This window comes from Sporosarcina sp. FSL K6-5500, assembly GCF_038005665.1.
GTDB lineage: Bacteria > Bacillota > Bacilli > Bacillales_A > Planococcaceae > Sporosarcina > Sporosarcina psychrophila.
The window spans coordinates 1-57,671 of the sequence record NZ_JBBOTP010000001.1 but is presented as its reverse complement, the minus strand read 5'-3'; the positions used below and the strand labels follow the sequence as shown (position 1 = coordinate 57,671).

Here is a 57,671-nt window from a genome sequence, read left to right as displayed (position 1 = left end):
TGAACAAAAAATGGCTCCAAAACCATCACAAGGTTCGACAGGCGGCAATCGCCCAGCGCAAGGCTCAACAGGCGGCAATCGCCCATCACAAGGATCAACAGGCGGCAATCGCCCATCACAAAGCTCAACAGGCGGCAACCGTCCATCACAAAGCTCAACAGGTGGCAACCGTCCATCACAAAGCTCAACAGGTGGCAACCGTCCAGCACAAAGTTCAACAGGTGGCAACCGTCCATCACAAAGCTCAACAGGTGGCAATCGCCCATCACAAAGCTCAACAGGTGGCAACCGTCCAGCACAAAGTTCAACAGGCGGCAATCGCCCATCACAAAGCTCAACAGGTGGCAACCGTCCAGCACAAAGTTCAACAGGCGGCAACCGTCCAGCGCAAAGCTCAACGGGTAGCAATCGCCCAGCGCAAGGTTCAACAGGTGGCAACCGTCCAGCGCAAAGCTCAACGGGTAGCAATCGCCCAGCGCAAGGTTCAACAGGTGGCAACCGTCCAGCACAAGGCGCACCAAGTGGACAAGGCGGACGCCCAGGTGGCGGAGGTCCAAGTCGTCCAGGTGGCGGTCGCGGTGGACGTCCACCAGCACGTGGTATAAACCAAGGGCGTAGAAGATATCGTCCAGCGAACCCGATTCCAAAAGTGGAAAAACCGTTACCGGAAAAAATCACTTTCTACGAATCACTGTCAGTTGCTGAACTAGCGAACAAACTAGGCCGGGAACCGTCTGGAATCATCAAAAAACTCTTCATGCTTGGTATCATGGCTACAATCAACCAAGAATTGGACAAAGATGCGATTGAACTCATCTGCGCAGATTATGAAGTTGAAGTAGAAGAAGAAATTCGTATCGATGTAACTGATCTTGAAACGTACTTTGAGGAGCATGAAGAAACAGCTATTGCTTCAATTGAACGTCCTCCAGTCGTTACAATCATGGGGCATGTTGACCACGGTAAAACGACACTTCTAGACTCGATTCGTAATACGAAAGTTACACAAGGCGAAGCGGGCGGTATCACACAGCATATTGGTGCCTACCAAATCGAAGAAAAGGGCAAGAAAATAACATTCCTTGATACACCAGGTCACGCGGCGTTCACAACGATGCGTGCACGCGGTGCGAAAGTGACTGATATTACGATTCTTGTTGTAGCAGCGGATGATGGTGTTATGCCACAAACAATCGAAGCAATCAACCATGCGAAAGCGGCTGAAGTTCCGATTATCGTTGCAGTGAATAAGATGGATAAGCCTTCTGCAAATCCAGACCGTGTTATGCAAGAATTAACAGACCAAGGACTTGTTGCTGAAGCATGGGGCGGAGATGCAATTTTCGTACCAATCTCAGCATTAAAAGGCGAAGGAATTGACCAGTTGATTGAAATGGTTCTTCTTGTTGCCGAAGTCGCTGAACTAAAAGCTGATCCAAACATCCGCGCACGCGGAAGTGTTATTGAAGCTTCTCTTGATAAAGGTCGCGGTGCTGTTGCAACGCTTCTTGTACAAGACGGAACGCTTCGTGTAGGTGATCCAATCGTAGTTGGTAACACATACGGTCGTGTACGTGCGATGGTAAGTGACATTGGACGCCGCGTGAAAGAAGCTGGCCCATCTACACCGATTGAAATTACAGGGTTAAGCGATGTACCTCAAGCTGGAGATCGTTTTGTTGTCTTTGAAGACGAGAAAACAGCACGCCAAATCGGGGAAACTAGAGCTGGTGAAGCGCTGCAAGATCAACGCGTTGAGAAAACACGTGTAACACTTGATAACTTGTTTGATCATATGAAACAAGGCGAAATCAAAGAATTGAACTTAATCGTAAAAGCAGACGTACAAGGTACGGTTGAAGCGATGGCATCTTCACTTATGAAAATTGAAGTTGAAGGCGTCAACGTTAAAATCATCCACACAGGTGCTGGCGCGATTAATGAATCTGATATTTCACTTGCTGCTGCATCAAATGCTATCGTTATTGGATTCAACGTTCGTCCAGATGTCAACGCGAAACGCGCGGCTGAAGAAGAAGGCGTTGAAATCAGACAACACCGTGTCATCTATAAAGTGATTGAAGAAATCGAATTGGCAATGAAGGGTATGCTTGACCCTGAATACGAAGAAAAAGTTATCGGCCAAGTTGAAGTACGCGAAACAATTAAAGTGTCTAAAATCGGAACGATTGCGGGAAGCTATGTGACGAGCGGTAAGATTACTCGTGATTCAAGCGTTCGTATCGTTCGCGACAACATCGTCATCTTCGAAGGCGAAATAGATACATTGAAACGCTTTAAAGACGATGCAAAAGAAGTAGCAAAAGGCTATGAATGTGGAATTACAATCAAAAACTTTGACGATATACATGTAGACGACGTTATCGAAGCCTTCATCATGGAAGAAATTAAACGAGTATGATTGTCTATGCGGAATGTTCATTCTTCATTCCGGAGGCGGCTTCATTGAAAGAGAAGCGGTCTGTTTTAAAACGGATGACGGACAGAGTCAAAAATGACTATAATGTCTCCATCTCAGAACTAGATCATCAGGATCTGTGGCAACGAACAACAATCGCTCTTGTTGCTGTTGCCTCATCAAAAGATGCAGCTGAGCGTGAGGTGAGGCGGGCAATCCGACTATTGGAGTCAAATCCAGAATGGGAATTGTCCAACTTAACGCTCGACTATTATTAAAACGGGATTGGGGTGACCATCCATGACAATGCGTGCTAATCGTGTTGCAGAGCAGATGAAAAAAGAGCTTGGTGAAATCATCGGTCAAAAAATTAAAGATCCACGAATCGGTTTTGTAACAGTAACTGATGTCGAGGTGACTGGTGATCTTCAACATGCAACGATTTACATTTCTGTTCTTGGAAAAGATTCGGAAAAAAAGGATACACTAAGAGGGCTGAATCAGGCGAAAGGATATATTCGTACTGAAATCGGCCAGCGAATCAGGCTTCGGATAACACCCGAACTTAAGTTCGAATACGATACTTCCGTTGCATACGGAACTCGAATCGAATCACTTCTTAAACAGGTGAAAAACGAAGACAATGAAGTAGAAAAAGAGTAGGGTGCCGCTAAGATGCGACGGGCATAAAGCGGGCCAGCGTCGCGGGGTACTATCCGCAGAGCTGGACTGATTTATGACCCTAGCATCTGGTACCCGGAGTCTAGCCAGTGGAAAAAGAGTAGGGTGTCGCTAAGATGCTTTATGACCCTAGCATCTGGTACCCGGAGTCTAGCCAGAACAAAAAGGAGGAAGTCGGTGTCCACAAGGACTTTCCGGCTTCCTCCTTTTTACATATAGTAAGAATTGTGAAGGTGGTGGCGAGTATGAATGGAATACTTCCCCTGTGGAAGGAAAAAGGAATGACTTCGCATGATTGTGTATTCAAGTTGCGGAAGATTCTCGGTACGAAAAAAGTGGGACATACCGGTACACTTGATCCAAGCGTAGAGGGCGTATTGCCGATTTGTCTAGGACAGGCAACAAAGGTCGCTGAATATATAACAGATTCTGGCAAAGAATATATTGCGGTTGTATCCATTGGGACTGCAACTGAAACGGAAGATGCGGATGGAGCAGTCGTAGCTTCGGATTTATCACCAAAACATATTACACGAACGGAGATTGAAGCAGCGCTCGCCAAATTGACAGGCGAAATCGTCCAAATTCCACCGATGTATTCTGCTGTAAAAGTGAATGGTAAAAAGTTATATGAATATGCTCGAAAAGGCATTGAAGTTGAAAGGCCTGAACGGAAAGTGTTCATTCGTGAAATCGAATTGTTGGATCCTGTACAATGGTATGAAGGTGAAACAGTTTCATTCCGCATCCGAGTTGCTTGCGGCAAAGGAACGTACATCCGCACGCTTGCAGTCCAAATAGGGGAGCTACTGGGTTTCCCGGCGCATATGGCCGCATTAGTCCGTACATCGTCAGGAACGTACGTGCAGGACGATTGCCGTACATTGGATGAAGTGAGGGCTCTTCAAGAAGAAGGGCAAATAGCCTCGATACTTCGTCCGCTTGAAGATGCACTAAGTGATTTTACTGCGATTGAAATCCCTGAGGAGCTTCTGGAGAAAGTAGAAAATGGACAAGTGTTGCCGGAGCATCCACTGCTGGACACGGAAGAGGCACTCGTGTTTATGAATGAAGGCAAGGCACTTGCAGTATACAGGAAGCATCCTACCAAGCTTGGTCTTATGAAGCCTGAAAAGATGTTTCCATTGAACAGGTAAGGGGCGATACTAATGGACATCTACAAATTGCATTATCCAGAAACAATTACGATTGACTATGATGTGAATTACTCCCTTGCGATTGGTTTCTTTGACGGCTTGCATAGAGGTCATCAGACAGTGATCAACGAAGCGAAAAGAAAGGCCGAAGAACTAGGTATCCGCTCGGCTGTTATGACATTCGATCCGCATCCCTCTCATCTATTTGGTGATGGTGAAAATAAGGTAGGTTATATTACGCAGTATAAGGAAAAAGCTAGACTACTTAGTGCAATGGGGATCGATGCTTTGTTCATCGTAACGTTTGACTGGGCACTTGCTTCGCTTTCGCCTAAGCAATTCGTCGATATTTTCTTGAAGGAACTACATGTTTTGCATGTTACTGCAGGGTTTGATTTTACATTCGGTTCGAAGGGCGCGGGCACCATGGAGCAGATGGCTGCTTTGTCAGACGGGGCATTCGGTACAACTGTTATTGAAAAAGTAACAGATAATGAGCAAAAGATTTCCTCAACACGGATTCGTGAGCTTTTGTCTAAAGGTAATGTTGAAGAGACAGAATTGCTTCTTGGCAGACCTTTCCGGACAGTGGGTATAGTCGTTGACGGCGAGAAAAGAGGAAGGCTGCTCGGATTCCCCACTGCCAACGTTATGCCAGAGAAAAGTACAGTGTTGCCTGCAAATGGCGTCTATGCAGTGCGTTTTACTGTGGATGAACAAACATATGAAGGTGTGTGTAATGTTGGCGTTAAACCGACGTTCCATGATCCAAGTGATAGACAGGCCGTCGTAGAAGTGCATGTACTCGATTTTACCGGAGATCTCTATGGTAAAGAAGCATTTGTAGACTGGGTGGGACATATCCGTCCTGAGCAAAAATTCGGTTCCATTGATCTGCTTGTCGAACAGATCGCCAAAGACAAAAAAAGCGCACAAGAGATTCTAGCAGCACGCGGATGATTGTTGCATTTCCAAAATAGGCGTGGTACTATAAATACGTGCCAATGTGCACAAACCATTCCTTGGCATCGCGAATCACCAACGCTTGCTCGGGAACCGGGGATATCTTACTATATGGAGGTGAAGAAGATGGCTATCACACAAGAACGTAAAAATGAATTGATCAGTGAATACAAAATTCATGATACTGATACTGGATCAGCAGATGTACAAATCGCTGTCCTTACAGAAGAGATCAATAACCTGACAGAACATTTCCGTCTTCATAAGAAAGACAACCACTCACGTCGTGGTCTTTACAAAATGATCGGAACTCGTAAAAGACTTTTGAGATACTTACGAGACAATGAAGTTCAGCGTTACCGTGATCTTATTGCTAAACTCGGCCTTCGCCGTTAATAAGATGACTATCGAAAGTGGGCCTCGTGCCCGCTTTTTTTTGTGCGTATTTTTAATTGCGTTTAACTTGTTATGACCGGCATGGGCCCTATTATGCTCGCCATGGGCGCGGTTATGACCGGCATGAGGCCTGTTATGCTCGCCATGGCTTCGATTATGACCGGCATTAGCCTTATTATGCCTGCCATGAACTTACTCGTAAAAAACCATGTCAATGCCTTTACTTTGAACATAAAGCACTACGACATGCTTATGCATTCGCAGTGGCGTTGTATTAGTAGGTGGCAGTCTCCCGCCCTAAGACTGGCGGCGAGGCAGATTGCAGGAATTCTTTATGTCCTTTACTTCCGTGTTTCATTTCCTACAAAAAAGTCCATAACACCACTAATTTCGCCCATTCTATACTAGAAACCACAATAAAGTGGTATACTGTACAAATGTGCCATGATGACGGTTAATGATGATAAAAACTTGTGTTCACTGAGCGCTATCACTTACACTACTACTAAGTACATACACGTATACAGTCGAGGCTGGGATATGGAGAGGGGTTCAATTATGACCGAGAAAAAAGTTTATACACTAGATTGGGCAGGACGACCGTTGACAATTGAAACGGGACAACTTGCTAAACAGGCTAACGGAGCAGTACTTGTACGCTACGGGGAAACAACAGTACTTTCAACTGCAACATCTTCTAAAAATTCACGAGGATTAGATTTCTTCCCTCTTACAGTGAATTATGAAGAACGCATGTATGCTGTTGGGAAAATTCCAGGTGGCTTCATTAAACGTGAAGGACGTCCATCAGAAAAAGCGGTCTTAACGAGCCGACTAATCGACCGTCCAATCCGTCCTTTATTCGCAGACGGGTTCCGCAATGATGTACAAGTTATTTCACTTGTTATGTCAGTTGATCAAGATTGTTCATCTGAAATGGCAGCAATGCTCGGTTCTTCACTTGCATTGTCGATTTCTGACATTCCTTTCGAAGGACCAATCGCTGGTATTCAAATTGGATTAATCGACGGGAAATTCATCGTTAACCCAACACCGGCACAATTGGAGAAGAGTGAACTTGACCTTGTTGTCGCTGGTACGAAAGATGCGATCAACATGGTTGAAGCAGGCGCACAAGAAGTTGCGGAAGATATCATTCTTGAAGCAATTATGTTCGGACACGGTGAAATCATTAAACTGATTGAATTCCAAGAAAAAATCATTGCTGAAGTCGGCAAAGCGAAAACGGAAGTTGCACTATTTACATTGGATGAAACAATTATGTCCGATATTAAAAATAGCTGTGAAACCGATCTTGTTAATGCAATCCAAACTGTTGAGAAGCATGCGCGTGAAGATGCTATCAATGCAGTGAAAAACGAAGTAATCGAACGCTACAAAGAAAACGAAGCGGACGATGCGACGATGAAACAAGTAAAAGGCGTTTTGGATTATATGGTTAAAGAAGAAGTACGTCGCCTTATTACGGATGAAAAAATCCGTCCTGATGGCCGTGGCCTTGACGAAATTCGTCCACTTGCATCTGAAGTAGGCATCTTGCCACGTACGCACGGTTCAGGTCTCTTTACTCGCGGACAAACGCAAGCGCTTAGTGTTTGTACACTTGGAGCCCTTGGTGAAGTACAAATCATCGATGGTCTTGGTCTTGAAGAAACAAAACGTTTCATGCACCATTATAACTTCCCGAACTTCAGTGTTGGTGAAACGGGTCCAATCCGTGGACCAGGACGTCGTGAAATTGGGCACGGTGCACTTGGGGAACGCGCACTTTCAGCGGTTATCCCGAATGATACTGATTTCCCGTACACAATTCGTCTAGTAGCTGAAGTACTCGAGTCAAACGGTTCATCTTCACAAGCATCGATCTGTGCTTCAACAATGGCTATGTTAGATGCGGGTGTTCCACTTAAAGCTCCAGTTGCGGGTATCGCAATGGGTCTTGTGAAAAAAGGGGACAACTACTCTGTTCTTTCCGATATTCAAGGGATGGAAGATCATCTTGGCGATATGGACTTCAAAGTAGCAGGAACTGACAAAGGAATCACTGCGCTTCAAATGGATATTAAAATCGATGGTCTTTCACGTGAAATCTTGGAAGAAGCATTGACACAAGCAAAAGTAGGTCGCTTGAAAATTTTAAACCATATGATCACAGCAATTTCAGGACCGCGTGAAGAGCTTTCAGAATATGCTCCGAAAATTATCGTTATCAAAATCAATCCAGACAAGATTCGTGACGTAATTGGGCCAGGCGGAAAAGTCATCAACAAGATCATCGAAGAGACGAATGTTAAAATCGATACTGAACAAGATGGTACGATTTATATCTCTTCTCCAAACAATGAAATGAATACCAAAGCGAAAGCGATGATTGAGAATATCGTTCGCGAAGCAAAAGTTGGCGAATACTATATGGCGAAAGTGAAACGCATTGAGAAATTCGGTGCCTTCCTTGAACTATTCCCAGGTAAAGACGGATTGCTCCACGTTTCTGAAATTGCAGAAGAGCGGACCAAAGTGGTTGAAGATGTCTTGAAAATGGGCGATGAAATGTTCGTGAAAGTAACTGAAGTTGATAACCAAGGACGCGTTAACCTGTCTAGAAAAATTGTCATTCTTGAAGAAAAAGAAGCAGCTGAAAAAGCGAATAGCTGAATCGACATACAGCACTAGAATGGAAAGCCCCTCTTCAAGTGAAGATGAGGGGCTTTTTCTTCATTGTCCAGTCTCTAGCGACCACACGCTCGGGTCATAAGTCAATCGGGAGGGATTGAACTGCATCCCTCCTTATTGTCGCAGGACGCGGCGACTTTAGACTGCCTTCCTCTTGTGGCGAACTTAAGCTGAGTTCTCTAACTCGGTCCGCTTGCGCTTTTCTTCATCCATCAAATATACTATAAAAATAGAATAGAGTTTAAAAGGGGGATTCCAAGAATGATAGAAACACATGTATGCCGAAATGGCGTCAGAATCGTCCATGAAAAAATGCCGCATGTACGCTCGGTAGCACTAGGGATATGGGTAGGTGCAGGTTCAGGAGACGAGAAGGAATCAGAAGCGGGAATCGCTCATTTTATTGAACATATGCTCTTTAAAGGAACGCCATCACGAAGTGCGCGCACGATAGCAGAGGAATTTGACCGGATTGGGGGAGACGTAAACGCCTTCACATCGAAAGAGATGACTTGTTATTACACGACGGTACTCGGACACCAGGCACCTCGCGCGCTATCCATCTTAACGGATATGTTTTTCAATTCGACGTTTGATGAAGCAGAAATTGAGAAAGAAAAGTCGATTGTCCTTGATGAAATTGCAGCAGTCGAAGATGCACCGGATGATGATGTAGACGAACGGTTATGGAGCGTTATGTTTCCCGAACAACCGATTGGTAAACCAGTTCTCGGTGATGAATCGACAATCAATACGTTCAACCGCAAAATGATAGATGACTTCATGGGTCGCACGTATACGCCTGATCAAGTTGTTATTTCAGTAGCTGGCAACTATGACAATCGATTAATACAGCTGATTGAAGTTCAATTCGGTTCATTCAAAAAGGACGAGAAGATTGAACGGGCGACACCAGTAGCGTTACCTGAATTCCACGGCGGTATTACGCTGAAAGAAAAAGATATTGAACAAGCCCATATCTGTCTTGGCTTTACAGGGCTTACTGTAGACGATAAGCGAATTCCAGAGTTGATTGTGTTAGATAGCATAATAGGCGGCTCGATGTCCTCGCGACTATTTCAGGAAGTACGTGAAGAACGTGGTTTGGCATACTCAATTCATTCCTATTTCTCCGCGTATAAAACGACGGGTGCATTCATGATATACGGTGGAACTTCCCCAGATAATCTCAGGGAATTGTCCGATACGATTGATGAAGTAATTCAATCGATATTGACGGCAGGCGTTACAGAAAACGAATTGCATAATGCGAAAGAGCAGTTAAAAGGCGGGTTCCTGCTAGGTCTTGAAAGTTCAGAAGCAAGGATGCACCGCAACGGTAAAAATGAACTCATTTTAGAGGAGCATAAATCAGTCGATGAAGTTGTAGCTCTTATCGATAATATCGAATTAAATCAGGTTTATAGAATGGCAAACGACATCTTTAGTGGGCAACGGGCAACATCCATCATCGCCCCAAAGGATGTTCTAAAAGAATTTAATAGTTGATTGCTAGCGTTAGTCAGTTTTCCCGTGCTCATCTCATATGATGGATGGAGACGAAGGAAAGGGGAATGACGATGCTACTTTCAGAACTTGCTCAGAAGGAGCTTATTCAAGTTGAGGACGGGGTCCGCTATGGTTATTTGGCGGATACCGACCTTATTTTTAACGGGAGAACAGGGGATATTATCGGATTTGAAATAAAGAAGAAGTTCGGTCGGTTTTCATTCAAGAACCGTCAAGAACCTTCGGATGAATTCATACCTTGGCACGAAATTGTCTTGATTGGAGAACATCGTATTCTATTCGGAAAAACGCATAGTATGGATGAGTTGGCTAGCGATGAAAGATAATAACTGGCTCTTCATAGGGACGGACAGCAGATTGGCGGCTTGCAGCGACATCATGTTTGAAAGAGGATTTGCCACTCAACACATTGGAACCGATCATTATTCGGATGAACTTGGTGAAGTGATTGCGAACTATTCGCCAAGGCAAATTGTTTTCCCGATTTTACAAATGAAAAACGAAATTCCTCCTTTATTGCTAGAAGAGGGAACGGAACTCTATACAGGAGTCGCCTCGGAACCATGGCTGAAGCCTCTAAGAGAGGCAGGATTGTCACTCCATTGCTATCTAAAAGAAGAGCAATTCATCTGGCAAAATGCGAAGCTGACTGCCGAGGGATTCATCCATGAATACTATGCGCGCACAAAACGGTGCATTTCAGGGACTCCTTTCTCCGTGGCGGGCTTCGGCAAGGTTGGTAAGGCGACAGCACATGCATTGGCATCTTTAGGGGCTGTTGTGACTGTCGTTGCTAGGTCTGAAGCTCAGATTGGTGAAGCTTGTTATCACGGATATAAGACGGAGCAGTTAACGGACGATTGGGCAATGAAAGAGGGAATGCTGATTAACACGATTCCCGCAAAATGGCTTGTGGCTACTGAGAACCCCAGACTGCACATTTATGACCTTGCGTCAGCCCCGGGCTGCCTAAAGGCGCAACTTTCATCTGAATACTATACAGTACTCCTCGGATTACCGGGAAAACACTTTCCTGTAGATGCAGCAATCGCTTTGGCGGATGCGCTCGAGAGAATGTATAGAAGATGAAAGGGGAACACGATGCTAAAGGGAAAGAGGATAGGCCTTGGGATTACGGCGTCACATTGTACGTATGAGGAAATTATACCAGTCATTGATTCGCTAAAAGACGCGGGAGCAACCGTTGTGCCCGTTATCACTCACTCTGTTTTGACAGCCGCAACGCGTTTCGGAACTGGGGAAGAATGGATTGCACGAATTGAAGCCGCAACGGGTGAAAAAGTTATCTCTACAATTGTAGGAGCTGAACCATTCGGACCGAAAACTCCTGTCGATTGTATGGTTATCGCACCGATGACTGGGAATTCCATGAGCAGATTTGCTAACGCGGCAACAGATTCACCTGTCTTAATGGCTGCAAAAGCTACGTTACGGAATGAAAGTCCAGTACTTATAGGTATTTCAACAAACGATGCACTTGGCTTAAACGCAATGAACCTCATGAAGCTACTCAATATGAAAAATGTGTTTTTCATCCCTTTTGGGCAAGATGATCCAGTAAAAAAACCAAATTCACTTATCTCCGATTTCACGCTTATGGTACCTGCTACAGCTGCAGCTCTTGAAAAAAGACAACTTCAACCGTTATTAATTATTCATGACAAAAAATAAAAATACAGAGCAGAATAATCGGATATATGATATAATTCCTCCAATGAACTGCTAACGATGTAAGGGACAGAAGTATTTATGTTAATCATGCTGTTTTTTGTAGCAATTTGGAAAACAGTATAAAAAATGCATGTCCTGATTATTTATGCATCCGTATAAGCTGAAAGGGAGATAGAGATGAAAAAGGTTAATGTTGCAATAGTCGGTGCTACGGGAGCTGTGGGTACAAAAATTCTTGAAAAATTACTTGAACGTAATTTTCCAGTCCAATCAATTAAGCTGCTAGCCTCTAAGCGATCTGCAGGTGCAGAAATTACGGCAGGTGGCCATAAATATATTGTTGAAGAAACGGTTCCAGAATCATTCGAAGGCATTGACATCGCATTTTTCAGTGCGGGCGGATCTATTTCAGAAAAGTTTGCACATGAAGCAGTAAAAAGAGGAGCGGTCGTCATTGATAATACGAGCGCATTCCGGATGATAGAAGACATTCCGTTAGTTGTTCCTGAAGTGAACGCGGGAGCTTTAAGCGGACATACAGGAATCATTGCCAACCCAAACTGTTCGACGATTCAAATGGTGACTGCGCTGCAACCGATTCGTGAGAAGTTTGGATTGGATCGAATTATTGTTTCAACGTATCAGGCAGTATCAGGTGCCGGTTCTGAAGCAATTGAAGAGTTGGAAAGTCAAAGTTTGCAGTTTGAAAACCGCTCGAAAATAGAAGCAGCTATTTTACCATCTGCTTCAGCAGAACGGCATTATCCAATCGCATTCAATGCGATTCCTCAAATTGATGCCTTCGATGCTTCAGGATATACACTTGAAGAGCTCAAAATGATGAATGAAACCAAAAAAATATTTGGTGATCAGAAATTGTCCGTGTCAGCGACATGTGTACGTCTACCTGTCGTAACAGGGCATTCTGAGTCGGTTTATATTGAAATTGGTAAAGAGGGAGTTTCTGTAGAAGAACTTCACGCTCTACTTGAAAATGCACCAGGCGTCGTCGTCCAAGACGATCCATCTAAACAATTGTATCCGATGCCATTATTTGCAGAAGGAAAAGACGAAGTGTTTGTGGGCCGTATAAGAAAAGACCCAGAACACCCGGCTGGATTCCATCTGTGGATTGTATCGGACAATCTCCTAAAAGGGGCGGCACTTAATTCGGTGCAAATCGCAGAAACTCTGCTTAACTAATAAAACAAAGTAAAGGGCTGATAACAATGGAGCTTGGACGCGTATCGACTGCAATGGTCACCCCTTTTTCATCAACGGGAGACATTGACTACGACAAAACTGCCAAACTGATTGAACACCTGATTGCGAATGGGAGTGATTCATTGGTCGTATGTGGTACGACTGGTGAATCTCCTACGCTTTCCGTAGAAGAGAAGGAAGCACTTTTTACGTTCACGATAAAAGAAGTAAACAAGCGCATACCAGTCATCGCGGGGACTGGTACGTTTTCTACAAAGGAAACCGTCAAGCTTACACGGATGGCGGAACGGGTTGGGGCTGACGGTATTATGCTCGTTGCACCTTACTACAACAAACCTGATCAAAAAGGAATGTACGCCCACTTCGCGCATGTCGCAGGTGAAACTAGCCTACCAGTGATGTTGTATAATATTCCGGGGCGCTCAGCTGTCAACATGCTTCCTGAAACGCTCATCGCTTTATCGAAAATAACAAATATCCGAGCAGTAAAAGAAGCGAGTGGAAACCTGGAGCAGATGGTGGACATTATTTCAGGGACGGATGAGGGATTTTCAGTTTATAGCGGGGACGACTCATTGGCATTACCGACCTTGGCGATAGGTGGAAAAGGTATCGTGTCGGTCGCTTCTCACGTTGCAGGCAATGAAATGCAGCAGATGATTGCTGCATTCAAAGATGGGCGAACAGAACAAGCTGGGGCGATGCATAGAGCGTTGCTACCTTTATTCCGTGCGATTTTTACTGCTCCCAACCCAGTGATGGTGAAATACGCGCTAGAAAAACTGGGTGTTGAAACTGGGGGAGTTAGATTGCCGTTGGTCGCGCTCGAAGGCAATGATGAACCCTTTGATAACGTCTGGAAAAACTATAGAAAAAACCTTCATATTTTCAATTAATCGGAGCCGGTATCAATTACCGGCTTTTTTTGTTTGTACAGATAGCTTCAGTCCCGTATAATGAAATATAGTCGTTATGGACGGGAATTATTAATAGGAGGAAACAAAGTGACAAAAACAAAAAATGAACTAATTAGAATCATTCCACTCGGTGGAGTTGGAGAAATCGGGAAAGCAATGTACGTGGTCGAAGTTGATGACGAACTGTTCATCGTTGACGCGGGGCTTATGTTCCCTGAAGGAGAAATGCTTGGAATTGACATCGTCATTCCAGATATAAGTTATATTGAAGAAAACAAAGACCGCGTAAAAGGGATTTTCCTGACGCACGGTCACGAAGATGCAATCGGCTCGATTTCCTATCTTCTGCAAAAAGTACAAGCACCTGTCTATGGTTCTAAATTGACAATCGCATTGGCGAAAGAACATTTGAAAGAAATGCCGGCACCCTCGAACGTTAAGTTTTTTGAAGTGACGAACAAAAGCCGAATGAATTTTAAAGGTACGTACGTAACATTCTTCCATACGACACACAGCATACCAGATTCACTCGGAATCGTATTCCATACAAGTGAAGGGGCAATTGTCCATACTGGAGAATTCAAATTCGATCAGTCTGCTAAAGGGAAGTACCGTCCCGACATTGCGAAAATGGCGGCACTTGGTGAAGAAGGTGTCTTCATCCTAATGTCGGATTCTTCCGAAGCAGAGCGTCCCGGTTATACGACATCTGAGTCGGTTATTGAAAAAAGTCTATCTAAAACGTTCCACGGAGCAGAAGGTAGAATTCTTGTCGCGCTTTATGCGTCGAATTTTATCCGTATTCAGCAAGTATTCGATACGGCATTGGAAACAGGTAAAAAGGTGGCAGTCGTTGGGAAGAGTCTAGAAAGTTACTTCGAAGTCGGCATGAAACTCGGTTATTTAACGATTGAAGATGACATTGTCATCCCAGTCAAAGAAATCGAGAAGTATGATGATGATAGAGTTGTTATTATCGTGACAGGTAACCAAGGCGAGCCGCTTGATGCGCTTGAGAAAATTGTACGTAAACAGCATAGAGACTTACGTATCAAAGAAACAGATACAGTTCTTATTACGTTTACACCATCTCCTGGGATGGAAGTTTCGATGTTCCAGACAATGAATGATCTTGCAAAAGCTGGTGCAAATGTTCTTACTTCAAGTAAGAATGTCCACGTTTCAGGGCATGGTAGTTCGGAAGATTTGAAATTGATGCTGAACTTAATGCAACCTAGCTATTTCGTTCCAATCCAAGGCGAGTATCGGATGCTTATTGCGCATTCCAAACTTGCACAGGAGACAGGACTTCAGAAATCACAAATATTTATTGCAGATAAAGGCGACATTGTCGAATATAAAAACAATAAAATGCGCATGAGTGGACGAGTTCAAGCAGGTAATATTCTGATTGACGGAATTGGGGTAGGGGACGTTGGAAATATCGTACTCCGTGATCGTAAACTACTTTCACAGGATGGGATCTTTACAGTTGTTGTCACACTAAACCGTAAACAGAAACGCATCGCTGCAGGACCGGAAATCGTCTCTCGTGGATTCGTCTATGTACGTGAATCCGAAGAGCTTCTTGAAGAGTCTGCAAATCTTGTCAGAAAAATTGTTGAGAAGTATGTGAATAAAGAGACGTTCGAATGGACAAACATTAAACAAGAGATACGCGATACACTTAGTTCGTATCTGTATCAGCAAACGAAAAGAAGACCAATGATTATTCCTATAATTATGGAATACTAATACAACAACTATATTTATTGAACATATGAATACTTTCACACCTGTATAAACTGAGCAAAGGTGCCTTACAAGGCATCCCTGAGCGCGGAAACGGGTAGAAGGAAATCTTTATTTCAGAGTATATAGAATCGATAATAATGCTACAAAGGGTTTCCTTGCCGTCTGACCGGCGGGAAACCCTTTTTTTGAAAAGGAGGTACCATAAATACATGGCTAGAAAATCAAGTAAGAAGAAAAAGAAATCAACCGCGCAGAAAAAGAAGTCATCCGATTTGCATCCGTTGATCTATGAAGTGATGGGCTTGGTGATGATTGGTCTTGCCATCATCATTATATTTGAATTTGGAATTGCTGGGAGAGGCCTCTCTTCTTTGTCTAGATTTATTTTCGGTAACTGGCATGTTGCGATCCCACTCTTGCTCATTGTTCAGGCACTTATGTTCATGATAAAACAGAAGGTAGGCGGTTGGAGAAACCGTGTTGTAGGAGGATGTTTATTCATCCTGGCAAGTTTTGTTCTGTTTAGTCATGTCCATTTGTTCAAGGAACTGTATGAAAGCCGTGTTCTTATGTCGAATTCGGCGCTTAAAGAAACATGGAAAGTGCTTATCACAAATGATGGCATCACATCGAGGAGTGGAGCGCTCGGGGGAGGAATGACGGGGGCAATTCTATTTGCCATGTTCTACTCGTTGTTTGACTCGGCTGGGGCAACAGTTGCAGGTATTTTATTGTTTTTAATCGGTATTGTTCTCTTAACGGGCAAAGCGCTTGTTCCATATGCAGCCGAACATTTCCCGAAACTACTTAAATCGATGAAAGATTCAATTCCCAAAAAAGGATCAGCAGTTAAAAAATCTTCGAGCGAATCAAGAACGACTCGCTCGAAGAGAAAAGCTAATACAGCTGATGAACAAGCTGTGCAAAATCTACCTCCGCACCAACCGGAAATCGAAGAGGTTGTATCACAACCAATCATTTCGGCCTTTAGTGAAAGGAGAGATAAGCCTGTTGAGGACGAGCAGGCGGCAGTTGTAGAAGGGCAACTACTAGAACAACAGGAAGTTGCCGTAGAAGTCAATGCTTACACAGGTGTCACAGGAGAAGAGGAGAATGAATCTTACATCTTGCCTCCACCGTCATTACTGAAACAAACGCCCATTATCGATCAATCGGAAGAGTACAATTCGATTCAGGCGAATGCGCAAAAACTTGAACGAACTTTCCTTAGTTTTGGCGTGAAAGCGAAGGTTACTGAGGTGCATCTTGGACCGGCTGTCACGAAGTATGAAGTGTTACCGGATACGGGCGTCAAAGTAAGCCGTATCGTGAGCCTCGCTGACGACATAGCACTTGCACTAGCAGCAAGTGGAATTCGTATCGAAGCCCCGATTCCAGGGAAGTCTGCAATCGGTATCGAAGTCCCAAACAGTTCGGTTGCTGTTGTCAGTCTGAGGGAAGTCATTGAAGCAAAAGAGAATAATCGTCCTGATTCAAAATTAATGATTTCACTAGGGCGTGACGTAACAGGACAGGCGATGCTGGCAGAATTGAATAAGATGCCGCACGTTCTGATTGCCGGTTCAACAGGTAGTGGTAAAAGTGTATGTATCAACGGCATTATTGTAAGTATCTTAATGCGTGCAAAACCGCATGAAGTGAAAATGATGATGATCGATCCTAAAATGGTTGAGCTCAATGTCTATAACGGTGTTCCACACTTGCTTGCCCCGGTCGTCACGGATCCACGGAAAGCATCTCAAGCACTGAAGAAAGTTGTTTCTGAAATGGAAAGACGTTACGAATTGTTTTCTCACACAGGAACTAGAAATATTGAAGGATACAATGAACATATCGAAGTCTGGAATGAAGAGAATGAGGAAAAGCATCCACGTATGCCGTACATCGTCGTTATTGTGGATGAGCTCGCGGACCTCATGATGGTCGCATCCAGCGATGTGGAAGATTCAATCACACGGCTCGCGCAAATGGCCCGTGCTGCAGGGATTCACTTGATCATCGCGACACAACGACCGAGTGTTGACGTTATAACAGGCATCATAAAAGCGAACATCCCATCTAGGATTGCATTTGCAGTGTCATCGTCAATCGATTCAAGAACAATTTTGGATGGCGGCGGTGCGGAAAAACTACTTGGTAGGGGGGACATGCTGTTCCTTCCGGCGGGTGTCGCAAAACCGGTCCGGATTCAAGGGGCGTTCGTGACGGATGCAGAAGTTGAGGCAGTTGTCGATTTTGTTATTGAGCAGCAGAAAGCTCAATATCAAGAAGAAATGATTCCAACAGAAATAGAAGAAGTAGCACCACATGAAGAAACGGATGACTATTACGATGAAGCAGTTCAACTTGTGACGGACATGCAGACAGCTTCCGTCTCCTTATTGCAGCGTCGTTTCAGGGTCGGCTATTCGAGAGCCGCACGCATTGTAGATCAGATGGAGATGCGGGGTATTGTAGGACCACCTGAAGGCAGTAAACCGCGTCAAGTGCTAATGAGTAAGGACGAAACGGATATTTAATCCTGAAAAGAATGGCAGAATAGGTATATTTGAGCACATCAAAAGAACACATTGATAATATTTTTCGAAGTATTGTTTATTTTATATGACGAAAGTGATATAGTATGGATGATTAGTAGTGACGTTTAACATCAGAGGTCTGACCTCTTTGAGGGGGAGATGTAATGATGGTAAAGGCGGACCAAAGGCATCTATATGTCCAGGTGATTGAACGTCTGAAAAAGGACATTGAATCGGGAATATTCAAAGAGAATGAGCGGTTCCCTTCGGAATTTGAACTCGCTCGTACGTTGGGTGTCAGCCGTGCAACACTCCGTGAAGCACTTCGTGTATTAGAGGAGGATAAAGTCATTGTCCGTAAACATGGTGTTGGAACATTCGTTAAACCAAAACCATTGTTTTCATCTGGCATTGAAAACTTAACCAGTGTTTCTTCTATGATTCGTGATGCGGGGATGGAGCCAGGAACGATTTTTATGGACGTTTTAGAGACGATACCATGTGATGAAAGTATCGCAAAGTTCGGATGTAGTGAAGATGAGCGTCTAGTTACAATTAAAAGAGTAAGGACTGCGGACGGCGACCCGGTCGTCTATTGTATTGATAAGGTTCTTTCAAAAAATCTTTCGTCTGGAACGGACGAGTTATTGAATAATTCCCTATTCGACGCAATCGAAAAGTCAGGTACAATCCGTATTGTTCAAGCTGTGGCGCACATTGAACCTGTTGGATACGATGATGAAGCATCGTCCATCCTGAGGTGTGGGATTGACGTTCCACTCCTTGTCCTCCGGCAACATCATTACAGTGAGGAAGGCGAAATGGTCCTCTACTCGAAAAATTATTTTCGAGCTGATAAATTCAGCTTCCACGTAGTACGCAAAAGGGTATAAGACGTTAATACGTCCTACTAATATGAAGAAAACAAGGGGGTTCCAACAATGGGCAAACGTAAATTTGGTTTAGCTTTATCGATGGTTCTAGCTGCAAGCACACTACTTGGCGCATGCGGAACGGATAAAGCGAAAGACAAAGAAGGTACTACAAACGGTTCGAAAGAAGATACTTTTTCAATCGCAATGGTAACTGATACAGGCGGTGTTGACGACAAATCGTTCAACCAATCTGCTTGGGCAGGAATTAAAGAATACGGCAAAGAGAATAACTATACAAAAGGCGATGGCGGTTTTGATTATTTACAATCAAAAGAAGACGCTGAATACCTACCAAACTTAAACAAACTAGTTCAACGTGATTTTGATCTAATCTATGGAATTGGTTTCCTTTTGAAGGAGTCAATCGAGGAAGTTGCAACACAACGTCCTGACAACAATTTCGCACTTGTTGACGAGGTTTCTGACCTTCCAAACGTAGCAAGTCTTATGTTCAAAGAGCAAGAAGGCGCATTCCTTGCGGGTGTTGCAGCTGCTCGTATGACGAAATCCGATAAAATCGGTTTTGTCGGCGGTATGGAAATTCCCGTTATCGAACGTTTTGAAGCTGGATTCATTGCAGGTGTTGCTGCAGTGAAACCTGAAATAAAAGTGGATGTACAGTACACAGGCGACTTTGCAAAAGCTGAACTTGGTAAAGCAACAGCAAACCGTATGTACTCTTCAGGCGTAGATATTATTTTCCACGCTGCCGGCGGTTCTGGTAATGGTGTATTCTCTGAAGCTAAAGAACGTAAAAAAGCAGATCCAGATGCATATGTATGGGTAATCGGCGTTGACTCTGACCAGTACGATGAAGGTAAAGTAGGCGACGATAACATTACATTGACTTCAATGCTTAAACGTGTTGACATTGCAGTTAAAAACACGGCGGATCTTGCTGCTAAAGGCGAATTCCCAGGCGGTGAAGTAACAACTTTCGGTCTTGCTGACAACGGTATTGCACTTGCTGATTCGCACGGAGCAATTCCACAAGATGTATTAGACGAAGTTGAAAAATTTACTAAGCAAATTGCCGACGGTGAAATCGAAGTTCCAGAATTCAGAGCTAAAAAATAATAAAAGAAATAAGCAATCATGAAGGCCGATTTATTTCGGTCTCCATGATTCTCCTTTAAATTACTAGAAGAAAAGATGCCGTTCGAGGTTTCTTTTCTTCTGTTAATTTAACTTCATTCAGCAATTTTTTTGTACTGAAAGCGAAGTGTCAGCAACAGAAGTCTCCCACTTCTATAAATGGCGAGATGAATGCAAACGAAGCCTACAATTCAGTGGGGGTTCAAACCCCTGCTGAATTGTAACCCAAAGCCTCCGGCGGATGTCACAGATTTTGTAGAGAGCAAAAGCTCAATTCAAAATCTTGACGCAATCACACCGAGGCGTGATTGATTCTTACATACGCAGACGCGAGGGAGTGGACCCAGTGGAATATGTTATTGAAATGTTGAATATTCGAAAAGAGTTCGGTAATTTTGTTGCGAACGACGATATTACGCTTCAGCTTGAAAAAGGTGAAATCCATGCTTTATTAGGCGAGAACGGAGCAGGGAAATCTACGTTAATGAATGTGCTGTTTGGGCTTTATCAACCCGAAGGTGGAGAAATTCGGGTACGAGGAACAGCGACGGCTATTACAGATCCGAACGTCGCGAACAGATTGGGGATCGGAATGGTTCACCAACATTTCATGCTTGTTGAAAATCTAACTGTCACTGAAAATATTATTCTGGGTAATGAACCGAAAAAAATGGGCATGATCAACGTTAAAGACGCTGCAAAAAAAGTGGCCGAGATTTCGCAATTATATGGACTTGATGTAGATCCTTATGCAAAGATCGAAGATATATCGGTCGGTATGCAACAGCGGGTAGAAATTTTGAAAACGCTTTATCGTGGAGCAGAAATTCTTATTTTCGATGAACCGACTGCATCTTTGACACCGCAAGAAATCACGGAATTAATTTCAATTATGAAGAAACTGATTGAAGAAGGAAAATCGATTATCATCATCACACACAAACTTCAGGAAATAATGGATGTCTCCGATCGGGTGACGGTTATCCGCAAAGGTAAAGGGATTGGAACAGTTATTACTTCAGAAACAAATCCGGAAGAGCTAGCAACATTGATGGTAGGACGTCAAGTAACATTTAAAACGGAAAAAGGGCCGTCCTATCCGGCCGAAGAAGTTCTCCATGTAGAAAACCTAGTTGTTGAAGATTATCGCGGTATACCGAAAGTGAAAGGGTTAAATCTATCCGTTCGTAAAGGTGAAATCGTAGGAATCGCGGGAATTGACGGCAATGGACAGTCAGAATTGATTGAGGCAATCGCGGGTCTTCGTAAAGTGAAAAGTGGAAAAATTTTCATAGATTCAAAGGATGTAACTGGGAAAAAGCCACGTGAAATAACAGAATCCGGTCTCGGTCATATTCCGCAAGACCGCCATAAGCATGGCCTTGTTCTCGATTTCACTGTTGGCTATAATGTGGCGTTGCAAACGTATTACAAAGAACCTTTATCCAAAAAAGGCATTATGAATTATAAACTCGTATCTAAGAAAGCAAAAGAAATCATCGACATGTTTGACGTGCGGACACAAGGTGAGCATGAGTTAGTCCGTTCGCTTTCAGGCGGTAATCAGCAAAAACTTATTATTGGACGAGAAGTAGATCGTAACCCGGAATTACTGATTGCAGCACTTCCAACACGTGGTCTTGATGTTGGTGCAATTGAATTCATTCATAAAAAGTTAATTGAACAACGTGATAATGGAAAAGCAGTTCTTCTCATTTCATTTGAACTAGATGAGGTCATGAACGTTTCTGACCGTATTGCAGTTATTTATGACGGAGAAATCGTTGATACAGTTATTCCAACGGAAACAACAGAGCAGCAACTCGGCCTTCTTATGGCAGGACACTCCAGGGACAAGGGCGCTGTTACGCTGAAAGAAGGTGATGATAACCATGTCGAATAGGTTTGTAAATATACTGGTACCCATCATCTCGATTATTTTGGGATTGTTAGTGGGAGCAGCCGTAATGTGGTTCAGCGGATACGATCCGGTTGCTGGCTATATCGCGTTATGGAAAGGGATCTTCGGGGATATGTATTCTATCGGAGAAACAATCAGGCAAATAAGCCCTTATATACTAGCGGGTCTTGCGGTTGCATTTGCATTCCGTTCAGGGCTTTTCAATATTGGGGTAGAAGGACAATTGATTGTTGGTTGGTTTGCAGCGGCATATGTCGGTATGGCATTTGAATTACCGAAATTTATCCACTTACCACTTGCCCTTATTGCAGCAGCATTAGCAGGAGCACTATGGGGACTGATTCCAGGTATTTTAAAAGCAACGCTTCATGTACACGAAGTTATTGTTACAATAATGATGAACTACATCGCACTTCATACAGTAAATGCGTTGATAAAAGCGGTTTCTGAAGGTGGATATAAGACAGAAAAAATCCACCAGACGGCATCGTTACGTTCAGAATTCTTATCTAATCTAACTGACTTCTCTACATTGCACTACGGAATCTTTGTCGCACTGGCGATGGTTGCAGTTATGTGGTTCATTTTGGAGAAAACGAAAACTGGATATGAGCTAAAATCGGTCGGATTTAACGACCATGCTTCTCAATATGCGGGAATGAATGTGAAAAAGAACATTATTCTTTCAATGGTTGTTTCTGGCGCTTTTGCAGGGCTTGGAGGAGCGATGGAAGCTCTTGGGACATTTGGTAATATGGTGACGCGTAGTGCATTCACAGGTATTGGGTTTGACGGGATTGCAGTTGCACTATTAGGTGCTAATACGCCAATAGGTGTTATCTTCGGGGCATCCTTGTTTGGTTCGTTAAAATACGGAGCCGGAAATATGCCGAATGAGGCAGGGGTGCCAGTTGAAATTGTTTCAATTGTAATTGCACTTATCATATTCTTTGTTGCATCGGGCTATATCATCCGTGTTCTTCTTAGCAAGATGAAAAAGAAAAAGGAGGCAAAATGATATGAGTTTTCTTGAGATAATTTATTTCATCATTCCGTTAACCATTTCATACGCTGCCCCTCTTATTTTCACTGCAATCGGAGGCGTGTTCTCGGAACGTGCAGGTGTAGTTAACATTGGGCTTGAAGGACTCATGGTAATGGGTGCTTTTATCGGAATTATATTCAATCTAACTTATGCCGATACATTTGGTTCTTGGACACCATGGCTTGCCTTACTTGTAGCAATGGTTGTTTCCGCAATCTTCTCCATTATGCACGCGGTCGCATCGATTACATTCCGTGCTGACCAAGTAGTATCAGGGGTTGCCATTAACATGCTAGGGATTGCTATTGCTTTGTTCTCTGTAAAAATGATTTTTGACAAAGGACAGACGGATTTCATCCAACAAAGCATTCCGCGTTTCAACGTTCCAATTTTACATGACATTCCGGTTATCGGACCAATGTTTTTCACTGGGATTTATGGTTCATCGATATTGGCAATTGGCCTTGCTTTTTTAGCTTGGTTCATCATTTATAAAACACCATTTGGTCTTCGTCTAAGGTCGGTTGGGGAACACCCGATGGCTGCTGATACAATGGGCATCAACGTAACTAAAATTCGCTATATTGCGGTTATCATTTCAGGTGGTCTTGCTGGTATTGGTGGCGCTATCTATTCTCAAACAATGACGAATGATTTCAGTCATGCGACAATTAACGGACAAGGATTCATGGCACTTGCTGCAATGATCTTTGGTAAATGGCATCCGATTGGTGCAATGGGAGCTGCATTGTTCTTTGGTTTCGCACAAGCACTTGCTATCAGTTCATCAAGCATATCGTACTTGGAAAATGTTCCGGCTGTTTATTTCCACATTTTGCCGTATGCATTAACCATTCTTGCGCTAGCAGGATTCATTGGAAGAGCAAATGCACCAAAAGCGAGTGGACAACCGTATATCAAAGGAAATCGTTAAAAAGTGAAAATGCCCCGATAGTCTGTTACGTTGGACTTAGGGGCATTTTTGGGCCTTCAGCATACGATATTTCATATAAGTTACGATGCATCCGCTAGTTTATTTGCATCTTTTGACTTATGGAATGTATAGTGAAGTGAGGATTCCGCATATTAACTAAAACAGAGGTGTTTATATGTTCAAAAAAGTTGAGCTACAAGAGGGCGTCACATTATATATCCGCAAGTCAGAACAGTTCAAAACTGTCAATTTCTCGGTCAAGTGGAAAACGGCTCTTGATGAAAAGAAATCGGCTCCTCGCGCAGTATTGGCGAATATTTTAGAAGAATCTAACGGTCGATACAGGTCACAAACTGAGTTCCGCAATGCGTTAGATGAATTATACGGAACAGTATTGTACACAGATGCTGGAAAACGTGGAGAAACGCATATCGTGTCTCTATCAGCTGAATGTGTAAATGACGAATATCTATCTGAAGGTGGCGTGCTTGAAGAAGTACTAAGCTTGATCAAAACAGTCATTTTTGACCCGAATGTCGTGGACGGACAGTTCGATGAAACAGTTGTTAACCGTGAAAAAAGGTCAGTGAAAGAGCGAATTCGTTCGCTTTACGATGACAAGACACGTTATGCTCAAAAGCGTATGCTTGAATTATTACGTCCCGATAGCGCCGCATCTGCACCGTCATATGGAACGGAAGAGGATGTAGATGCACTTACATCTGCAGACCTATTTGCAGCATACGAAAGTATGCTAAACGAAGATGAAATTGATATCTACGTTGTCGGTGACATTGACGAAGATGAAATGACAGAAAAAATCAGGTCACTATTAACATTCAATAGCCGTAAAGTGCATGAACGTCAAACTGCTACACAACAAACGGCGACTCAAGAAAGGGAAGTCCGTCATGTTCGCGAAAAACAAGACATGAAACAAGGAAAACTCCATTTAGGCTTCACCACTCCAGTTACATTCCGTCACCCTGATTATGCGAAAATGCAAATGACAAACGGAGTTTTCGGCGGTTTTGCGCATAGTAAGCTTTTCATTAACGTCCGTGAAAAAGAAAGCATGGCGTATTACGCATCTAGTTCCTATTCTTCGCATTATGGACTTCTCTATGTAATGGCGGGAATTGATGCTGAACTGGAAGAAAAAGCCGTAAAACTTATTAGTGAACAACTTACTGCACTTCAACAAGGTGAAATTACAGACCTTGAAATGGAACAGACAAAAGCCTTACTTGCTAACGGTATTAAAAGTGCGTTTGATTCTGCAAGAGGACAGATTGAAGTATTTGATCAATACAAAGAGCTGGATGAAAATTTCACAGCAGATACAATCATTGCAGGCTGGGAATCCGTTACAAAAGACGATGTTAAAAATATGGCATCTGAAATTAAACTAGAAATCGTCTATCTGTTATCGGGCAAGGAGGCTAATTAATGATGAAGAATATTCACTTCGATAATTTACAGGAAACATTATATAATGAAAAACTCGACAATGGTTTGGACGTCTATATTTTACCGAAACGTGGATTTTCGAAAACATTCGTGACGTTCACGACTAAATATGGTTCAATCGACCGGACATTTATCCCGCGTGGAAAAACAGAGGAAGTGACAGTTCCTGATGGCATTGCCCATTTCCTTGAGCATAAAATGTTCGAAAAAGAAGATGGGGACGTATTCCAAAAGTTTAGTGTGCACGGTGCATCTGCCAATGCGTTTACATCATTCACACGAACTGCATATTTGTTCTCTGCTACGGATAAATTATATGACAATACTGAAATTCTTCTTGATTTTGTACAGGAGCCGTACTTCACGGAAAAGACTGTTGATAAAGAGAAGGGTATTATTGCCCAGGAAATAACGATGTATGATGATCAGCCGGATTGGCGTCTCTATTTCGGTACGATCGAAAACCTGTTTCATGAACATCCCGTGAAAATTGATATCGCTGGTACGGTCGCATCGATTCAAGATATCACGGCGGACTATTTGTATGAATGCTATGAAACGTTCTATCATCCGTCCAACATGGTGCTTTTCGTTGTAGGTGCTGTTGATCCGGAAGAGATGATGGCATTCATCAAGAAAAATCAAGATGCAAAAACATTCGATGATCCTGCAGAAATTGTACGTAGTTTCCCTACTGAAAAGGATACCGCAGCAATCACTGAGCGGAAGCTTGCAATGGACGTATCGAAGCCGAAATTGAATATTGGTATGAAATGTACTAATACAGATATTGATGGAGAAGAGATGCTCATTCAGGAACTTTCAGCGGGTCTAGTTCTGGATATCCTGTTTGGCAGATCATCCGAATTCTATACAGAAACGTATAATGATGGACTTATTGATGAGTCGTTTTCTTATGATTTTACAATGGAGAATGGCTTCGGTTTCGCAATGATTGGTTCTGATACAGACCAGCCGGAACAACTCGAAAAAGCAATCCGAACAACTGTGAAAAACACCGTTGAAACATGGCCAATCACGGACTTGGAACTTAATCGAATGAGGAAAAAGAAAATTGGTCAATTCATGCGTTCTTTGAATTCTCCGGAGTTTATCGCCAACCAGTTTACTCGCTATACGTTTAACAACATGAATTTGTTCGATGTTGTTCCAACACTTGAGAAATTAACGCTCGAAAACTTGAAAGATGCATTCCAAACGTTTTCGGATGAAAGCGGTTATACGGTCTATTCAATTGTTCCAGCTGATAAGGCAGAATGACGGAACAGAAATACTGCGTTGTACTTGGTGCATCAGGTGGAATAGGCGATGCGATTAGTCGAACATTAGCGGCTGCAGGCTGGTCGCTATTCCTTCATTACAATGAAAATGCTGCACATGCTACTCTTTTGAAGCAGGAACTGAGTATGACCTATCCGCAATTGAGTTTTAAAACAGTCCAAGCAGATTTCAGTGCACAAGATGGAGCAGAATTACTCGTCCAACAAGTTCGTACTATTAGTGCTGTTGTTGTTGCAAATGGGCAATCGATGATGAAACTGTTGACGGAAACAAGCACTGAAGACATGGATGCACTATGGAAAGTCCATGTACAAAACCCCGCACGATTTATAAGTCTGGTATCTCCACAATTACGCAAGTTTGAGCAATCGTACGTTGTCATGATTGGCTCGATATGGGGTAATACGGGGGCGGCAGGAGAAGTGATGTACTCCGCTGTGAAGGGGGCGCAACACGCATTTGTGAAAGCATACGCGAAAGAAGCCGCCTTTTCAGGAATACGCGTCAACGCTGTGGCACCTGGGTGGATAGAAACGCGAATGAATAGTGACATACCATTAGATGAACGACAGATGGTTATCGATGAAATACCACTTATGAGTTCCGGGACACCAGCACATGTCGCTGAAGCAGTTAATTTCCTGTTAAGCGGCAAGGCGGATTATATGACAGGTGAAATTATGAAAGTGAACGGCGGCTGGTATATTTAACTTAATTCAGTTTAAGCCTCCGGTGATAGCACGAATTTTGAAGTGCGTGGAAAGGCAACAAGGGGGGATGTAGTTCAATCCCTCCCCGTAGCATACCTGCATCATGGAGGCATGCAAGCGCAATTCAAAATTTGTACGCAATGTAATTGATTGGGGAAGGGGATTAAAACAATCCCCTTTTTCCTTTTCATAATGCATTTAATCAGCTATCATAGAACTATATTACTTCTTGTGCGTCATATAGTAGTGCGTGTTCAAAAAAAAGGACAAAGGAGTGTGTGTCTGATGGGTGAATGGTATCTTGAATATGAAATTCAGGTTAACCGGCCTGGCCTTCTGGGTGATATTTCGTCGTTGCTCGGAATGTTGCGCGTGAACATTGTTACAATTAATGGTGTTGATGGCGGACATCGTGGAATGCTGCTACGAACTGACAACGACGACCAGATAGCGCGTTTTGAACAAATCGCCGAGACGATGGAAACGATTCATGTAATAAAAATCCGTGAGCCAAAGTTGCGCGATATTCTAGCGGTCAGGCACGGACGTTATATACAGCGTGATGCAGACGAAAGGAAAACGTTCCGTTTCCTTCGAAATGACCTTGGGATTCTTGTTGATTTCATGGCTGAAATATTCAAACAGGAAGGCCATAAATTGATTGGTGTTCGCGGGATGCCACGAGTAGGGAAGACGGAATCAGTCGTAGCGGCAAGTGTTTGTGCTAATAAAAAGTGGATATTCCTTTCGTCGACGATGATTAAGCAAACGTTGCGGAAAAACTTAGCGGGCGATGAGTTTTCAAAAGATAATATTTTCATCTTGGACGGTATCGTTACGCGTAAGGCGGAGGACGAACGTCACATGCAACTTGTCAGGGAAATGATGCGAATGCCCTCTATAAAAGTTGTGGAGCATCCGGATATGTTTGTTCAGCATTCGGAATACAGTATTGAAGACTTTGATTATATTATTGAATTAAGAACAGAACCAGATCAAGAAATTACATATGAAATGATGGAAAAAAACCATATGATGTCCGACCATGGAATAACGGATGGATCGGGTTTATTCAACTTCTGATAGGCAGGTGTTTTTGGTGACCGGATTAGGTGATCGTCTCAAGCAGGCGAGAATGGCTAAAGGATTTACATTGGATGATTTACAGTCAATAACGAAAATACAGAAACGGTACCTCTCCGGTATCGAAAATGAAGATTACAGCATGATGCCTGGATCTTTTTATGTACGGGCATTCATCAAACAATATGCAGAGGCAGTAGGTCTAGATTCTGATGAAATGCTATCTATGTATAAAAATACGTCTCCTGAAGTGCCATCCGAGGAAGAGGCGGGTCAGCGTGCTTCGTCGACATTGACACGTAAAAGAGGTTTAAGAAATAATGATCAGTTAAATGAAATGATGCCGAAAATCATCGTCGCTTTATTTATTATAGTTATCGTGGTTGTTATTTGGACCCTCTATCAAGGGTCATCTGGCAAGAAAGATGATGTGAATGGCGTCGAAACGAATCAACCGGTAATAATGGAAAATAGTAAACCAACTCCTCCTAAGAAAGACACGGAAAAAGTAGAAGAAAAGCCTGTGGAGGAAGAGGTAGAACCGGAAAAACCGGAACAGACTTTAGCTTTTGAAAGCGCAAGCGGAGAAACATCAGTGTACGGACTAACTGGAGCAGAATCGTTCAAACTTGAAATCCGTTTAACCGGGGGATCTTGGATTGGTGTAAAAGATAATTCCGGAAAAGAATGGATGACACCTGCACGTATTATGGTAGCAGGGGAATCGATTGAATTTGATGTGACGGCTACCGAATCTGTACGAATCCGTGTTGGGCGTCCTAAGTCTACAGAAATATATGTCAACGGTGTGTTACTTGAATACGGTGTGCCACCACAGGATACTGTTCCACAAAATATTATGATTGAATACAAGAAAGAGTAATAGTCATCTACTTTAGATGACTATTTTCTTTGAAAGGAAAGGTGTATTTTATGAATTTGCCAAACAAAATAACCGTATCACGCGTTCTGCTCATTCCAGTTTTTATGGTTTTCATGCTAGTTGATTTTAAATTGGGCACTATAACTATCGCTGGTACAGAAATGATGAAAGAACATTTAATCGGTGGACTTATTTTTATTATTGCATCTATAACAGATTGGCTTGATGGGTATATCGCTCGGAAAAATAATCTTGTTACCAATATGGGGAAATTTTTGGATCCGCTGGCGGACAAATTGCTTGTTTCTGCTGCTTTGATCATACTTGTTGAACTTGGAATAGCACCGTCATGGATTGTCATCATTATTATTAGCCGGGAATTCGCTGTGACGGGTCTTAGGCTTATCCTTGCAGGCGGCGGGGAAGTCGTAGCGGCCAACCAGCTCGGGAAAATTAAAACGGTGGCACAAATCTTAGCCATTACTTCGCTGTTGTTGAATAATATATTTTTCGAGTCGATTGGTGTACCATTCGGTGTCATCATGCTTTACATCGCGCTCTTCTTTACAATTTGGTCAGGTTTCGATTACTTCTATAAAAACAGACGTGTACTGGTTGATTCAATGTAAGGGGATGAGTAGCTATGAAGGCAGAAATTATTGCAATTGGCTCAGAGTTATTACTTGGACAAATTACGAATACGAACGCTAAATTCATTTCGTTAAAACTCGCAGAAATTGGTATCGATGTTCATTATCAGACGGTTGTGGGCGACAACCCGGATCGTTTGGATGAAGTGATTGAAATTGCAATGAAACGTGCAGATATTCTAATCTTTACAGGCGGACTTGGACCGACGAAAGATGACATGACAAAAGAAACCATCGTGAAACATATCGGTACAACATTAGTCAGCGACGACGAGGCACTTCTTTATATTCAGCAATATTTCGAACGTAGCGGTAGGGTTATGACGGAGAATAATAAGAAACAGGCACTAGTGTTTAAAGGCGCGAAAGTCTTAGCAAACCGAAAAGGAATGGCACCCGGAATGGCTGTTGAAAAGGATGAAGTACGCTATATCCTTCTCCCAGGTCCACCGCATGAAATGGAGCCGATGTTTACGGATGAGGCGATTCCTTATTTGTTAGGTGTTACTGGCAAACAGGAAGTTATCACATCGCGAGTTCTGAAGTTTTACGGTATTGGGGAGGCGGAGCTTGAACACCGGATTCAATCTATTTTGGAAAAACAAACGAATCCGACAGTTGCTCCGCTGGCAACAGCTGACGCGGTCACATTGCGCCTCACTGCAAAAGCAAAAACGACCGATGCAGCGTTGAAGCTGATTGCGCCTATAGAAGAGGAGATACGTTTACTAGTTGGAGACTACATCTACGGAACTGATGATGATACATTGGCATCCAAAGCTGCAGAACTTCTCATTCGAAACGGTTGGACAATAGCTGCTGCGGAAAGTCTGACGGCAGGTCTATTTATGGCAGAACTGGCCGGTGAACCAGGGATTAGTTCGTCACTAGAAGGTGGCATTGTCGTCTACAATGAGAAATCGAAAGTAGAACAACTTGGTATTGAGCAGTCCCTACTTGCGGAGTATGGTGTCGTCAGTGCAGAATGCGCGGCTGCCCTTGCGGAAAACGTGAAACGAACGTTCAAATCGGATATTGGAATTGGTTTAACAGGTGCGGCTGGCCCAGATCCACATGATGGGAAGCCAGTCGGCACTGTGTGGATTGGTATCGCTTCTACGAATGCAGAGACAGAGACATTTAAGTTGTTACTATCGGGTTCAAGAAACGCAAACCGTCTCAGAGCAGCAAGATTTGCGCTCTATTATCTGATTAAACACCTAACTACAAAAGAAGGCCAAAGTTAAGATTTAAGCCGTTTTCTCAATTAAAAATGTTAAACACCCAGGTATTCTCACTTATATATTTAATTCGAGAAAATTAATCGAATAAATGTTCGCTTTTTGATTGAGTATTTCTCATTAAAGGAGTATACTAGAGGTAGTAAGAAAAACAGAAACATTACCTTGAGGGAGGAAATAAATTGAGCGATCGTAAAGCCGCCTTAGAAATGGCGTTAAAACAAATAGAAAAGCAGTTTGGTAAAGGATCTATTATGAAACTGGGTGAAAAAACAAACCTGGAAGTTGAAACTTCTTCTACGGGCTCCCTTGCTCTTGATGCTGCACTCGGCATAGGCGGATATCCACGCGGCCGTGTCATTGAAATATACGGACCTGAAAGTTCTGGTAAAACGACTGTTGCCCTTCATGCCATTGCAGAAGTACAAGCAGCTGGAGGAACTGCTGCATTCATCGATGCTGAACATGCGCTCGATCCGATTTATGCGCGTAAGTTAGGCGTTAATATCGATGAATTATTACTTTCTCAGCCTGACACGGGAGAGCAAGCGCTTGAAATCGCTGAAGCGCTTGTACGAAGCGGGGCAGTTGATATTTTTGTCGTGGACTCCGTTGCTGCGCTTGTACCTAAAGCAGAGATTGAAGGCGAGATGGGAGATTCGCATATCGGGTTACAAGCCCGTCTTATGTCACAAGCATTGCGTAAACTTTCCGGCGCCATTAATAAGTCAAACACAATCGCGATATTCATTAACCAAATCCGTGAAAAAGTCGGCGTTATGTTCGGAAGCCCTGAAGTAACTCCAGGCGGGCGCGCATTGAAATTCTACTCTTCAGTACGCCTAGATGTAAGACGTGGAGAAGCGATTAAACAAGGCAATGACATAGTGGGAAATAAAACACGAATCCGCGTTGTGAAAAATAAAGTTGCACCTCCGTTTAAAACAGCGGAAGTTGATATTATGTACGGAGAAGGAATTTCCCGAGAAGGAGAAATTATCGACCTTGGTGCCGAAGCCGAAGTTGTCCAGAAGAGTGGATCTTGGTATTCCTATGAAGGAGAACGACTCGGACAGGGACGAGAGAATTCGAAACAATTCTTGAAAGAAAACCCGGATATCCGTTCGGAAATCGCCAACAAAATTCGTGAATCATATGGACTTGCAAGCTCAAACTATGTGATTGGTGCTCATGAAGTAGACGAAGACGAAGAGTTGGAACTGCTACTTGGTGAAGAATAAGTTAGACAAAAAGCCGATTCGTCCTCTTAGTAGGGCGTGATCGGTTTTTATATATTCTCCGAAAAAACTATTATTATTCCAAGAATAATGTGTCTCAAAGACCTGTGTATCCTTGACATGTCAAATTTACATAGATACAATTAGAATTGTATAATTTCATTCCATTGAAATGAATTTGGCAGTATGTTGTACGTTGATATATGAGCCGACTGAAAATGAAAAGAATAGCAAGAGGAGGTGACCTGGATGTCATTAGGATTGATTATCTCCGCTTTGCTCGGTCTGCTCGTTGGTGCCGTTGTTACCTATTTCTTTAATAAGAAAGTGAACGATTCAAAAGTGAGTGGTGCCAAATTTACGGCAGAACAAATCGTCGAAGAGGCGAAGCGTGAAGCGGATGCTCTTAAAAAAGAGGCACTACTAGAAGCGAAGGATGAAACTCACAAACTGAGAATTGAAGCGGAATCAGAGATCCGTGAACGAAGGGCGGAACTGCAAAAACAAGAAAGCCGTCTTTTGCAACGGGAAGAAAATCATGACCGTAAAGATGAAGCTCTCAATAAAAGAGACGCAGGTCTGGAGCGCAAAGAAGAAGCGCTTACCGGAAGACAACAGCATATCGAACAGATGGAACAAAAAGCGGAAGAACTTGTTTCGGTTCAGAAAACTGAACTTGAAAAGATATCATCACTGACACGTGATGAGGCGAAAAGGCTCATCCTTAGTGAAGTGGAGAAAGAACTTGCTACAGATATCGCTGTAATGACAAAAGAGTCAGAGCAACGAGCAAAAGAGGAATCGGATAAAAAATCGCGTGAAATCCTTTCCATCGCTTTACAACGTTTTGCAGCAGACCACGTTGCTGAAACGACTGTGTCGGTAGTTAATCTACCGAACGATGAAATGAAGGGCCGTATTATCGGTCGTGAAGGACGTAATATCCGAACACTCGAAACGTTGACAGGAATTGACCTAATAATCGACGATACTCCAGAAGCGGTCATCTTGTCAGGCTTTGATCCGGTACGTCGGGAAACTGCACGACTTGCATTAGAGAAACTTGTACAAGATGGACGAATTCACCCAGCACGCATTGAAGAGATGGTTGATAAATCGAGACGTGAAGTGGATGAACTCATCCGCGAAACTGGAGAACAGACAACTTTCGATATTGGCATTCATAATCTACACCCAGATCTTATTAAAATCATCGGAAGATTGCGTTTCCGCACAAGTTATGGCCAAAACGTCTTGAAGCATTCAACAGAAGTTGCTTATCTAGCAGGTTTATTGGCGGCAGAACTTGGAGAAGATGTTACGCTTGCACGACGTGCTGGACTCCTTCATGATATCGGAAAAGCGATTGACCATGAAGTAGAAGGAAGTCACGTTGAAATTGGTGTTGAACTTGCAACGAAATACAAAGAACATCCTGTTGTTATTAACAGTATCGCATCCCATCATGGGGATACTGAAGCGACATCAGTCATTGCCGTATTGGTTGCAGCAGCAGATGCATTATCCGCTGCAAGACCAGGAGCGCGCAGTGAAACGCTTGAAAATTATATCCGCAGACTGAAAAAACTTGAAGAGATTTCTGAATCGTACGACGGTGTGGAGAAATCATTTGCCATCCAGGCAGGACGCGAAGTTCGAATTATTGTCCGCCCAGACCAAATCGATGATATAACAGCCCATCGTCTAGCACGAGATATCCGGAAACGGATTGAAGAAGAGCTCGATTATCCAGGACATATTAAAGTAACGGTCATCCGTGAGACACGGGCGGTCGAATACGCAAAATAAAGAAAAGGGGGTTTCCGTGCATTTCGGTCCGGGAGCCTCTTTTTCTATTGGGAGAGATTATTTTATGAGAGTATTATTTATAGGTGATATTGTAGGATCGCTAGGACGAGATATGGTATTTGACTATTTACCACGACTCAAAAGGAAGTATAACCCTGATGTTATTATTGCGAACGGGGAAAATGCAGCAGCCGGGAGAGGAATCACAAAAGCGATATTCGATGACCTGCTCCGTGCTGGAGTAGATGTTGTAACAATGGGTAATCATACATGGGACCAAAAAGAGATTTACGATTTTATCGATGATACAGATTACCTTATCCGTCCTGCGAACTTTTCAGATGAAGCACCTGGTAAAGGGATGACGACAATTTCACGTAATGGTGTGACATTATCTATCATCAATTTGCATGGCCGGACATTTTTACCTCCGCACGGCGATCCGTTTGAAAAGGCAGAGGAATTGGTAGCGGAAGCAAGAGAGATTTCTCCGCTTGTCTTCGTTGATTTCCACGCCGAAGCGACAAGTGAAAAAATCGCAATGGGTTGGCATCTTGATGGGAAGGCATCTGTTGTTGTAGGAACGCATACGCATGTCCAAACAGCGGATGACCGCATTCTGCCAGGTGGAACAGCCTATTTAACTGACGCCGGCATGACTGGCCCTTACGATGAAATCCTGGGTATGAAAAAAGAAGACGTCATCTATCGTTTCCGTACGAATTTACCAGTTCGTTTTGAAGTTCCTAAATCAGGACGTACCCAATTGAACGGACTTTTTGCAGTATTAGATGATGAAACAGGAAAAGCTATCAGAGTTGAACGTGTTGCCATCAATGCTGACCGTACATTCAAAGGCTGACATGCGTCTAAACATCACCTCCGAATCATAGGATGGTTTATGGAGATTTCCGATCCATAGACACCGAAAAATAAGGAGGAATCATGTTGAACCCATTGAAAGTATCATCTCGCTCGAATCCGAATTCTGTTGCAGGAGCACTCGTTGCAGTTATCCGGGACCAGGGATACGCAGAAATGCAGGCAGTAGGTGCTGGTGCCTTAAATCAGGCAATAAAGGCAATTGCAATTGCACGTGGATTCGTCGCTCCAAGTGGCGGAGATCTCATCTGTGCACCCGCTTTCACTGATATCGAGATTAACGGTGAAGGACGTACAGCATTGAAATTACTTGTTGAAAAACGACAGCGTAATATGTAAATTAGAAAGAGTCAAGACCACAGGATAAGTTAATTTCCTGTGGTCTTTTAGTTGTATCACGAGAGAAAGTTCTTTTTTTGAAGATAAGACTAAGTTTTTAGCTTTGAATGGTGTCTAGGCTTCAGGCGCCAGACGCTCGGAGGCTAACAGGATGTGAGTCACGCAGCTGTTGCCGCAGGACGCGGCGCACTTAGGCTGGGTTCCTTGAAAGCCAGCCCAGCTATGCGGCAAAGAACGCCGCTTCGCCGTTCCGTCTTATGCCTGTCGCGTCTAAAACGGCGCCTTCCGCTTTTCATAACTGTGACAAACAACCGACAAAGCTTTGACTTCTTGTACAGGTGGTCAACAATTAAGTATAATGAAATCATACGTTAAAATTCCCAAGGCTTTGTATGAAAGGGGACAAGTTAAATGAACGAGGAACAGCGATTGAATGAAGGACTAGTGAAGCCGAAACTAGCAAAAACTGCTGACAAGGACTATAGCCACTATTTTCAGACAGCCTACGCACCGCCTTCTTTGAAAGACGCTAAAAAACGTGGCAAAGAAGAAATCGCTTACTACGATAACTTTGAAATTGACGAGCGTTTCCGTGAAATGGGGGCGAATCGGAAGTTTTATATACGGACATATGGTTGCCAAATGAATGAACATGACACAGAAGTGATTGCTGGTATTTTAATAGGCCTTGGATATGAACCGACAGACACCGTTGAGGATGCGAATGTCGTGTTGCTCAATACATGTGCCATTCGTGAAAATGCCGAAAACAAAGTGTTTGGGGAGCTAGGTCATTTACAATCGTTGAAAAGAAGAAATCCTGACGTCTTAATCGGTGTATGTGGTTGTATGTCGCAAGAAGAATCAGTTGTGAATAAAATTCTTAAAAAGTATGATCAGGTTGATATGATTTTCGGAACACATAACATCCACAGGTTACCCCATATTTTAAATGAGGCCTATTTATCAAAAGAAATGGTCATAGAAGTGTGGTCAAAAGAAGGTGATATTATTGAGAACCTTCCAAAAGTCCGTCACGGAAACATTAAGGCTTGGGTCAACATTATGTATGGCTGCGACAAGTTTTGTACGTATTGCATCGTGCCATACACGAGGGGCAAGGAACGAAGCAGACGTCCGCAAGATATTATCCAGGAAGTACGGCAGTTAGCGGCAGAGGGCTATAAGGAAATTACATTGCTTGGTCAGAACGTTAATGCGTACGGAAAAGATTTTGACGAGACGAGTTATCGTTTTGGCGATTTAATGGATGATTTAAGCAAAATCGACATACCGAGAATCCGTTTCACAACTAGCCATCCCCGTGATTTCGATGACCATCTAATCGAAGTGCTGGCGAAGGGCGGCAATCTAGTCGATCATATTCACCTTCCCGTTCAATCGGGTTCCAGCGACATTTTGAAAATTATGGCGCGAAAATATTCGCGTGAACATTATCTTGAGCTCGTGGGGAAAATTAAAAAAGCGATACCGAACGTTACATTAACGACGGATATTATCGTTGGATTCCCGAATGAAACGGACGAGCAATTCGAAGAGACAGTATCCTTGTACAGGGAAGTTGGTTTCGATATTGCTTACACGTACATTTATTCGCCACGGGATGGCACGCCGGCTGCAAAAATGGCTGACAATATTCCGATGGACGTGAAAAAAGAGCGTTTACAGCGATTAAATAAAGTCGTCAATGAATTATCCGCAGAAGCGATGAAACCTTACAAAGGTAAAATCGTTGAGGTACTTGTTGAAGGCGAAAGTAAGCGTAATCCGGAAGTTCTCGCTGGATATACGGAGAAGAGCAAACTCGTCAATTTCAAAGCACCCCAATCTGTAATTGGTAAAATAGTTAATGTGAAAATAATAGAGGCCAAAACATGGTCACTCGACGGTGAGTTTATCGGCGTAGTAGAAAAGGAAAAGGTGATGTCATAATGGAAAAGTTATATTCGAAAGATGAAATTATCGCAAAAGCACGCGAGATCGCAGTAATGATTGCGAACACAGAACAAGTGGAGTTTTTCAAGCGGGCAGAAGAGCAAATTAATGAAAATCAAAAAATCCGTGAAAACATTGCAAGTCTAAAATCATTGCAAAAGCAGGCAGTCAATTTCCAACAGTACGGAAAAGAAAGAGCGTTGGGTATCATTGAAGGTAAAATCGAAAAAATCCAAGGTGATATTGACGAAGTTCCTATTGTTCAGGAATTTAAACAATCACAAGGCGAAGTGAATGATTTACTTCAACTTGTATCGAACACAATCGCAAACACTGTCACAGATGAAATCATCAAAGCGACAGATGGCGATGTAAGACGTGGAGAAACGGGTTCTTATATAAAAAATACGACATATGAAAAACTATAAGTAAGTATACCAATCGGTGGGAAAATATTTCCTGCCGATTTTTCTCACTCTCTGGGCTTCTGTTGCATAAGATGGATTGAAGCGAATGGAGGAGGAATCGAACTGAAAAATTTACGTCAGATCGTGACGAAGACGGTTATTGCCAAGGGGAAGAAGCGGACTGAGACGACTGTGACACTGAAGCCGCCAAATAGTCCGACGAGTATACTCGGATGTTGGGTCATCAACCATACACATCAGGCGAAAAAGGTCGGTAAATTCATCGAAGTTACCGGTAAGTTCGACGTCAATGTTTGGTATTCCCATCAAGAACATTCAAAGACATCTGTGTTTACAGAGTCAATTCCTTACAAGGACCGGATTCGTTTGCATTATCGAGACGAACCGACATCTGGGCATGAAGAAGTCATCGTTGATGTTATCCAGCATCCGAACTGTACAGAAGCGGTTATTTCGGAATGTGGTGAGAAGTTCTGTATTACGATCGAACGAGAATTGATGGCAGAAGTTGTTGGCGAAACAAAAGTCTGTATTACGGTACATCCACAAAGTTTTGAAGAGGAATGGTCATTCCGTGATGAATCATCATCACATGATCATGACCACAGTCCAGGACATGAGCAAGCGCAAGTGCGGGGCAGTGATCAAGGGCATAGTCAGAAACAAGGTAGAGAATCATCGTCATTTTGAGAGCCGGCAAACACTACCGGCTTTTTTTCTTTTTGATGGATTCCGTGGGTGTGCAGGTACGCACCCTTCATAGCCGAAGTTTATGATGATAAATGTGTAGTTGAGATTAGAATCGTGAAGTTGCCATTAGAAATGCAAAGTTGAGATTAGAGCGGTGAAGTTGCGGTTAGAATCGTAAAGTTGCAATTAGAACGGTGGAGTTGCAGTTAGAATCGAAATGTTGCCATTTGAATTACGAAGTTGCAATTACACAAATACCGGACTCTTCGTTGTCCGGTATTTGCTTAGATTTTTGAAGACCGTAAAAATCACGCAGAACTTGGGCTCTTCGTTGCCCAAGTTTGTTATAATAATAAAAAATAGAATTTGTAGCGAGGTTAAAAAATGACAACACACACACCAATGATCCAACAATATTTAAAAGTGAAATCGGAACATAAAGATGCCTTTCTGTTTTTTAGATTAGGCGATTTCTATGAACTGTTTTTCACGGATGCGGAAGAAGCATCTCAAATTCTTGAAATTACATTAACCAGTCGGGATTCTGGGAGTCGAGATCGGATTCCGATGTGCGGTGTACCCTATCATGCGGCTGCAGGTTATATAGAAACGCTCGTACGTAAAGGGCATAAAGTGGCTATTTGTGAGCAGACGGAAGATCCAAAAGAAGCAAAAGGCATCGTCAAAAGGGAAGTCGTTAAAATCATTACCCCTGGTACGATGACTGAAGGAAAAACAATTGATGCGAACACGAATCATTTCATCGGATCGGCTGACATTATTGATGGCAATAAGTATGCACTCGCATATCTTGACCTAGCAACTGGTGAAGGTAAAGTGGAGTCTGTGGAAGGCGACGAGCGGACGCTGATTGCCGAAATCGAGGCACTGGGTATGAAAGAAGTCGTTGTCGATGAAGGACTGCATCTCGCTCTCAGTGATAGCATGGCGAAACGCAGTATTGTATTGTCCATCGAGTATGGCGAGGAACAGTTCGAAATGGAGAATCTTTTTGGTGCAATTCCGAACGAGGTCAAGGAAGCATGTAGCATGCTTGTATCTTATGTTAGGCGCACACAGAAAACGGCACTCGATCATATACGTCCATTCGAATTTATCCAGAAACAAACGAAACTATCCATTGATGCCAATTCAATGCGTAATCTGGAACTCATCCAATCAATTCGCAATGGTAGCAAGGATGGCACGCTTTACTGGTTGCTTGACGAGACTGTTACAGCGATGGGCGCCCGTAAATTAAAAATGTGGATTCATCAGCCATTAGCTGAGAAAAGAGCCATTGAAAATCGACTGGATGCAGTAACTGAACTTATTGAAGAGTTTTTTCTGCGGGATGAATTGAAGACAAGCCTAAAAGAAGTATACGATTTAGAGAGACTCGCTGGGCGAATTTCAATGGGAAGTGCGAGTGGAAGGGATCTTGCACAACTTCGTAACTCACTCCGTCGTGTCCCAAACATCAAAAAAGCACTTCATGAATCAGAAAGACCGTTACTAAATCAGTTTTCCGAACGAATTGACGGTTGCGAAGAAGCGCTACACATTCTTGAACTAGCAATTGCTGAAAATCCGCCACTATCCGTTAAAGAAGGCGGCATCATCAAGGATGGCTACGATGAAAAACTTGACCAATACCGTGATGCTTCAAAAAATGGTAAGGCGTGGCTTGCAGAACTTGAACGCGAGGAACGCGAGCGGACAGGCATTAAATCGTTAAAAATAGGATACAACAGAATATTCGGCTATTATATAGAGATTACGAAATCCAATATCCACCTTGCCGATTTGGAACGATATGAAAGAAAGCAGACGCTTGCGAATGCTGAACGTTACATAACTCCTGAGCTAAAAGAGAAGGAAGATCTTATCCTCAATGCGGAAGCGGGAGGACTAGAGCTAGAGTATCAGTTATTCAGTAAGGTTCGGGATTCCATGAAAACACATATTAGGCATATTCAGCATCTTGCAAGTGTCTTAAGCGAACTGGATGTCCTTCTTTCATTCGCAGCGGTTTCGGAAAAGCGTAACTACGTAAAACCAGTATTTCACGTTGGAAAAGCATTGGAAATCAAGAACGGGCGTCATCCGGTCGTTGAAAAGATGATTGACCATTCTCTTTATGTTCCTAATAACTGCAAATTGACTGATGAAGCGAATATGTTGCTTATCACGGGACCAAATATGTCCGGTAAAAGTACATACATGCGGCAAGTAGCGCTCATTGTCGTGATGGCGCAGATTGGCTGCTACGTACCTTGCGATCAGGCGTCACTTCCTGTTACCGATCAAATATTCACAAGAATTGGTGCAGCGGATGACCTAGCTTCAGGACAAAGTACGTTTATGATGGAAATGATGGAATCTCAATTCGCAATCGCAAATGCAACTGCACAAAGTCTTCTCCTTTTTGATGAAATCGGACGCGGTACTTCAACATATGATGGTATGGCATTAGCGCAGGCGATGATGGAACATATTCACAATGAAATTGGAGCGAATACACTGTTTTCTACCCATTATCATGAGCTGACCAATTTAGATAATGAACTATCTCGACTTGAAAATGTTCATGTCGCTGCAATGGAACAGGATGGAAAAGTCGTCTTTCTCCATAAAGTGATGGCGGGGCCGGCTGATAAAAGTTACGGAATTTACGTTGCGGATCTTGCAGGTCTACCCGAATCGCTTCTCAACCGAGCAAAAACATTACTCACTACATTTGAAAATGTGGAAAAACGAACGGTTCATGAAGATGAACCAACGCAATTGAACTTTTTTGATATTCAACACGATGAGCAGGTTACCTTGTCGGCAGAAGAGCAAGATGTGCTGACTAATCTGAACGATGCTGATCTACTTAATATGACACCGTTCCAGGCACTGCAATACATCCATGAATTGAAAGAAAAGCTCAGACCTAAGAAAGGGTGAGACCGATAGACATCATCAAAGTGATGGACGATACGCTGTCCAATAAAATCGCTGCGGGCGAAGTCGTCGAACGTCCTGCTTCCATCGTGAAAGAGCTCGTTGAAAATGCGATTGATGCAGAAAGTACTGTGATTGAAATTGGACTTGAGGAAGCCGGTCTACTGACAATTCGTGTAACAGATAACGGCAATGGCATGTCTAAAAAAGATGCTGTTCAAGCGTTTGAGCGGCATGCAACAAGTAAGATATCAAATGACCATGATTTATTCCGAATTCGTACGCTTGGGTTCCGGGGAGAAGCACTTGCGAGTATTGCATCCGTGTCCAAGATAATTATGTGGACTTCTGACGGAGAAACAGAAGGCACAGAAGTCCAAATTGACGGAGGTCGACTTGTCAAACATGATAATGCGGCATTCCGCAAAGGAACGGACATTACTGTTTCTCAATTGTTTTTCAATACGCCTGCACGCCTAAAATATATGAAAACAATTCAAACAGAACTGGGCCATACAATCGATCTCGTCAATCGACTTGCACTAAGCCATCCTACAATTGCGTTTAAACTCTCGCATTACAGTCAAGTACTATTGCAGACAGCGGGAAGCGGAGATCAACGCCGTGTACTTTCAGATATCTACGGTATAGCTGTCGCCCGTAAAATGGTGAGCTTCGCGGGTGAGAATGCGGATTACAAAGTTTCGGGTCATGTAACATTGCCCGAAATGACACGTGCGTCAAGAAACTATATGACGTTAATCGTCAATGGCAGATGGGTGAAGAGCAATGCGATCAATCATGCAATTCTAGATGCATTCCATACGTATTTGCCGATTGGACGCTCTCCAATCTCGGTTATCAACGTTGAAGGGGATCCCTATTTGACAGACGTCAATGTGCATCCTTCCAAACAACATATCCGCATGAGTAAAGAGGGCGAGTTACTGGCGCTCATTAAAGAATCTATTCAGAAGGCTATTCGGAAAAACACAATCGTTCCTGACGCTATAAAAAAAGAACCTGCCAAGAAAAATCAATCTGAACAAGTAAATATGTGGAATCAATTCCGAACAGAAAGGCCAACAACAGTGGCAGCACCGTCAGTACCGTCAATGCAACCACTAGAAAAACCAACGTACGATTCTTATGATCTTCCTGAAAATGATCCCGTTGAACAAACGCCTTGGATGGTCAATGAACCGCAGATTGCCCTAGAAGAAGTTGAACAACAAGAAGTAGATAAAAAATTCCCGGCTCTAGCGCCAGTAGGGCAGGTTCATGGTACCTATATTGTTGCGCAAAATGAAGACGGTTTCTTCATGATTGACCAGCATGCAGCCCAAGAACGAATAAAGTATGAGTTTTTTAGGGATAAATTGAGTGAGACGGATAATGAAGAACGTCAAATGTTACTAATTCCTCTTATGTTCCATTACTCAGCAGACGAGAAAACGAAAATTGAGGAAAACATGAGTATGTTGCAGGAAGTCGGTATCTTCCTAGAGGAGTTTGGACCTTCTTCCTATGCGGTAAAAGAATATCCATCTTGGTTTCCAACAGGAGAAGAGACGGTTATCATCGAAGATATTATTGAGCAAGTGTTGACTACACGAAAAATTGATATCGGTAAATTGCGTGAAGAAGCAGCCATTATGATGAGTTGTAAACGCTCCATCAAAGCAAATCACCATTTGACACTAGCAGATATGGAAAGGCTGTTGAATGATCTATCTGCAGTCGACAATCCATTTACTTGTCCACATGGCAGGCCAGTGCTTATCCATTTCACGACGTATGAACTGGAAAAAATGTTCAAACGAGTGATGTAGTAAGCAGATTGAGGAAGTATATATTCGTACTACCTGTGTAATCGTGCTGAATGCATGTACACGTGGATTGTTTGAGTCGCTAGCCCAAGGATTCGAAACTTAGCGTCAGAGACCTCTAACCGGTCTACAGAGGTAATTTGCATTACTAAATGTTGTGGAAACGTGACTGGTACTTGATATTCCCTATCAAAATGTTCATATTTATTGAGACAAAAGCGAAGGACGGTGCATTCCAATGAGAGAAGCGACACTTGAAATGTCAGATGGTTTTTTAATTCATGCCATCGTGATGAAACCAGAAGGTAATCCGATTGGACATATCCATCTTCTTCACGGCATGTCCGAACATATTGGCAGATATGTAGAATTTGCATACTATCTCGTGGAGAAAGGATATATCGTATCTGGTCACGACCACCGGGGACATGGCAAGACGGCTAAAATGAACGGAATAAAAGGGCATTTTGCCGATGAGGACGGATTTGACCACGTTGTTCAGGATGCTTTCGAAGTCATTTCGAAACTTCGGGAGCAGTATCCATCCCCGCGTTTCGTTCTGTTCGGTCATAGTATGGGATCGTTCGTCGCGCGGAGATATGTCCAACTCCATGGCAGTGAAGTTGATCTGGCAATATTTTCAGGGACAGGCGGAGACCCTGGTGCAAGCCGCTTCGCAGGGCAGGCAGTTGCTTATCTGCACGGCAAGAAAAACGGTTTTGATCAGCCAGATAATTTCCTAAACAAACTCGTTTTTGGTGGTTTCAATAAGTCGGTTCATCAACCGAAAACGCCATTTGACTGGCTTTCTACCGATACTGAAGCTGTTGAGAAATATTTGATTGACCCCGCTTGTGGAGTAGTCCCAACCACACGTTTTTTTGCGGATTTATTCAAAGGACTTGGAGAAATCCATGACATAGATGAAATAAATAAAATCCCTAAAAAACTTCCTATTATCCTTTTTTCAGGGAGTGAAGATCCGGTAGGTGACAGTGGAAAAGGGGTTTGGAGTGTAGCAAAGCAATACAATAAGGCGGGCCTAGAAGATGTTACGGTACTTTTGTTCGAAGGTGGCAGGCATGAAATGCTCCATGAAAAGAACCGTCAACACGTATTCAAAACCGTTTATGACTGGATTGAAAAAAATGAGCAAATATCCTGAAGTAATCGCAATCGTCGGACCAACAGCATCTGGAAAGACGTCGTTAAGTGTTGAACTTGCCAAAAAAATTGGCGGGGAAGTCATTAATGGTGATGCGATGCAAGTATACAAAGGGCTTGATATCGGGACAGCCAAAATCACAGAAGAAGAGATGAATGGCATCCCGCATCATTTATTCGATGTAAAAGAACCGAATGAACCTTTTTCTGTTGCAGAGTACCAAACGGATGTACGAAAGTGGATAAAAGATATACAGGGCCGTGGAAAAACTCCAATCATCGTAGGTGGTACCGGATTATACATTCAATCCGTACTGTTCGATTTCCGTTTTACAGAAGAAGCGGCGGATCTAGAAGTAAGGAAACGCTTGGAGCAGGAACTTGCTGAAAAAGGGGCCGCATATCTGTATGAAAAACTGGTTGAGCTTGACCCGGTGAGTGCTGAAAAAATTCACCCGAATAATCATCGCCGGCTTGTTCGAGCGCTTGAAATCATTGAAGTGACAGGTAAAACAAAGGAAGATCATGAAGACGACGCAGGACACGCATCTCTTTATGACCATCTCATTGTTGGTCTTGAAATGGACCGGGATGTGCTCTATGAACGGATTGGTCTCCGTGTCGACATAATGATGGAGAAAGGTCTTCTAGAGGAAGCGAAACGATTATGGGATGAAGAAATTCGTGGCGTACAATCTGTACAAGCGATTGGCTATAAAGAACTTCATCAATATATTGAAGAGAAGTTGTTACTAGACGGCGCTGTTGAATTAATTAAAAAAAATACGCGTAACTACGCAAAACGGCAAATGACCTATTTCCGCAACAAACTGGACATCAGCTGGTTCGATGCAGAATTGGGAACTACTGAAATTATAAATAGAATTTTGGCAATCTTGAAGGGTTTCGATAATCTGGGTCGAATAAAGTAAGTGGAGCACTAGAAATATAGCTATGACAACTGGAGGATTCGGCGTATGAAACAGGTTAACATGCAAGAAACGTTTTTAAACTCGTTACGAAAGAATAATACATTTGTAACAGTATTCTTACTGAATGGATTTCAATTGAAAGGACTTATTAAATCGTATGACAATTATACCGTCTTGCTTGAGTCGGACGGCAAGCAACAACTAATTTATAAACATGCGATCTCCACATATGTCCCAACGAAACCGGTAATTTTAAAAGACGAAACGGAATAACCAAAAGCGAAAGCGCCTGGTCAGAGGCGGCAGACATAAGACGTGCCGACGAAGCGGCGTTCTTTGCCGCATAGTTGGACCGACTTATGACCGAGCCTCTAGGCGCTGAAGTCTAGACGTAACCAAAAGCGGAACAGGGAGTAAAATCCCCGTTCCGCTTTTGGTTTTAATGAATTTTTCCATTTGGCAATTTCCATTGGAAAACAAGCGAGAAAATACGTAGACCGGCTGTCATCACAAGTAACGCATAAAGTGCCAAATCACTCTTGAATAGCCCGAGGCCGACTATAAGGCCGGCAAGTGCTGCCCACACTGCGTAGATGTCCCGTTTGAAGACGAGTGGCTTCCTTCCTGCGAGCAAGTCACGGATGACACCACCACCTGCTCCCGTTAGAACTGCTGCAACCATAACTGCATAAATTGACATGTTCAGTGATATGGCAAGCATGGCGCCTTGAATGGCGAATGCAGCCAATCCGATTGCATCAAAGTAATTTCCCCATCTATTCCAATGTGAAAGAAGATACCTAGAAAAAAAGAAAATAATGGTTATCAAAATACTTGCTACAAAAAATAAGAATTGCTGATCCCATAATACAGAGACAGGCACACCTATTAAAACATTACGAACTGCACCACCGCCAAAAGCAGTGACCATACCCAATATATAAACGCCAAAAATATCATATTCCTCTTCCATCGCAACAATTGCGCCCGAGATAGCGAATGCTGCCGTACCGATAAAACTAAAAACATCCCAAGCCACTTCATTTCCTCCATTCAATATACCCTTAAGAATTCTAACAGATAACAATTAATAATCAATGACGAAAACCTTGTAAACGTTGACCTCTACGGACAGACTGATAAGATAATGAAGTGACTATTTAATGAAATGAGGAATACCAATTATGTTTACAGAACAAGACGACCTTTTATTTGAGAATGCGGAAGCGATCGAAGAGAAACTTGCACCATTTTTCAAAGGTATCGAAAAAACTGCCTTTTACAATCAACGGAAAGTACTCGCTGCGTTCCGTAAAAATACGGTGAGCGATTTTCACCTGACTGGTTCAACAGGTTACGGCTATGATGACGCGGGCCGAGATGTATTGGAACAAGTATACGCTGACGTTTTTGGAGCAGAAGATTGCCTAGTACGCAATCAAATTATATCTGGAACACATGCTATTTCAATCAGTCTTTTCGGAATCCTGCGACCAGGTGATGAGCTCCTTTATATTACAGGGAAACCTTATGATACATTGGACTCCATTGTTTCTGGAAAAGGGAAAGACACGGGTTCACTGCATGATTATGGCATCACCTATAAACATATCGATTTGAATGAAGATGGTACAGTCGATTTTGAAGAAGTCGCTAAAAACATTCACAGTAAGACGAAAATGATTGGTATCCAGCGGTCAAAAGGCTATTCAGACCGTCCATCTTTCATGGTGGATGAAATTGGTGAAATGGTTCGTAAAGTGAAGGCCATCAATCCTGACCTCGTTGTGTTTGTCGACAACTGTTATGGCGAATTTGTCGAGGAACAAGAGCCGATTCAAGTCGGTGTTGACTTAATGGCAGGTTCACTGATCAAAAATCCAGGTGGAGGTCTCGCAAGAACGGGTGGTTATATCGCTGGGCGTGCAGACCTCGTTGAAAAGTGTGCATACCGGATGACTTCACCAGGTCTAGGGGCAGAAGCCGGGGCATCGCTGGATACGCTGCGGGAAATGTACCAAGGATTTTTCCTAGCGCCACATGTTGTCAGTCAAGCCGTAAAAGGAGCGCTTTTCACCGCAGCACTTCTAGAAAGTTTCGGACTCAACACATCGCCGCATTACACAGAAAAAAGAACCGATCTAATTCAGTCGGTATCCTTTGAAAATGCCGATCAAATGATTGCGTTCTGTCGGTCAATTCAAGAAAACTCGCCTATCAATGCGCACTACGCCCCTGAGCCGTCGTATATGCCCGGCTACACCGACGATGTCATCATGGCGGCAGGGACATTCATCCAAGGCTCCAGCATCGAACTGACGGCAGACGGCCCCATCAGACCGCCCTATACGGCGTATGTCCAAGGTGGCTTGACGTACGAGCATGTAAAAGTAGCTGTGTTGTCCTCAATCGGTAAACTAGTTAAGGAAAACTTAATCGGGAATTAAATGTAACGAACTGTCACGGCAATCAGTGAAACTGTGAGGGCAAGACGGTGAACTGTCACGGCAAAGCCGAAAACTGTCACGTCAACGCTACAAATAAAAAGGGCTGTTTCCTTCAATCGAAGGAAACAGCCCTTTTGCATACTTAGAATTAATGAATCATACGATAAACGCCAACTACCTTACCTAAAATTGATACGTTATCAAGGATGATTGGATCCATTGAAGCATTCTCAGGTTGCAGACGGAAATAATCTTTTTCTTTAAAGAAACGTTTCACTGTAGCTTCATCGTATTCGGTCATTGCCACGACAATCTCGCCGTTATTTGCTGTCTGTTGTTGTTTAACGACAACATAGTCGCCATTCAAAATTCCGGCCTCAATCATACTGTTACCAACTATTTCAAGCATGAACAGATTGTCTTCCGATGTACCAAAAGATTCAGGTAGTGGGAAGTACTCTTCGATATTTTCAATAGCTGTAATTGGAAGACCAGCCGTAACTTTACCGACAAGAGGTACGTGAAGAACGCCGGGTTTCAACGTTTCTAAGCCTTCTGGATCGAGTACTTCAATTGCTCTCGGTTTTGTCGGGTCTCTTCTAATGAAACCTTTGCTTTCCAATCGCGCTAAATGCCCGTGAACAGTCGAACTTGATGCCAAACCGACAGCCTCGCCAATTTCTCTCACGGATGGTGGATAACCTTTTTTCTTCACTTCAGATTTAATGAAAGATAAAATATCTTCCTGTCTTTTTGAAATTTTTTGCATCCTATTCACCTCTCACCTTATATTCTGCTAATTTCCGAAAGTCGTAAAATAAATTCCCGACAATCTAGTCTTTTCGATAGATTCATTATATCAGTCTCTTGTATAAATGGCAAACACAGGTTCGAATAAGTGTTGACAAACTCATTTTCCTTTTCTATAATGAGAACAAGCATTCCGAACAAGTATTCGTAAAGGGGAGTAATGATGACTTTTATTAAAAGAAATAGCTATGTTGTACTTATTATCGTTTTATGTATGGTTTTTGCAATTATAGGTGTAAGTAAATACGAGAAGGAACAAATGGTCACGAAAATAACAATTACTGAAGGGGATACGCTTTGGGGTCTCGCTTATCTTCACTCGGATAATATGTCTACAGATAAATGGATCAAAGAAGTGATAAAATTGAATGACCTATCATCTGCTACAATAAAAAGAGGCGAGGATCTACTTTTGCCTGCTGTACGGACTGTGGGGGAAAACAATACACAACTGGCGGGTGTTAATCGATGACAGGGCACTATAAAAGATGTGTCATCTATTGCCGGGTGAGCACTGAGAAAGAAACGCAGGAAATGTCACTGGTGAGGCAAGAAGAGGAGCTTGTGGACTTGGCAACTGAACTCGGTCTCGAACATGTCGCGACATTTATGGATAAGCATAGCGGTTTTGACATTGACCGTGAGGGGCTTCTAAGTCTGCTGGATTACATCCGTGACGAGGAAGTCGATGCAATCCTAATCCAAGACGAAACAAGACTTGGACGTGGAAATGCAAGGATGGCAGTTTTACATCTATTGGCAAAAACGGACACGGCGATTTATTCACATAATGATAGCGGACCTATAGCACTCAATGAAATGGATACAATGTTACTTGAGATTTTAGCTATCGTCGAAGAGTACCAGCGCAAACTACATAACGCCAAAATCAAAAGGGGCATGAAACGCGCAGTAAGGGAGGGCTATCGACCCGAGCGTAACTTGAAAAATAGGGGTAACGTGGACGGTCGTGAACGGATTGAAGTGCCGATAGCTGAAATCGTTTCATTGAGGGACAAAGGACTAACCTATGAAGAAATTACTGGTGTCTTGAAAGGACTCGGGCATGATATTAGTAAAGCGACCGTGCATCGCAGGTATAAAGAATATGAGGTGGAGCAGGAAGGCTGATTTATTGCACTTTCTGCTCTTTTTGTATACGTTTGTAGTCATAAACTATAATGGAGGAAATAATATGCTATCAGCTGATAAAATGAAACGAATTAATGAACTATCAAAAAAATCGAAGACGGCAGGTCTGTCGGTCGAAGAAGCCAAAGAACAGACACAACTGCGAAAAGAATATCTAGAGACATTTCGTTCATCAATGCGCAATACAATTGAGAATGTCAAAGTTCTTGATACTGAAGGCAATGATGTGACACCTGATAAGGTGAAAGACGCCCGTGGCGGAAAATATCTAAACTGAGCTTTGCATTAACTGCACGAATTGTCTAAACTAAGATATGTAGATAATTACATATGACGGGAAGGATGTACACAATGACTAAACAAATTGATCAGCTAGCCATTAACACAATCCGTACGCTCTCTATTGACGCAATCGAAAAAGCGAATTCTGGACACCCAGGTTTACCAATGGGGGCTGCTCCAATGGCCTATACGCTTTGGACGAAGCATATGCATCACAACCCTTCAAATCCACAGTGGTTTAACCGTGACCGTTTCGTTCTCTCGGCAGGACACGGCTCAATGCTTTTATACAGTCTTCTTCATCTTGGTGGTTATGGACTTCCGATGGATGAAATCAAGAACTTCAGACAATGGAACTCTAAAACACCGGGACATCCCGAATACGGTCATACAGTCGGTGTCGAAGCAACAACTGGCCCACTTGGACAAGGTATTGGTATGGCAGTCGGAATGGCAATGGCAGAACAACACCTTGCTGCAACGTACAATCAACCAAGTTTTGACGTTGTCGACCACTACACATATGCTCTATGCGGTGATGGCGATCTCATGGAAGGCGTTGCTGCTGAAGCAATTTCACTTGCAGGTCACTTGCAGTTAAATAAACTGATTGTCCTATATGATAGCAATGATATTTCACTAGACGGCGAGCTTGACATGTCTTTCTCTGAAAATATTCGTAAGCGCTTTGAATCATATGGTTGGAATTACATCCGTGTTGAAGACGGTAACGACATTGGCCACGTTTCATCAGCTATCGAAGAAGCTAAAGGCAATGTCGGAGGTCCGACAATGATCGAAGTTAAAACGGTCATCGGTTACGGGTCACCAAACAGATCTGGAAAATCAGATGCGCATGGTATGCCACTTGGTGAAGATGAAATGAAATTGACAAAAGAATATTATAAATGGACGTTCGAAGAAGATTTCCATGTACCTGAAGGCGTCTATGAAACATTCCAAGAATCTGCCGAGAAATTGGGCGTGCAAAAAGAACAGGAATGGAACGCACTATTTGAAAAATACGAAACGACACATGCGGATCTTGCGAAGCAATTGAAAGATGCAATCGAGCGTAAACTACCTGAAGGCTTTGAAAAATCTTTGCCGACGTATGAAGCGGGTTCATCTCACGCGACACGTTCTGCATCTGGTGACGCTATCAATGCGATTGCTAAACAGCTTCCTTCGTTCTTTGGTGGAAGTGCGGACCTTGCAGGTTCTAACAAGACGACAATTAAAGGAGCAGGAGATTTCCTTGCTACTGATTATTCCGGCCGTAATATTTGGTTCGGTGTTCGTGAGTTTGCAATGGGAACGGCGTTAAACGGAATGACTTTACATGGCGGATTACATGTATTCGGTGGGACATTCTTCGTGTTCAGTGACTACGTACGTCCCGCAATCCGACTTTCATCTCTGATGGGTATACCTGTCACATACGTATTTACACACGACAGCGTAGCTGTTGGTGAAGACGGTCCTACACATGAGCCAGTTGAACAACTTGCTGCGCTTCGTGCGATGCCTGGATTGTCAGTTATTCGTCCGGCTGACGCTAACGAAACTGCAGCTGCTTGGAATATTGCAGTGTCGTCGAAGAACTCGCCAACTGCACTAGTATTGTCTCGTCAAAACTTGACTGTCCTTCCGAAGTCAGCTGAACTTGCGATGGAAGGCGTCAAAAAAGGAGCTTACATCGTATCCCCTGCAAGCAAAAAACAAGCGGACGCAATTTTAATTGCAACCGGTTCTGAAGTTAGCTTAGCGGTATCTTCACAGGCGAAACTATTAGCTGAAGGAATCGATGTTACTGTTGTTTCAATGCCTTCGTGGGACCTGTTTGAGAAGCAAGACGATGCTTACAAACAAAGCGTATTGCCGAAAGACGTAAAAAAACGTCTTGGTATCGAAATGGGTGTTTCATTAGGGTGGCATAAATATGTTGGTGACGAAGGCGCGATCATTGCGATTGATACTTTCGGAGCAAGTGCACCTGGAGATACTGTCATCAAAGAATTTGGTTTCACAGAGGACAATGTTCTTGCAACTGTGAAAATGTTAATCAACAACTAAAAATAAATGAAACAGTCCCGATCGCCGAAGAAACTCTGGCAATCGGGACTGTTTTTCAAGACTACTTGACAGAATTTTTAGTTATCCATCTTTTCCGACAATAATAGTGCAGTTCTATTCCGCAATATGACAACCTTTTTATATCAAACCATGTAGGATTATCTCTAGGGGGTGGCGATATTGCGATCATACGGAATTTATAAAGTGAAAGAAATGTACCAGCCATTCGTCATTGGACGTGAACGGCTGTTGTATGACCTATTAAAAGAAGACGAGCAGAATAATGATTGTATGCCTGAAGTCCATTACTTATGTGACAGGCTTGAAGAGAAAATGATTGATGAGGCTATCATTGCAAACCTTGGCGAAGGATTTACGTCGATTGAATCCCGAAATGGGGAATACAAACTGACGCATCCCGTCAAAGGATCCATTCTTATTTCGTTATCATCGTATTCGCTTAATGTCTTTTGCGACGGATCCCGCATGCTCGATTTAGATTTGTTTGTTGCCTTATCTGGGGCGGCAGATCGCTTCTTCGCTGTTATGGATGGGCACGGGGAATGGGGATGGCTGAAACCGGTCAAAACGACTGATTTTCGTTCATATGAAGAAGCCGCATATCTTTGACATGATATTTATAGGATAGGGACAAAAAGGACCCAAATCTCAAAAATAGGGTCTATTTTGTCTGTTTAAATAGTGTGAAGTAAGAAATGCTATTATGCGATGATTAGAATATTTAATTGTGGTCCATTGCTATTCACTAGTGCAATGTTGTATAATCCATCATGGTAGAGTAAAATCGAATAACTGAAGTAGAGGAGGTATAGCGGATGACTACAGTATGGTGGATCGTTTTGATCATCGTCGCGCTATTAGCAGGTGTGGCCCTCGGATTTTTCATTGCACGTCAATATATGATGAAATATTTGAAAGATAACCCACCGATTAATGAAGACATGTTACGTATGATGATGATGCAAATGGGACAAAAACCCTCACAGAAAAAAATCAATCAAATGATGAACCAAATGAACAAAGTAAGTGACAAAAAAGATAAAAAGGTTAAAAAGTAATTACGTAATACCCGTTATTAATTGGGTTGTAAAGGATTAGTGAAAAGGAAAGCCTGCAAATTTTTATACATAGGTTAATCTTTCACCTGAAATTTACTCGGATTACTTAAACTTTCTACCGATCACTTAATAAGCCATTTTTTCTGTTGAACGCTTGACAGGAAAGATGGTTTTTTGTTGTCTAGGAATATATTGATTTCCTACTGAGGATAAGTAAACGCTCGGGTGTATGATCAGTCGTGTGAAGTTTATGCTCGGTAGGCGTGGGATATGATTGGTCGTGTGCCGTTAATGCTTGGTTGGTGTGGGATATGATCGGTGGTGTGTCGTTAATGCTCGGTAGGCGTGGTATATGATCGGTCGTGTGCCGTTAATGCTCGGTTGGCATAAGATATGATTGGCTGTGGATAGTTAATGATTGGTTCGCATAGGATATGATTGATAGCGGGGCATTTATGATCGGTAGCAAAGTATTTACGCTTTGTCCCGCAAAAAAAAGTTATACAAAAACCCCGAATTTCGGGTCTTTTTTCAAAGTGTCCGAAATTCGGGGTACAGTTCAATGGTTCATAACTTGTTTATTTCTTCAATCTCTAAATTTAAACCGTCCTAGAAATACCTGTACTGTTTTTTCGTATTGCACAGGATTATCATTGAACGATTTGGCGTGGGCACCTTTTTTAAAAAGTTTCAACATTTTGTCGCCTTGCTTTGCTTCGTACAATTCCTCTGTCATATAGGGAAGGATGAAATCGTCTTCCAAACTGTGGATGAACAGAACCGGTTTAGTAATGTTTCTGACGACTTCTCGCGGAGAGACAAGGTTCAGGGTGTAGCCATCGCGCATTTTAAGAAAGACGTTGGCAACACGTAGAGCCATTGATGATCGTATAGGTGTATTTGTCCGTAAAATATGAAGAATCTGCTCGGAGAAATCAGAAAACGGACAATCGACGATATGAAAATTTGCTTCATCCTTAAAGGTTCCCGCATATAATATCGTCGTTGCAGCACCCATTGATTCACCGTGGATGCCGAGCAATGCTCGCTTTCCAATTCGTTCCCGTACCGCACGGACAATTACCTGTAAATCAATCTTTTCATAATATCCAAAACTTGTCGTCCTTCCTCCTGAATCACCATGTCGTCGATGATCATAGATGACAGAATTAAATCCAAGACGTTCAAAAAGACGGGCATATTTCATTGAATTGATTTTATTTTCCGTTACGCCGTGACAAATGATTACCGTTCTAGCCGTTTCAAGTGGTTTCAGAAAGACCGCTTTCAATAAATAACCGTTTGGTGACTCAATCCACATATTGTCTTTGCGCACTGTTTCATACCAATGTTCATCGAACCGTTTCGAAATAATTTCACGTTCTAAAATAAAGTTGGAATCCTTCAACTTCAAAAACATCAGTCTATTCGTTGCGAGAAATCCGAAAATGCTCAGTAACGCTGTAACAATGCTAGAGATCACACCGGTTATATAAAGAACGCGCCGTTTCAACCCACTCAACTCCCTTTACAGTTGATCGTTCTCAAACAATCTGTACATTCCTGTGTCAATTGGCCGTGACACATGCGGCGCAATCACTTGGACTGCTTGACAAACTTTTTTTACATCGACACCGGTTTCGATGCCGAGCGTATCGAGCATGTTGACAACATCTTCAGTCGCAACATTGCCTGTTGCACCAGGTGCGAATGGACAGCCACCCAAGCCGCCTGCAGACGTATCAAAACGGTTGATACCTGCTTGTAGCGCAGCAAAAATATTTGCTATCGCCATTTTGCGTGTATCGTGGAAATGAGCTGTCAACAGTACGTCTGGAAATTCTTCTTTCAATGTCTTGAATAACTCATAACTTTCACGGGGATTCGCCTTCCCAATCGTATCCGCGACACTAAGTTCGTTCGCACCCATGGCGACAAATCGTTTACAAAGTGCGACGACATCCTCTATCTCTATCTTCCCTTCATACGGACAATAAAACGCAGTTGAAATACAAGCCCGTATAAAAACGTCATTTATTTTTAATTTCGCAAAGACGGGCTGAAGCGCATCGATGCTTTCAGCGGTTGTTCGGTTAATGTTTTTTTTGTTAAATGTATTGCTCACCCCAACGAACACGGCAATACTGGTCGCACCAGCTTCAATTGCAAGCTCGGCACCTTTGTCATTCGGTGCAAGGACGAATTGCCTGCCGACCTTTTTTGACTTTTCTACAATCGTTTTTGCATCCGCCATTTGCGGCACCCATTTCGGTGATACAAACGAAGTTAGCTCCATTTCTTGAATGCCTGCCCCTTGTAAAGCCTCAATAAATGCTAGCTTATCATTTTCATTGACATGTTTCTTTTCGTTTTGAAGCCCATCGCGTGGACCAACCTCGATTATTGTGACGTTGTTTGGTAAAATGAACATATCATCCCTCCTCTAGTATATTGTAATGAAGGGATGCATATACAGGCAACTTAAATAAGGGAATGGGGGAAAAGAAATGTCGAAAGAAGTCGTAATCATCAGTGCGGTTCGTTCTGCTATCGGATCGTTCCTTGGTTCATTGAAAGATATACCGGCAACAGATCTTGGGGCGACAGTTATTAAAGAGGCATTGAAACGTGCAGGGGTGGCACCAGAGAGCGTTGACGAAGTAATCATGGGGAATGTCCTACAGGCTGGATTAGGTCAAAATCCGGCGCGACAAGCGGCAATGAAAGCGGGACTACCTGAAACCGTTCCTGCTCTGACAATTAATAAAGTTTGTGGCTCTGGATTGAAAGCTGTGCATCTTGCACGTCAAGCAATTATTGCAGGAGATGCGGATATTATTGTCGCAGGCGGTATGGAAAACATGAGCCAAGCCCCATACATAATGAAAAATGGCCGAGAAGGCTTTAAAATGGGGGACCAAAAAATTATCGACAGTATGATTTCAGATGGACTTTGGTGTGCATTCAATGATTATCATATGGGCATCACAGCAGAAAATCTTTGTGATCGATATTCAATTACCCGTGAAGAGCAAGATACATTTTCGGCAGCATCACAACAAAAAGCGGCGGCAGCAATTGAAGCCGGAACTTTCGCAGAAGAAATCGTTGCGATTGAAATCCCGCAGCGAAAAGGCGATCCTATCCTTTTCGATCAAGACGAATACGTCAAAGCCGGAACAACTGCAGACAAGCTCAGTAAACTGCGACCGGCATTCAAAAAAGATGGCAGTGTAACAGCCGGAAATGCTTCAGGTATTAACGACGGTGCAGCAGCATTCGTTATTATGTCGAAAGAAAAAGCAGACGAGCTTGGCTTGACGCCACTAGCAACAATCGTAGCGAATGGTAATGCGGGCGTCGATCCTTCAGTTATGGGTCTGGGTCCTGTGGAAGCCGTTAAAAAAGCACTCACTAAAGCCAATATGCAACTATCCGAAATTGATTTGATAGAAGCGAACGAAGCATTTGCAGCACAGTCAATCGCGGTCGGAAAAGAACTTGAATTTGACGCATCAAAACTGAATGTTAATGGCGGTGCAATCGCACTTGGTCATCCAATCGGGGCTAGTGGGGCACGCATCCTAGTTACACTTCTCCATGAGATGAAACGTCGTGATGTGAAATCCGGACTTGCCACGCTATGCATAGGTGGGGGACAGGGAGTCGCAACAATCGTTACACGATAATGAACGAGAGTAGGTGATATGAATGGCGAAAAAACGTAAACAAACTGCACCTCAGCCGAAAAAAAGAGACAATGAAGGATCGGTATTTTCCGATGCACTTGATGATGATATTCTTGAAAAATTGAAAGCGGCAAAAAAGGCATTGTCAGCTGCTGAAGAGACGAAAGAAGAGGAACGCCAAGAACAAATTCGCCTTGAACGCAAAGAACGTGAGAAAAATAAAAGTTTTGGAGAACTGCTTCAAGAGTTCGGAGATACTGGATCGAAGTTTTAATTGGTAGCACCGGCTGCAATTCGGCTGGTGCTTTTTTTGGGGTGTCCTTGTTCCCGAACTATGCAACGAGAGCGGTAGAGTGCCCAACCATTTAGCTGAACTATCCAACAAACGCGGTGGTTTCCAACCATTAAGCTGAAGTGTTCAACGAACGTGGTAGAGTGTCCAACCATTATGTTGAAGAGTCCAACGAACGCGGTAGAGTGTCCAACCATTCCGTCGAAATGTCGAACAAACGCGGTGGTTTCCAACCATTATGCTGAAGTGTCCAACGAACGCAGTAGAGTGTCCAACCATTACGCCGAACTAGTCCAACAAACGTGGTGGTTTCTAACCATTAAGCTGAAGTGTCCAACCATTATCCCGAAGTGTCCAACGAACGTAGTGGTTTCCAACCATTAAGCTGAAG

At 43.0% G+C, this 57,671-nt stretch carries 52 protein-coding genes (1 of these 52 running past the window's edge); 48 read left to right on the top strand and 4 right to left on the bottom strand.

Annotated features, from left to right (window positions below; genetic code table 11):
• The 39 genes from infB to hfq all read left to right on the top strand — a co-directional run.
• Window positions 1-2,422 carry the 3' portion of a translation initiation factor IF-2 gene (infB, locus tag MKX62_RS00260; protein ID WP_340740389.1) on the top strand. 200 nt of this gene lie to the left of the window's left edge, so the window shows 2,422 of its 2,622 coding nt (coding positions 201-2,622); the start codon falls outside the window, past its left edge; the stop codon is at window positions 2,420-2,422.
• Window positions 2,419-2,697 carry a DUF503 domain-containing protein gene (locus MKX62_RS00255; protein ID WP_067211147.1) on the top strand — a complete coding sequence of 93 codons (279 nt, stop codon included), beginning with the start codon at window positions 2,419-2,421 and terminating at the stop codon, window positions 2,695-2,697. Before infB ends, MKX62_RS00255 begins: the two co-directional genes overlap by 4 nt.
• A 22-nt stretch (window positions 2,698-2,719) precedes the next feature.
• Entirely contained in the window at window positions 2,720-3,082 is a 363-nt protein-coding gene (gene rbfA, locus MKX62_RS00250) for a 30S ribosome-binding factor RbfA (RefSeq protein ID WP_067211145.1), read from the top strand.
• A gap of 263 nt (window positions 3,083-3,345) precedes the next feature.
• Complete coding sequence (gene truB, locus MKX62_RS00245) at window positions 3,346-4,257, top strand: tRNA pseudouridine(55) synthase TruB (RefSeq protein WP_340740388.1); 912 nt, start codon at window positions 3,346-3,348, stop codon at window positions 4,255-4,257.
• A 12-nt stretch (window positions 4,258-4,269) separates the two neighbouring features.
• Complete coding sequence (locus MKX62_RS00240) at window positions 4,270-5,217, top strand: bifunctional riboflavin kinase/FAD synthetase (RefSeq protein WP_340740387.1); 948 nt, start codon at window positions 4,270-4,272, stop codon at window positions 5,215-5,217.
• 129 nt (window positions 5,218-5,346) lie between these two features.
• Entirely contained in the window at window positions 5,347-5,616 is a 270-nt protein-coding gene (rpsO, locus tag MKX62_RS00235; protein ID WP_067211137.1) for a 30S ribosomal protein S15, read from the top strand.
• Window positions 5,617-6,174: 558 nt separating this feature from the next.
• Window positions 6,175-8,292 (top strand): polyribonucleotide nucleotidyltransferase, encoded by a 2,118-nt coding sequence (gene pnp / locus MKX62_RS00230; protein WP_067211135.1) that lies wholly within the window; start codon window positions 6,175-6,177, stop codon window positions 8,290-8,292.
• A gap of 279 nt (window positions 8,293-8,571) precedes the next feature.
• Window positions 8,572-9,819: a M16 family metallopeptidase gene (locus tag MKX62_RS00225; protein ID WP_340740386.1), complete on the top strand. Its 1,248-nt coding sequence runs from the start codon at window positions 8,572-8,574 to the stop codon at window positions 9,817-9,819.
• A gap of 71 nt (window positions 9,820-9,890) precedes the next feature.
• A complete protein-coding gene (locus MKX62_RS00220) occupies window positions 9,891-10,166 on the top strand; it encodes a YlmC/YmxH family sporulation protein (RefSeq protein WP_067211130.1) in 276 nt (91 codons plus the stop codon).
• Entirely contained in the window at window positions 10,156-10,929 is a 774-nt protein-coding gene (locus tag MKX62_RS00215; protein ID WP_340740385.1) for a dipicolinate synthase, read from the top strand. The genes MKX62_RS00220 and MKX62_RS00215 overlap by 11 nt, the downstream gene beginning before the upstream one ends.
• 12 nt (window positions 10,930-10,941) lie before the next feature.
• Window positions 10,942-11,532, top strand: coding sequence for a dipicolinate synthase subunit B (locus tag MKX62_RS00210; RefSeq protein ID WP_067211124.1), 591 nt, complete (start codon window positions 10,942-10,944; stop codon window positions 11,530-11,532).
• 177 nt (window positions 11,533-11,709) lie between these two features.
• Entirely contained in the window at window positions 11,710-12,735 is a 1,026-nt protein-coding gene (locus MKX62_RS00205; RefSeq protein ID WP_067211122.1) for an aspartate-semialdehyde dehydrogenase, read from the top strand.
• A gap of 26 nt (window positions 12,736-12,761) precedes the next feature.
• Window positions 12,762-13,652, top strand: coding sequence for a 4-hydroxy-tetrahydrodipicolinate synthase (gene dapA, locus MKX62_RS00200; RefSeq protein WP_187045367.1), 891 nt, complete (start codon window positions 12,762-12,764; stop codon window positions 13,650-13,652).
• A gap of 108 nt (window positions 13,653-13,760) precedes the next feature.
• Entirely contained in the window at window positions 13,761-15,428 is a 1,668-nt protein-coding gene (locus MKX62_RS00195) for a ribonuclease J (RefSeq protein ID WP_067211116.1), read from the top strand.
• 209 nt (window positions 15,429-15,637) lie between these two features.
• Window positions 15,638-17,968: an FtsK/SpoIIIE family DNA translocase gene (locus MKX62_RS00190; RefSeq protein WP_340740384.1), complete on the top strand. Its 2,331-nt coding sequence runs from the start codon at window positions 15,638-15,640 to the stop codon at window positions 17,966-17,968.
• A 164-nt stretch (window positions 17,969-18,132) separates the two neighbouring features.
• Window positions 18,133-18,861 carry a GntR family transcriptional regulator gene (locus tag MKX62_RS00185; RefSeq protein ID WP_067211112.1) on the top strand — a complete coding sequence of 243 codons (729 nt, stop codon included), beginning with the start codon at window positions 18,133-18,135 and terminating at the stop codon, window positions 18,859-18,861.
• 48 nt (window positions 18,862-18,909) lie between these two features.
• Window positions 18,910-19,980 (top strand): BMP family lipoprotein, encoded by a 1,071-nt coding sequence (locus tag MKX62_RS00180; RefSeq protein ID WP_340740383.1) that lies wholly within the window; start codon window positions 18,910-18,912, stop codon window positions 19,978-19,980.
• Between the two features lie 364 nt (window positions 19,981-20,344).
• Window positions 20,345-21,901, top strand: coding sequence for an ABC transporter ATP-binding protein (locus MKX62_RS00175; RefSeq protein WP_187045363.1), 1,557 nt, complete (start codon window positions 20,345-20,347; stop codon window positions 21,899-21,901).
• Entirely contained in the window at window positions 21,891-22,937 is a 1,047-nt protein-coding gene (locus MKX62_RS00170) for an ABC transporter permease (protein ID WP_187045362.1), read from the top strand. Before MKX62_RS00175 ends, MKX62_RS00170 begins: the two co-directional genes overlap by 11 nt.
• A gap of 1 nt (window position 22,938) precedes the next feature.
• Window positions 22,939-23,898, top strand: a complete 960-nt coding sequence (locus MKX62_RS00165; RefSeq protein WP_338655906.1) for an ABC transporter permease — start codon at window positions 22,939-22,941, stop codon at window positions 23,896-23,898.
• Window positions 23,899-24,073: 175 nt separating this feature from the next.
• A complete protein-coding gene (gene yfmF / locus MKX62_RS00160) occupies window positions 24,074-25,348 on the top strand; it encodes an EF-P 5-aminopentanol modification-associated protein YfmF (RefSeq protein WP_187045360.1) in 1,275 nt (424 codons plus the stop codon).
• A gap of 2 nt (window positions 25,349-25,350) precedes the next feature.
• Window positions 25,351-26,649, top strand: a complete 1,299-nt coding sequence (gene yfmH, locus MKX62_RS00155) for an EF-P 5-aminopentanol modification-associated protein YfmH (protein ID WP_067214010.1) — start codon at window positions 25,351-25,353, stop codon at window positions 26,647-26,649.
• Entirely contained in the window at window positions 26,646-27,380 is a 735-nt protein-coding gene (gene ymfI / locus MKX62_RS00150) for an elongation factor P 5-aminopentanone reductase (RefSeq protein ID WP_067211097.1), read from the top strand. The genes yfmH and ymfI overlap by 4 nt, the downstream gene beginning before the upstream one ends.
• Window positions 27,381-27,665: 285 nt before the next feature.
• Window positions 27,666-28,463: a DUF3388 domain-containing protein gene (locus tag MKX62_RS00145; RefSeq protein WP_067211096.1), complete on the top strand. Its 798-nt coding sequence runs from the start codon at window positions 27,666-27,668 to the stop codon at window positions 28,461-28,463.
• 16 nt (window positions 28,464-28,479) lie between these two features.
• Complete coding sequence (locus MKX62_RS00140) at window positions 28,480-29,346, top strand: helix-turn-helix domain-containing protein (RefSeq protein ID WP_340740382.1); 867 nt, start codon at window positions 28,480-28,482, stop codon at window positions 29,344-29,346.
• A 50-nt stretch (window positions 29,347-29,396) separates the two neighbouring features.
• Window positions 29,397-29,975 carry a CDP-diacylglycerol--glycerol-3-phosphate 3-phosphatidyltransferase gene (gene pgsA / locus MKX62_RS00135; RefSeq protein WP_067211090.1) on the top strand — a complete coding sequence of 193 codons (579 nt, stop codon included), beginning with the start codon at window positions 29,397-29,399 and terminating at the stop codon, window positions 29,973-29,975.
• A 14-nt stretch (window positions 29,976-29,989) separates the two neighbouring features.
• The gene (locus MKX62_RS00130) at window positions 29,990-31,243 is read left to right on the top strand and encodes a competence/damage-inducible protein A (RefSeq protein ID WP_340740381.1); all 1,254 of its coding nucleotides are present in this window, start codon (window positions 29,990-29,992) and stop codon (window positions 31,241-31,243) included.
• A 176-nt stretch (window positions 31,244-31,419) separates the two neighbouring features.
• Window positions 31,420-32,478 carry a recombinase RecA gene (gene recA / locus MKX62_RS00125; protein WP_067211085.1) on the top strand — a complete coding sequence of 353 codons (1,059 nt, stop codon included), beginning with the start codon at window positions 31,420-31,422 and terminating at the stop codon, window positions 32,476-32,478.
• Between the two features lie 246 nt (window positions 32,479-32,724).
• Window positions 32,725-34,284 carry a ribonuclease Y gene (gene rny, locus MKX62_RS00120; RefSeq protein WP_067211083.1) on the top strand — a complete coding sequence of 520 codons (1,560 nt, stop codon included), beginning with the start codon at window positions 32,725-32,727 and terminating at the stop codon, window positions 34,282-34,284.
• A gap of 64 nt (window positions 34,285-34,348) precedes the next feature.
• Window positions 34,349-35,146 (top strand): TIGR00282 family metallophosphoesterase, encoded by a 798-nt coding sequence (locus MKX62_RS00115; protein WP_067214009.1) that lies wholly within the window; start codon window positions 34,349-34,351, stop codon window positions 35,144-35,146.
• Between the two features lie 86 nt (window positions 35,147-35,232).
• On the top strand, window positions 35,233-35,505 hold the full coding sequence (locus MKX62_RS00110; protein ID WP_067211081.1) for a stage V sporulation protein S: 273 nt from the start codon (window positions 35,233-35,235) through the stop codon (window positions 35,503-35,505).
• 411 nt (window positions 35,506-35,916) lie between these two features.
• Entirely contained in the window at window positions 35,917-37,458 is a 1,542-nt protein-coding gene (gene miaB / locus MKX62_RS00105; protein WP_340740380.1) for a tRNA (N6-isopentenyl adenosine(37)-C2)-methylthiotransferase MiaB, read from the top strand.
• A complete protein-coding gene (locus MKX62_RS00100) occupies window positions 37,458-37,889 on the top strand; it encodes a RicAFT regulatory complex protein RicA family protein (RefSeq protein WP_067211076.1) in 432 nt (143 codons plus the stop codon). Before miaB ends, MKX62_RS00100 begins: the two co-directional genes overlap by 1 nt.
• A gap of 123 nt (window positions 37,890-38,012) precedes the next feature.
• Complete coding sequence (cotE, locus tag MKX62_RS00095) at window positions 38,013-38,579, top strand: outer spore coat protein CotE (RefSeq protein ID WP_231885693.1); 567 nt, start codon at window positions 38,013-38,015, stop codon at window positions 38,577-38,579.
• Between the two features lie 384 nt (window positions 38,580-38,963).
• Window positions 38,964-41,531, top strand: coding sequence for a DNA mismatch repair protein MutS (mutS, locus tag MKX62_RS00090; protein ID WP_340740379.1), 2,568 nt, complete (start codon window positions 38,964-38,966; stop codon window positions 41,529-41,531).
• A gap of 5 nt (window positions 41,532-41,536) precedes the next feature.
• Window positions 41,537-43,360 carry a DNA mismatch repair endonuclease MutL gene (mutL, locus tag MKX62_RS00085; protein ID WP_338656809.1) on the top strand — a complete coding sequence of 608 codons (1,824 nt, stop codon included), beginning with the start codon at window positions 41,537-41,539 and terminating at the stop codon, window positions 43,358-43,360.
• Between the two features lie 235 nt (window positions 43,361-43,595).
• Window positions 43,596-44,522: an alpha/beta fold hydrolase gene (locus tag MKX62_RS00080; protein ID WP_067211071.1), complete on the top strand. Its 927-nt coding sequence runs from the start codon at window positions 43,596-43,598 to the stop codon at window positions 44,520-44,522.
• Entirely contained in the window at window positions 44,506-45,453 is a 948-nt protein-coding gene (miaA, locus tag MKX62_RS00075; RefSeq protein WP_340740378.1) for a tRNA (adenosine(37)-N6)-dimethylallyltransferase MiaA, read from the top strand. Before MKX62_RS00080 ends, miaA begins: the two co-directional genes overlap by 17 nt.
• A gap of 45 nt (window positions 45,454-45,498) precedes the next feature.
• The gene (hfq, locus tag MKX62_RS00070; RefSeq protein ID WP_067211068.1) at window positions 45,499-45,726 is read left to right on the top strand and encodes an RNA chaperone Hfq; all 228 of its coding nucleotides are present in this window, start codon (window positions 45,499-45,501) and stop codon (window positions 45,724-45,726) included.
• Between the two features lie 166 nt (window positions 45,727-45,892).
• Here the strand turns inward: hfq and MKX62_RS00065 are convergent, their stop codons facing one another.
• The gene (locus tag MKX62_RS00065; protein WP_067211066.1) at window positions 45,893-46,492 is read right to left on the bottom strand and encodes a trimeric intracellular cation channel family protein; all 600 of its coding nucleotides are present in this window, start codon (window positions 46,490-46,492) and stop codon (window positions 45,893-45,895) included.
• A 145-nt stretch (window positions 46,493-46,637) separates the two neighbouring features.
• Between MKX62_RS00065 and MKX62_RS00060 the strand changes: the two genes are divergently transcribed.
• Entirely contained in the window at window positions 46,638-47,900 is a 1,263-nt protein-coding gene (locus MKX62_RS00060) for a methionine gamma-lyase family protein (RefSeq protein ID WP_340740377.1), read from the top strand.
• A 148-nt stretch (window positions 47,901-48,048) separates the two neighbouring features.
• On the opposite strand, the gene lexA is transcribed toward MKX62_RS00060, so the two are convergent.
• On the bottom strand, window positions 48,049-48,669 hold the full coding sequence (gene lexA / locus MKX62_RS00055; protein WP_067211062.1) for a transcriptional repressor LexA: 621 nt from the start codon (window positions 48,667-48,669) through the stop codon (window positions 48,049-48,051).
• Window positions 48,670-48,873: 204 nt separating this feature from the next.
• On the opposite strand from lexA, the gene yneA reads away from it, so the two are divergent.
• From yneA to MKX62_RS00025, 6 genes are all read left to right on the top strand, one after another.
• The gene (gene yneA, locus MKX62_RS00050; protein WP_067211060.1) at window positions 48,874-49,182 is read left to right on the top strand and encodes a cell division suppressor protein YneA; all 309 of its coding nucleotides are present in this window, start codon (window positions 48,874-48,876) and stop codon (window positions 49,180-49,182) included.
• Window positions 49,179-49,841 carry a YneB family resolvase-like protein gene (locus tag MKX62_RS00045; protein WP_067211058.1) on the top strand — a complete coding sequence of 221 codons (663 nt, stop codon included), beginning with the start codon at window positions 49,179-49,181 and terminating at the stop codon, window positions 49,839-49,841. The genes yneA and MKX62_RS00045 overlap by 4 nt, the downstream gene beginning before the upstream one ends.
• Window positions 49,842-49,905: 64 nt before the next feature.
• Window positions 49,906-50,139: a DUF896 domain-containing protein gene (locus tag MKX62_RS00040; protein ID WP_067211055.1), complete on the top strand. Its 234-nt coding sequence runs from the start codon at window positions 49,906-49,908 to the stop codon at window positions 50,137-50,139.
• Window positions 50,140-50,213: 74 nt separating this feature from the next.
• Window positions 50,214-52,220: a transketolase gene (tkt, locus tag MKX62_RS00035; RefSeq protein ID WP_338655923.1), complete on the top strand. Its 2,007-nt coding sequence runs from the start codon at window positions 50,214-50,216 to the stop codon at window positions 52,218-52,220.
• A gap of 180 nt (window positions 52,221-52,400) precedes the next feature.
• A complete protein-coding gene (gene sirA / locus MKX62_RS00030) occupies window positions 52,401-52,850 on the top strand; it encodes a sporulation inhibitor of replication protein SirA (protein WP_067211050.1) in 450 nt (149 codons plus the stop codon).
• A 206-nt stretch (window positions 52,851-53,056) separates the two neighbouring features.
• The gene (locus MKX62_RS00025) at window positions 53,057-53,299 is read left to right on the top strand and encodes a YneF family protein (RefSeq protein WP_067211048.1); all 243 of its coding nucleotides are present in this window, start codon (window positions 53,057-53,059) and stop codon (window positions 53,297-53,299) included.
• Between the two features lie 586 nt (window positions 53,300-53,885).
• Here MKX62_RS00025 and MKX62_RS00020 read toward each other — a convergent pair.
• Window positions 53,886-54,812, bottom strand: a complete 927-nt coding sequence (locus tag MKX62_RS00020) for an alpha/beta hydrolase (RefSeq protein ID WP_340740376.1) — start codon at window positions 54,810-54,812, stop codon at window positions 53,886-53,888.
• Between the two features lie 15 nt (window positions 54,813-54,827).
• A complete protein-coding gene (locus MKX62_RS00015; RefSeq protein ID WP_187045351.1) occupies window positions 54,828-55,730 on the bottom strand; it encodes a hydroxymethylglutaryl-CoA lyase in 903 nt (300 codons plus the stop codon).
• A gap of 76 nt (window positions 55,731-55,806) precedes the next feature.
• On the opposite strand from MKX62_RS00015, the gene MKX62_RS00010 reads away from it, so the two are divergent.
• Complete coding sequence (locus tag MKX62_RS00010) at window positions 55,807-56,988, top strand: acetyl-CoA C-acetyltransferase (protein ID WP_340740375.1); 1,182 nt, start codon at window positions 55,807-55,809, stop codon at window positions 56,986-56,988.
• A gap of 22 nt (window positions 56,989-57,010) precedes the next feature.
• The gene (locus tag MKX62_RS00005; protein ID WP_067211039.1) at window positions 57,011-57,262 is read left to right on the top strand and encodes a DUF3886 domain-containing protein; all 252 of its coding nucleotides are present in this window, start codon (window positions 57,011-57,013) and stop codon (window positions 57,260-57,262) included.
• The last annotated feature ends 409 nt before the right edge of the window (window positions 57,263-57,671 follow it).

What these genes read in the sequence shown, in the direction of transcription:
- rbfA (WP_067211145.1), top strand. Translation starts at nt 2,720, where the DNA reads ATGACAATGCGTGCTAATCGTGTTGCAGAGCAGATGAAAAAAGAGCTT.
- MKX62_RS00040 (WP_067211055.1), top strand. Translation starts at nt 49,906, where the DNA reads ATGCTATCAGCTGATAAAATGAAACGAATTAATGAACTATCAAAAAAA.
- MKX62_RS00015 (WP_187045351.1), bottom strand. Translation starts at nt 55,730, where the DNA reads ATGTTCATTTTACCAAACAACGTCACAATAATCGAGGTTGGTCCACGC.
- MKX62_RS00100 (WP_067211076.1), top strand. Translation starts at nt 37,458, where the DNA reads ATGGAAAAGTTATATTCGAAAGATGAAATTATCGCAAAAGCACGCGAG.
- truB (WP_340740388.1), top strand. Translation starts at nt 3,346, where the DNA reads ATGAATGGAATACTTCCCCTGTGGAAGGAAAAAGGAATGACTTCGCAT.
- MKX62_RS00045 (WP_067211058.1), top strand. Translation starts at nt 49,179, where the DNA reads ATGACAGGGCACTATAAAAGATGTGTCATCTATTGCCGGGTGAGCACT.
- MKX62_RS00255 (WP_067211147.1), top strand. Translation starts at nt 2,419, where the DNA reads ATGATTGTCTATGCGGAATGTTCATTCTTCATTCCGGAGGCGGCTTCA.
- MKX62_RS00240 (WP_340740387.1), top strand. Translation starts at nt 4,270, where the DNA reads ATGGACATCTACAAATTGCATTATCCAGAAACAATTACGATTGACTAT.
- MKX62_RS00005 (WP_067211039.1), top strand. Translation starts at nt 57,011, where the DNA reads ATGGCGAAAAAACGTAAACAAACTGCACCTCAGCCGAAAAAAAGAGAC.
- MKX62_RS00130 (WP_340740381.1), top strand. Translation starts at nt 29,990, where the DNA reads ATGAAGGCAGAAATTATTGCAATTGGCTCAGAGTTATTACTTGGACAA.
- MKX62_RS00145 (WP_067211096.1), top strand. Translation starts at nt 27,666, where the DNA reads ATGGGTGAATGGTATCTTGAATATGAAATTCAGGTTAACCGGCCTGGC.
- MKX62_RS00210 (WP_067211124.1), top strand. Translation starts at nt 10,942, where the DNA reads ATGCTAAAGGGAAAGAGGATAGGCCTTGGGATTACGGCGTCACATTGT.
- MKX62_RS00185 (WP_067211112.1), top strand. Translation starts at nt 18,133, where the DNA reads ATGATGGTAAAGGCGGACCAAAGGCATCTATATGTCCAGGTGATTGAA.
- MKX62_RS00010 (WP_340740375.1), top strand. Translation starts at nt 55,807, where the DNA reads ATGTCGAAAGAAGTCGTAATCATCAGTGCGGTTCGTTCTGCTATCGGA.
- dapA (WP_187045367.1), top strand. Translation starts at nt 12,762, where the DNA reads ATGGAGCTTGGACGCGTATCGACTGCAATGGTCACCCCTTTTTCATCA.
- miaB (WP_340740380.1), top strand. Translation starts at nt 35,917, where the DNA reads ATGAACGAGGAACAGCGATTGAATGAAGGACTAGTGAAGCCGAAACTA.
- MKX62_RS00115 (WP_067214009.1), top strand. Translation starts at nt 34,349, where the DNA reads ATGAGAGTATTATTTATAGGTGATATTGTAGGATCGCTAGGACGAGAT.
- rny (WP_067211083.1), top strand. Translation starts at nt 32,725, where the DNA reads ATGTCATTAGGATTGATTATCTCCGCTTTGCTCGGTCTGCTCGTTGGT.
- MKX62_RS00215 (WP_340740385.1), top strand. Translation starts at nt 10,156, where the DNA reads ATGAAAGATAATAACTGGCTCTTCATAGGGACGGACAGCAGATTGGCG.
- mutS (WP_340740379.1), top strand. Translation starts at nt 38,964, where the DNA reads ATGACAACACACACACCAATGATCCAACAATATTTAAAAGTGAAATCG.
- MKX62_RS00025 (WP_067211048.1), top strand. Translation starts at nt 53,057, where the DNA reads ATGACTACAGTATGGTGGATCGTTTTGATCATCGTCGCGCTATTAGCA.
- yneA (WP_067211060.1), top strand. Translation starts at nt 48,874, where the DNA reads ATGACTTTTATTAAAAGAAATAGCTATGTTGTACTTATTATCGTTTTA.
- pgsA (WP_067211090.1), top strand. Translation starts at nt 29,397, where the DNA reads ATGAATTTGCCAAACAAAATAACCGTATCACGCGTTCTGCTCATTCCA.
- miaA (WP_340740378.1), top strand. Translation starts at nt 44,506, where the DNA reads ATGAGCAAATATCCTGAAGTAATCGCAATCGTCGGACCAACAGCATCT.
- ymfI (WP_067211097.1), top strand. Translation starts at nt 26,646, where the DNA reads ATGACGGAACAGAAATACTGCGTTGTACTTGGTGCATCAGGTGGAATA.
- MKX62_RS00080 (WP_067211071.1), top strand. Translation starts at nt 43,596, where the DNA reads ATGAGAGAAGCGACACTTGAAATGTCAGATGGTTTTTTAATTCATGCC.
- hfq (WP_067211068.1), top strand. Translation starts at nt 45,499, where the DNA reads ATGAAACAGGTTAACATGCAAGAAACGTTTTTAAACTCGTTACGAAAG.
- MKX62_RS00170 (WP_187045362.1), top strand. Translation starts at nt 21,891, where the DNA reads ATGTCGAATAGGTTTGTAAATATACTGGTACCCATCATCTCGATTATT.
- MKX62_RS00220 (WP_067211130.1), top strand. Translation starts at nt 9,891, where the DNA reads ATGCTACTTTCAGAACTTGCTCAGAAGGAGCTTATTCAAGTTGAGGAC.
- MKX62_RS00205 (WP_067211122.1), top strand. Translation starts at nt 11,710, where the DNA reads ATGAAAAAGGTTAATGTTGCAATAGTCGGTGCTACGGGAGCTGTGGGT.
- yfmH (WP_067214010.1), top strand. Translation starts at nt 25,351, where the DNA reads ATGAAGAATATTCACTTCGATAATTTACAGGAAACATTATATAATGAA.
- MKX62_RS00225 (WP_340740386.1), top strand. Translation starts at nt 8,572, where the DNA reads ATGATAGAAACACATGTATGCCGAAATGGCGTCAGAATCGTCCATGAA.
- MKX62_RS00165 (WP_338655906.1), top strand. Translation starts at nt 22,939, where the DNA reads ATGAGTTTTCTTGAGATAATTTATTTCATCATTCCGTTAACCATTTCA.
- tkt (WP_338655923.1), top strand. Translation starts at nt 50,214, where the DNA reads ATGACTAAACAAATTGATCAGCTAGCCATTAACACAATCCGTACGCTC.
- pnp (WP_067211135.1), top strand. Translation starts at nt 6,175, where the DNA reads ATGACCGAGAAAAAAGTTTATACACTAGATTGGGCAGGACGACCGTTG.
- yfmF (WP_187045360.1), top strand. Translation starts at nt 24,074, where the DNA reads ATGTTCAAAAAAGTTGAGCTACAAGAGGGCGTCACATTATATATCCGC.
- lexA (WP_067211062.1), bottom strand. Translation starts at nt 48,669, where the DNA reads ATGCAAAAAATTTCAAAAAGACAGGAAGATATTTTATCTTTCATTAAA.
- rpsO (WP_067211137.1), top strand. Translation starts at nt 5,347, where the DNA reads ATGGCTATCACACAAGAACGTAAAAATGAATTGATCAGTGAATACAAA.
- MKX62_RS00190 (WP_340740384.1), top strand. Translation starts at nt 15,638, where the DNA reads ATGGCTAGAAAATCAAGTAAGAAGAAAAAGAAATCAACCGCGCAGAAA.
- MKX62_RS00180 (WP_340740383.1), top strand. Translation starts at nt 18,910, where the DNA reads ATGGGCAAACGTAAATTTGGTTTAGCTTTATCGATGGTTCTAGCTGCA.
- MKX62_RS00060 (WP_340740377.1), top strand. Translation starts at nt 46,638, where the DNA reads ATGTTTACAGAACAAGACGACCTTTTATTTGAGAATGCGGAAGCGATC.